Origin of the sequence: Propionicimonas paludicola (genome assembly GCF_002563675.1) — a bacterium.
GTDB lineage: Bacteria > Actinomycetota > Actinomycetes > Propionibacteriales > Propionibacteriaceae > Propionicimonas > Propionicimonas paludicola.
This window is the reverse complement of the sequence record NZ_PDJC01000001.1, coordinates 1086210-1143880: the sequence shown is the minus strand read 5'-3', so window position 1 is coordinate 1143880 and position 57671 is coordinate 1086210. Positions and strand designations below refer to the sequence as shown.

The 57671-nt window shown below is 66.2% G+C and carries 47 protein-coding genes, 1 tRNA gene and 6 rRNA genes (1 of these 54 only partly in view); 10 read left to right on the top strand and 44 right to left on the bottom strand.

Going from position 1 to position 57671, the window contains the following annotated elements:
* The 14 genes from ATK74_RS05235 to ATK74_RS05175 form a co-directional block, all read right to left on the bottom strand.
* On the bottom strand, positions 1-686 hold the 5' portion of the coding sequence (locus tag ATK74_RS05235; RefSeq protein ID WP_169923741.1) for an FKBP-type peptidyl-prolyl cis-trans isomerase. The gene continues 328 nt to the left of window position 1, outside the view; only the first 686 of its 1014 coding nucleotides appear in the window; its start codon is at positions 684-686; its stop codon lies beyond the left edge, outside the window.
* A 52-nt stretch (positions 687-738) separates the two neighbouring features.
* Complete coding sequence (locus ATK74_RS05230; protein WP_098460047.1) at positions 739-1470, bottom strand: pseudouridine synthase; 732 nt, start codon at positions 1468-1470, stop codon at positions 739-741.
* Positions 1463-2053, bottom strand: a complete 591-nt coding sequence (scpB, locus tag ATK74_RS05225) for an SMC-Scp complex subunit ScpB (protein ID WP_098460046.1) — start codon at positions 2051-2053, stop codon at positions 1463-1465. Before scpB ends, ATK74_RS05230 begins: the two co-directional genes overlap by 8 nt.
* Positions 2050-2907 (bottom strand): segregation and condensation protein A, encoded by an 858-nt coding sequence (locus ATK74_RS05220; RefSeq protein WP_098460045.1) that lies wholly within the window; start codon positions 2905-2907, stop codon positions 2050-2052. Before ATK74_RS05220 ends, scpB begins: the two co-directional genes overlap by 4 nt.
* Entirely contained in the window at positions 2904-3227 is a 324-nt protein-coding gene (locus ATK74_RS05215) for a hypothetical protein (RefSeq protein ID WP_098460044.1), read from the bottom strand. Before ATK74_RS05215 ends, ATK74_RS05220 begins: the two co-directional genes overlap by 4 nt.
* Positions 3212-4054 (bottom strand): ParA family protein, encoded by an 843-nt coding sequence (locus ATK74_RS05210; RefSeq protein WP_098462027.1) that lies wholly within the window; start codon positions 4052-4054, stop codon positions 3212-3214. The genes ATK74_RS05215 and ATK74_RS05210 overlap by 16 nt, the downstream gene beginning before the upstream one ends.
* A gap of 123 nt (positions 4055-4177) precedes the next feature.
* The gene (xerD, locus tag ATK74_RS05205; protein ID WP_098460043.1) at positions 4178-5113 is read right to left on the bottom strand and encodes a site-specific tyrosine recombinase XerD; all 936 of its coding nucleotides are present in this window, start codon (positions 5111-5113) and stop codon (positions 4178-4180) included.
* Positions 5097-5789: an NUDIX domain-containing protein gene (locus ATK74_RS05200; RefSeq protein ID WP_098462026.1), complete on the bottom strand. Its 693-nt coding sequence runs from the start codon at positions 5787-5789 to the stop codon at positions 5097-5099. Before ATK74_RS05200 ends, xerD begins: the two co-directional genes overlap by 17 nt.
* Before the next feature lie 5 nt (positions 5790-5794).
* Positions 5795-7471 carry a CTP synthase gene (locus ATK74_RS05195; RefSeq protein ID WP_098460042.1) on the bottom strand — a complete coding sequence of 559 codons (1677 nt, stop codon included), beginning with the start codon at positions 7469-7471 and terminating at the stop codon, positions 5795-5797.
* Positions 7472-7538: 67 nt separating this feature from the next.
* Positions 7539-9215, bottom strand: a complete 1677-nt coding sequence (gene recN / locus ATK74_RS05190; RefSeq protein ID WP_098460041.1) for a DNA repair protein RecN — start codon at positions 9213-9215, stop codon at positions 7539-7541.
* Positions 9205-10128 carry an NAD kinase gene (locus tag ATK74_RS05185; RefSeq protein WP_098460040.1) on the bottom strand — a complete coding sequence of 308 codons (924 nt, stop codon included), beginning with the start codon at positions 10126-10128 and terminating at the stop codon, positions 9205-9207. Before ATK74_RS05185 ends, recN begins: the two co-directional genes overlap by 11 nt.
* Before the next feature lie 34 nt (positions 10129-10162).
* Positions 10163-10888 carry a TlyA family RNA methyltransferase gene (locus ATK74_RS05180; protein ID WP_098460039.1) on the bottom strand — a complete coding sequence of 242 codons (726 nt, stop codon included), beginning with the start codon at positions 10886-10888 and terminating at the stop codon, positions 10163-10165.
* A complete protein-coding gene (locus tag ATK74_RS15310) occupies positions 10888-11043 on the bottom strand; it encodes a hypothetical protein (RefSeq protein WP_169923740.1) in 156 nt (51 codons plus the stop codon). The genes ATK74_RS05180 and ATK74_RS15310 overlap by 1 nt, the downstream gene beginning before the upstream one ends.
* A 10-nt stretch (positions 11044-11053) precedes the next feature.
* Positions 11054-11560 (bottom strand): TetR family transcriptional regulator, encoded by a 507-nt coding sequence (locus ATK74_RS05175; protein ID WP_098460038.1) that lies wholly within the window; start codon positions 11558-11560, stop codon positions 11054-11056.
* 66 nt (positions 11561-11626) lie between these two features.
* Here ATK74_RS05175 and ATK74_RS05170 point away from each other — a divergent pair, with 66 nt between their 5' ends.
* From ATK74_RS05170 to ATK74_RS05160, 3 genes are read left to right on the top strand one after another with little or no spacing between them, the layout of a single operon-like run.
* Positions 11627-12247: a biotin transporter BioY gene (locus tag ATK74_RS05170; RefSeq protein WP_098460037.1), complete on the top strand. Its 621-nt coding sequence runs from the start codon at positions 11627-11629 to the stop codon at positions 12245-12247.
* Positions 12248-12943 (top strand): energy-coupling factor ABC transporter ATP-binding protein, encoded by a 696-nt coding sequence (locus tag ATK74_RS05165; protein WP_098460036.1) that lies wholly within the window; start codon positions 12248-12250, stop codon positions 12941-12943.
* Positions 12940-13545: an energy-coupling factor transporter transmembrane component T family protein gene (locus ATK74_RS05160; RefSeq protein ID WP_098460035.1), complete on the top strand. Its 606-nt coding sequence runs from the start codon at positions 12940-12942 to the stop codon at positions 13543-13545. The genes ATK74_RS05165 and ATK74_RS05160 overlap by 4 nt, the downstream gene beginning before the upstream one ends.
* A gap of 9 nt (positions 13546-13554) precedes the next feature.
* Here the strand turns inward: ATK74_RS05160 and ATK74_RS05155 are convergent, their stop codons facing one another.
* The 10 genes from ATK74_RS05155 to ATK74_RS05110 all read right to left on the bottom strand — a co-directional run bounded on the left by ATK74_RS05155 (position 13555) and on the right by ATK74_RS05110 (position 32096).
* On the bottom strand, positions 13555-14547 hold the full coding sequence (locus ATK74_RS05155; RefSeq protein ID WP_211283289.1) for an HAD-IIA family hydrolase: 993 nt from the start codon (positions 14545-14547) through the stop codon (positions 13555-13557).
* Positions 14547-15470, bottom strand: coding sequence for a tetratricopeptide repeat protein (locus tag ATK74_RS05150; protein ID WP_169923739.1), 924 nt, complete (start codon positions 15468-15470; stop codon positions 14547-14549). Before ATK74_RS05150 ends, ATK74_RS05155 begins: the two co-directional genes overlap by 1 nt.
* Before the next feature lie 1161 nt (positions 15471-16631).
* Positions 16632-16748 (bottom strand): 5S ribosomal RNA (rrf, locus tag ATK74_RS05145).
* An 87-nt stretch (positions 16749-16835) separates the two neighbouring features.
* Positions 16836-19946: ribosomal RNA gene (locus ATK74_RS05140) — 23S ribosomal RNA — on the bottom strand.
* A 328-nt stretch (positions 19947-20274) separates the two neighbouring features.
* Positions 20275-21791 (bottom strand): 16S ribosomal RNA (locus tag ATK74_RS05135).
* Positions 21792-23671: 1880 nt separating this feature from the next.
* Positions 23672-23788, bottom strand: a 5S ribosomal RNA gene (rrf, locus tag ATK74_RS05130).
* Between the two features lie 87 nt (positions 23789-23875).
* A 23S ribosomal RNA gene (locus ATK74_RS05125) occupies positions 23876-26986 on the bottom strand.
* Positions 26987-27314: 328 nt separating this feature from the next.
* Positions 27315-28831 (bottom strand): 16S ribosomal RNA (locus tag ATK74_RS05120).
* The 16S, 23S and 5S rRNA genes sit together here, the layout of an rRNA operon.
* 523 nt (positions 28832-29354) lie before the next feature.
* Positions 29355-30620, bottom strand: coding sequence for a tyrosine--tRNA ligase (gene tyrS / locus ATK74_RS05115; protein ID WP_098460032.1), 1266 nt, complete (start codon positions 30618-30620; stop codon positions 29355-29357).
* Positions 30621-30650: 30 nt separating this feature from the next.
* Positions 30651-32096, bottom strand: coding sequence for an alpha/beta fold hydrolase (locus ATK74_RS05110; protein WP_143483570.1), 1446 nt, complete (start codon positions 32094-32096; stop codon positions 30651-30653).
* Positions 32097-32261: 165 nt separating this feature from the next.
* Here ATK74_RS05110 and ATK74_RS05105 point away from each other — a divergent pair, with 165 nt between their 5' ends.
* Both ATK74_RS05105 and ATK74_RS05100 read left to right on the top strand, forming a co-directional pair.
* Entirely contained in the window at positions 32262-33416 is a 1155-nt protein-coding gene (locus ATK74_RS05105) for a sensor histidine kinase (RefSeq protein ID WP_098460030.1), read from the top strand.
* A 5-nt stretch (positions 33417-33421) separates the two neighbouring features.
* The gene (locus ATK74_RS05100) at positions 33422-34078 is read left to right on the top strand and encodes a response regulator (RefSeq protein ID WP_425440094.1); all 657 of its coding nucleotides are present in this window, start codon (positions 33422-33424) and stop codon (positions 34076-34078) included.
* On the opposite strand, the gene argH is transcribed toward ATK74_RS05100, so the two are convergent.
* The 16 genes from argH to mshC all read right to left on the bottom strand — a co-directional run bounded on the left by argH (position 34075) and on the right by mshC (position 50667).
* The gene (gene argH, locus ATK74_RS05095; RefSeq protein ID WP_211283288.1) at positions 34075-35487 is read right to left on the bottom strand and encodes an argininosuccinate lyase; all 1413 of its coding nucleotides are present in this window, start codon (positions 35485-35487) and stop codon (positions 34075-34077) included. The genes ATK74_RS05100 and argH overlap by 4 nt on opposite strands.
* 4 nt (positions 35488-35491) lie before the next feature.
* Entirely contained in the window at positions 35492-35983 is a 492-nt protein-coding gene (locus tag ATK74_RS05090; RefSeq protein ID WP_098460027.1) for an arginine repressor, read from the bottom strand.
* Positions 35980-37182 (bottom strand): acetylornithine transaminase, encoded by a 1203-nt coding sequence (locus ATK74_RS05085; protein WP_342745422.1) that lies wholly within the window; start codon positions 37180-37182, stop codon positions 35980-35982. The genes ATK74_RS05090 and ATK74_RS05085 overlap by 4 nt, the downstream gene beginning before the upstream one ends.
* A complete protein-coding gene (argB, locus tag ATK74_RS05080) occupies positions 37179-38060 on the bottom strand; it encodes an acetylglutamate kinase (RefSeq protein ID WP_098460025.1) in 882 nt (293 codons plus the stop codon). The genes ATK74_RS05085 and argB overlap by 4 nt, the downstream gene beginning before the upstream one ends.
* Positions 38057-39211: a bifunctional glutamate N-acetyltransferase/amino-acid acetyltransferase ArgJ gene (gene argJ / locus ATK74_RS05075; protein WP_098460024.1), complete on the bottom strand. Its 1155-nt coding sequence runs from the start codon at positions 39209-39211 to the stop codon at positions 38057-38059. The genes argB and argJ overlap by 4 nt, the downstream gene beginning before the upstream one ends.
* A complete protein-coding gene (argC, locus tag ATK74_RS05070) occupies positions 39208-40239 on the bottom strand; it encodes an N-acetyl-gamma-glutamyl-phosphate reductase (RefSeq protein ID WP_098460023.1) in 1032 nt (343 codons plus the stop codon). The genes argJ and argC overlap by 4 nt, the downstream gene beginning before the upstream one ends.
* Positions 40240-40287: 48 nt before the next feature.
* On the bottom strand, positions 40288-41067 hold the full coding sequence (locus ATK74_RS05065; RefSeq protein ID WP_098460022.1) for an HAD-IIA family hydrolase: 780 nt from the start codon (positions 41065-41067) through the stop codon (positions 40288-40290).
* 1044 nt (positions 41068-42111) lie between these two features.
* Positions 42112-44628, bottom strand: a complete 2517-nt coding sequence (gene pheT, locus ATK74_RS05060) for a phenylalanine--tRNA ligase subunit beta (RefSeq protein WP_098460021.1) — start codon at positions 44626-44628, stop codon at positions 42112-42114.
* The gene (pheS, locus tag ATK74_RS05055; RefSeq protein WP_098460020.1) at positions 44625-45719 is read right to left on the bottom strand and encodes a phenylalanine--tRNA ligase subunit alpha; all 1095 of its coding nucleotides are present in this window, start codon (positions 45717-45719) and stop codon (positions 44625-44627) included. Before pheS ends, pheT begins: the two co-directional genes overlap by 4 nt.
* Positions 45720-45733: 14 nt before the next feature.
* Positions 45734-46597 carry a TrmH family RNA methyltransferase gene (locus ATK74_RS05050; protein WP_098460019.1) on the bottom strand — a complete coding sequence of 288 codons (864 nt, stop codon included), beginning with the start codon at positions 46595-46597 and terminating at the stop codon, positions 45734-45736.
* An 82-nt stretch (positions 46598-46679) separates the two neighbouring features.
* Complete coding sequence (rplT, locus tag ATK74_RS05045) at positions 46680-47048, bottom strand: 50S ribosomal protein L20 (protein ID WP_098460018.1); 369 nt, start codon at positions 47046-47048, stop codon at positions 46680-46682.
* Between the two features lie 31 nt (positions 47049-47079).
* Complete coding sequence (gene rpmI / locus ATK74_RS05040) at positions 47080-47286, bottom strand: 50S ribosomal protein L35 (RefSeq protein ID WP_098460017.1); 207 nt, start codon at positions 47284-47286, stop codon at positions 47080-47082.
* Between the two features lie 25 nt (positions 47287-47311).
* The gene (gene infC, locus ATK74_RS05035) at positions 47312-47956 is read right to left on the bottom strand and encodes a translation initiation factor IF-3 (RefSeq protein WP_245840705.1); all 645 of its coding nucleotides are present in this window, start codon (positions 47954-47956) and stop codon (positions 47312-47314) included.
* Positions 47957-48237: 281 nt separating this feature from the next.
* A complete protein-coding gene (gene hisG, locus ATK74_RS05030; protein ID WP_098462022.1) occupies positions 48238-49092 on the bottom strand; it encodes an ATP phosphoribosyltransferase in 855 nt (284 codons plus the stop codon).
* 11 nt (positions 49093-49103) lie between these two features.
* The gene (locus ATK74_RS05025) at positions 49104-49370 is read right to left on the bottom strand and encodes a phosphoribosyl-ATP diphosphatase (RefSeq protein ID WP_098460016.1); all 267 of its coding nucleotides are present in this window, start codon (positions 49368-49370) and stop codon (positions 49104-49106) included.
* Between the two features lie 10 nt (positions 49371-49380).
* Positions 49381-50667 (bottom strand): cysteine--1-D-myo-inosityl 2-amino-2-deoxy-alpha-D-glucopyranoside ligase, encoded by a 1287-nt coding sequence (mshC, locus tag ATK74_RS05020; RefSeq protein ID WP_098460015.1) that lies wholly within the window; start codon positions 50665-50667, stop codon positions 49381-49383.
* Between the two features lie 74 nt (positions 50668-50741).
* Between mshC and ATK74_RS05015 the strand changes: the two genes are divergently transcribed.
* The 3 genes from ATK74_RS05015 to ATK74_RS05005 are packed head-to-tail and all read left to right on the top strand — an operon-like array spanning position 50742 to position 53158.
* Complete coding sequence (locus ATK74_RS05015) at positions 50742-51584, top strand: undecaprenyl-diphosphate phosphatase (RefSeq protein ID WP_098462019.1); 843 nt, start codon at positions 50742-50744, stop codon at positions 51582-51584.
* Positions 51581-52570, top strand: a complete 990-nt coding sequence (locus tag ATK74_RS05010; RefSeq protein ID WP_098460014.1) for an aldo/keto reductase — start codon at positions 51581-51583, stop codon at positions 52568-52570. The genes ATK74_RS05015 and ATK74_RS05010 overlap by 4 nt, the downstream gene beginning before the upstream one ends.
* 15 nt (positions 52571-52585) lie before the next feature.
* Positions 52586-53158, top strand: coding sequence for a YdeI/OmpD-associated family protein (locus ATK74_RS05005; protein ID WP_098460013.1), 573 nt, complete (start codon positions 52586-52588; stop codon positions 53156-53158).
* A gap of 1 nt (position 53159) precedes the next feature.
* On the opposite strand, the gene ATK74_RS05000 is transcribed toward ATK74_RS05005, so the two are convergent.
* Positions 53160-54473 (bottom strand): M20/M25/M40 family metallo-hydrolase, encoded by a 1314-nt coding sequence (locus ATK74_RS05000; protein WP_098460012.1) that lies wholly within the window; start codon positions 54471-54473, stop codon positions 53160-53162.
* A 108-nt stretch (positions 54474-54581) separates the two neighbouring features.
* On the opposite strand from ATK74_RS05000, the gene ATK74_RS04995 reads away from it, so the two are divergent.
* Positions 54582-54667, top strand: a tRNA-Leu gene (locus ATK74_RS04995).
* Positions 54668-54805: 138 nt separating this feature from the next.
* On the opposite strand, the gene ATK74_RS04990 is transcribed toward ATK74_RS04995, so the two are convergent.
* Both ATK74_RS04990 and ATK74_RS04985 read right to left on the bottom strand, forming a co-directional pair.
* On the bottom strand, positions 54806-55264 hold the full coding sequence (locus ATK74_RS04990; protein ID WP_098460011.1) for a HEPN domain-containing protein: 459 nt from the start codon (positions 55262-55264) through the stop codon (positions 54806-54808).
* Positions 55242-55853, bottom strand: a complete 612-nt coding sequence (locus ATK74_RS04985) for an ArsR family transcriptional regulator (protein WP_098460010.1) — start codon at positions 55851-55853, stop codon at positions 55242-55244. Before ATK74_RS04985 ends, ATK74_RS04990 begins: the two co-directional genes overlap by 23 nt.
* Positions 55854-56202: 349 nt before the next feature.
* Here ATK74_RS04985 and ATK74_RS04980 point away from each other — a divergent pair, with 349 nt between their 5' ends.
* Positions 56203-56430 (top strand): hypothetical protein, encoded by a 228-nt coding sequence (locus ATK74_RS04980; protein ID WP_143483569.1) that lies wholly within the window; start codon positions 56203-56205, stop codon positions 56428-56430.
* A gap of 349 nt (positions 56431-56779) precedes the next feature.
* On the opposite strand, the gene ATK74_RS04975 is transcribed toward ATK74_RS04980, so the two are convergent.
* Positions 56780-57403 (bottom strand): hypothetical protein, encoded by a 624-nt coding sequence (locus ATK74_RS04975; protein WP_143483568.1) that lies wholly within the window; start codon positions 57401-57403, stop codon positions 56780-56782.
* Positions 57404-57671 lie beyond the last annotated feature (268 nt).

Sequence of the window (57671 nt, the reverse complement as noted above, 5' to 3'; positions counted from 1 at the left end):
GACGGGGCCGCACCGCTGGGAATGGTCACCACCGGCTTGTCGGCGGCGCCACCAGTGACGCTCGGCGCGCCGGACGGAGCCGGAACCACCTTGCCACTGGGCTGGTTCACCGACACCGAGATGACGTCGACCACGAAGATCAGCGTGTCACCGACCGCGATTCCCGCGTCCGCCCGACCGCCGGTGGCGTCATAGCCGTCCTTGCCCGGCATGGCGATCAACACCCGGCTGCCTTCGCGCTGATCAGTCAGACCGAGCTTGAAGCCGGCGATCACCTGATCCAGCGGGAAGGTGATGGGCGACTTGCGGCTGTAGGACTCGTCGAACAGCTTGCCGGTGCGTCCGTCCACGCCGTAGTAGTGCACGGTGACGAAGCCGTTGGCCGACGCCTTCAGTCCGGTGCCGGCCTTGAGCACCTCGACCCGGGTCTTGTCGATGGCGAACGGAGCCTTGAAGTCGACCTTGGGCTGGCTCAGCGGTGCGCCGGTCACCTTGATGGCCTTCAGCGAATCCGACACCGGAACCGTCGGGGTTGGAGTGGCCGATGCGGTCGGGGTTGCCGAAGTACTGGCCGACGGGGTCGTCGACGGCGTTGCCGGGACCGGGGTCGGAGTGGACGCGGGGCCTCCGCAGGCCGTCAAGCTCAACACGGCGACGGCGGCGGGGATCAAATGGCGAAGCTGCACCCGTTGAGGATACCCAACCAAGCTGGGTGCTCCTGCCATTCGAACACCGCTGCTACAGGCCCACCAGGTCCAGCAGAGCGCCCAGTTCGTCTCTGGTCAGCTCACGCACCTGACCTGAACGCAACTCCCCTAGCCGGACCGGCCCGATCGCCACTCGGGAGAGCTGGCGAACCGGGTGTCCGACCGCGTCGAACATCCGGCGGACGATCCGGTTGCGCCCCGAGTGGAGTTCGACCTTGACCAGGCTGCGATCCTCGGCGCGCTGGACGAGCTGAGCCCGGTCGGCCTGGATCGGACCGTCGTCCAGGACGATCCCCTTCTGCAGGCGCTTCAGAGTGGCCGGAGTGATCAGGCCGGCCACCTCGGCCAGATAGGTCTTGGGCACTTCATAGGACGGATGGGTCATCCGCTGGGCGAAGTCACCGTCATTGGTCAGCAGCAGCAGTCCCTCGGTCTCTGCGTCCAGCCGTCCGACGTGGAAAAGCCGGATGCCGTCGGGGACGAACTCGGTCAGCGTGCGGCGTCCGTGCGGATCCTCCATGGCCGACAGCACGCCGCGCGGCTTGTTCAGCACCAGATAGTGGGCTTCCCGCTGCGGCGGCACTCGTACCCCGTCCACCCGAATCACGTCGGTGGTCGGGTCGACCCGGCGGCCCTGCTCGGCCACCACTTCGCCATTCACCTCGACCCGGCCCCGGAAGATCAAGTCCTCTGCGGCCCGCCGGGAGGCGACTCCCGCCTGCGACAAGACCTTCTGCAGCCGGATACCTTCGGTTTCACTCATCGGATCCCCCTTCGGATTCCACCGGCGCGGACGCGGCCAGCTCGCTCAACTCGGCCTCCAGGCTGCTCGCATCGGGAAGATGCGGGGCCAGCGGAGGCAACTGGGACAGCTCGGTCAGGCCGATCCGTTCCAGGAAGTAACTCGTGGTGCCGAACAGCCGCGCTCCGGTTTCGGGGTCGCGCCCGGCCTCCTCGATCAGGTCGCGGGTGGTCAGGGTACGCAGCACCCCGTCCACGTTTACTCCGCGGATGGCCGAGATCCGTCCCCGTGAGATCGGCTGCAGGTAGGCCACCACGGCCAGGGTCTCCAGGGCGGCCTGGCTCAGCGTGCCACGCTGACCCTCGAGCAGCCAGCGGCCGATCAGCTCGGCATGCTCGGGACGGGTGTAGTAGCGCCAGCCACGTCCGACCTGACGAAGCTCGAAGCCGCGTCCGGTGCTGTCGTAGAAGGCGGCCAGCTCGGCCAAGCACTCCTCGACCTCGTCCACCGGCACTTGCAGCGCCTCGGCCAACTCCAGGGCCGGCATCGGCTCGGTGGCCAGCAGCAGCAGGGCCTCCACGGCCGCCGACATGCCTGCGGTCATTGGTCGTCCTCCTTGTCAGCCGGGGTTTCCGGCGAAGTCTCTGCGTCGAACTCGGCGCCGAGGTTCTCGGCGGCCACCTCGTTGCCCAGCCAGCGGATGGTGAGCTCACCCAGCGGGGTGAGCTGCTCGAAGCTGATCGCGCGCTCCCGGAACAGCTCCAGCAGGGCCAGGAATCGGGCCACCACCACCAGCCGGTCGTCGGCATCGGCGGTCAGGTCGCGGAAGGTGAGCCGGGTCCGGCTGCGCAGCCGATCCACGATCAGGCTGGCCTGCTCGCGCACGCTGACCAGCGGCTGATGTAGGTGCGACAGCGACACCTGGACCGGCTCGACCGGGGTCATGGCCCGTCCGGCGTAGACAGCGATCAGGTCGATGAAGCCGTCCAACTCCACCTCGGGGAGCAGACTGGCGAACTGTTCCTCCAGGCCACCGGGACGCGGCAGCCGCCGGGCCTGGTCGGCCAGGGTTTGGGACAGCCAGCCCGCCACCATCTTGAACGCCCGGTACTGCAGCAGCCGGGCGAACAGCAGGTCCCGGGCCTCGAGGATGGCCAAGTCTTCCGGATCGTCGATCTCACCCGAGGGCAGCAGCCGGGCCGCTTTCAGGTCGAGCAGAGTGGCTGCCACCACGATGAACGAACTGGACTGATCCAGATCCCAGGCACTCGGTCCGCTGATCGCCTGGGCAGCCTTGATGTGCGCGATGAACTCGTCGGTGACCTTCGACAGTGCCACCTCGGTGACGTCCAGCTTGTGCTTGGCGATCAGCTGCAGCAGCAGGTCGAAGGGGCCGGAGAAGTTGGTCAGGGTGAGGGTGAACTCGCTGCGCTGCTCGGCAGCGGCCAGTTCGGTCACGACTCGCCGAGTCCGCGGACCAGGTCCGAGTCGCCGCCGTGTTCGAGCAAGTCGGCCACCGCCAGGCTGATCGCCGTCCGGACGATCCGTCCTCGGTCGACGGCCAGGCCGTGCTCGGCCCGCAGCGCCAGCCGCGCCTGCTCCAGAGCCAGCAACTCCTGGCTGCTCACGTACACGGTGATCTTCTCCTCGTGCCGCACTCGCCCCGAGCCGCGTCCGCCGGGCTCGCCGGCCGGGGCGCTGGGGACCGCCGCCGGCGGCTGGGCCGTCGTCGGGCGGAACAGCTCGCTGGCGCCGGGAAGCTCTACACGCCTGGGCACTTGGCCAAGACCTCTCGTGCCAGCATTCGGTAGGCGTCCGCGCCGTGCGAGTTGGACGCATAGGTGGTGATCGGCTCACCGGCCACCGTGGTCTCCGGGAACTTGATGGTCCGCCGGATCACCGAATGGAAGACCTGGTCACCGAAGGCGGACACCACCCGCTCCAGCACCTCGCGGCTGTGCAGGGTGCGGGCGTCGTACATGGTGCCGAGAATGCCGAGCACTTCGAGTTCGGGGTTGAGCCGGTCCTGGACCTTGGCGATGGTGTCGGTGAGCAGGGCGATCCCGCGCAGCGCGAAGAACTCCAGCTCCAGCGGCATGATCACCTTGTCGGCTGCGGTCAGGGCGTTCACGGTGAGCAGGCCCAGCGACGGTGCGCAGTCGATCAGGATCAGGTCGTACTCGTGGCGGATCTTGGCCAGCACCCGACGCAGGGTCTGCTCTCGGGCCACCTCGGAGACCAGCTGCACCTCGGCCGCCGACAGGTCGATGTTCGAGGGCAGCATGTCCAGCCCGTCCACCACGGTGTGGAAGATCACGTCCTCGACCTTGGTGTTCCGGTTGAGCAGCAGATCGTAGATGCTGGTCTCCAGCGTGTGCGGGTTGACCCCCAGGCCCACCGACAGCGAGCCCTGCGGGTCGAAGTCGACCAGCAACACCTTGCGTCCGGTCTCGGCCAGCGCAGCACCCAGGTTGATGGTGGTGGTGGTCTTGCCGACCCCACCCTTCTGGTTGCACATCGCGATGATCAGCCCCCGCTTGGGCTGGTCCGGGTCCGGAACCGACGGCTCGGGAAGGTCGGGCACGATCCGCCCGGTGGGACCCATTTCGCCAGCGGTCAGGTCCTCGGCTACTTCATGGGCGGGGTTCGGCTTCGCTTTGCTCACCGGGTCAGCCTAAGCCCAATTGTCGACATCGGCTTGCATCCGCGCTGGTCGGCCGACCCTCGCTCAGCGGGCCCGCGGATGCGAGGTCAGGAACACCTCGCGCAGATGCTCGGCGGTGACCAGGGTGTAGATCTGGGTGGTGGTCACCGAGGCGTGGCCGAGCAGCTCCTGGACCACCCGGACGTCCGCGCCGCCGTCGAGCAGGTGGGTGGCGAACGAGTGCCGCAGTGTATGCGGGGAGACTTCGACGTCGAGGTGGGCGGCAACGGCGGTCTTCTGCAGGATCTGCCAGGCGCTCTGTCGGCTCAGCCGCTGTCCCTTGGCGTTCAGCAGCAGCGCCGGGCTGGGCCGAGTGGACGCTTGCGCGAGCTGCGGACGTCCGCGCACCAGCCAGGCTTCCACCGCGGCGCGCGCGTAGCTGCCGACCGGCACGATCCGCTCCTTGCGGCCCTTCCCGAACAGCCGCAGCCCGGCGTCCGGCTCGGCCAGCACCGACGTCAGCTCGTCCACATCCAGCGCGATCACTTCAGAGATCCGGGCGCCGGTTCCGTAGAGCAACTCCAGCAAGGCGGCATCGCGCAGGCCGGTGGCCGTGTTCGGATCCGGGGTGTCCAGCAGGGCCTGGACCTGATCGACCGACAGCGCCTTCGGTAGCCGACGGACGGCCTTGGGCGGGTGCACACCGGCTGCCGGATCGGCCACGGTGAGACCGTCACGCACGGCGAACGCGTGCAGCGACCGGACCGCGGCCAACGCCCGGCTGGCGCTGGCCACCGACAGGGCCGCGGAGGTCTCCTTCGCGGTCTGGAGCTCGGCGACGAAGGCGGCAACGTCGGCCTCGGTCACCGACTCCGGATCGGTGATCCCGCGGCCGGTCAGGAAGCCGGCATAGCGGCGCAGGTCCCGGCCGTAGCCGGCCTGGGTGTGCGGGGACGCCCCCCGCTCCACGGCGAGATGGTCGAGGTAGCTGCGGATCAGCCGCTCAACCGGCGTGGCCACGAACCGCTGCCAACATCGAGTTCTGTTCGGACCACACCGCGCGGGCAGGCCACGGCGCACCAGCCGGACGGAGCTCGTCCAGCCGTCCGCTCAGCCGAGCCGTCTCCAGGGCCAGGATGCCGGAGACCAGGGTCGGGTTCTGCACCCGTCCGGCCAGGACGGCCTCCACCAGATCGGCGCGCGCCACCCAGGCCAGTTCCATCTCGGCTTCCTCCGCTTCGGCCACGAAGCCCTCCGGTGCAGCCACGTCGCTCAGCCCGCGGGCCAGGAAGATCCGAAGCGACTCCTGAGTTCCGCCGGGACTGGTGAACAGGTCGACCAGCACCCGCCAGTCCGTGGCGGCCAGCCCGGCCTCCTCGGCCAGCTCACGCTGGGCGGCCACCAGGAAGTCCTCCGACGCCTTGTCGAGCAACCCGGCCGGCGGCTCGATCAGGGACATGGCAACTGGATGCCGGTACTGACGAACCACCGCCACCCGATCGTCGTCGTCGAGAGCGATGATTCCGACCGCGCCGGGATGCAGGGTGTACTGCCGCCGCATGGACTCCCCGTCCGGGGTGGTCACCTGATCGGTCACAAAAGCCGCCACGGCCCCCTGCGCCATTATCTGGTGAGATGTCACCGGCCACAGCTCCGCGCGGTCCTGTACCTGGTCCGCGCGCAGCTGGCGAGCCATCGGCATCACTCCTGCGGCAGCCTGGAGGCGAGCTTCGCCTTCAATGCGGCCTCAATCAACCCGGCGAACAGCGGATGCGGCTGGGTGGGCCGGGACTTCAGCTCGGGGTGCGCCTGGGTGCCCACGTAGTAGGGATGCAGGCCGCGATCGAGCTCGACGAACTCGACCAGGTTCCCGTCCGGGCTCACCCCGGAGATCTTTAGGCCGTGCGCCTCCAGCTGATCGCGGTAGGCGTTGTTGACCTCATAGCGATGACGATGCCGTTCGCTCACCTTGGTGGTGCCGTAAGCCTCGGCGACCAGCGAGCCGGGAACCAGCTCGGCCGGGTAGGCGCCCAGCCGCATGGTGGCGCCCATGTCGCCCTGGCCGGAGACGATGGCCACCTGCTCGGCCATGGTGGCGATCACCGGAGCCTGGGTGTCCGGCTCGAACTCGGTGGACGCCGCATCGGCCAGCCCCATCAGGTTGCGGGCAGCCTCGATCACCATGCACTGCAGGCCGAGGCACAGCCCCAGCGCGGGCAGCTGGTTCTCTCGGGCGTGCCGCAGCGCGCCCAACTTGCCCTCGACGCCGCGGATGCCGAAGCCACCGGGGACGCAGATGCCGTCCACCCCGGCCAGTGCCGCGGCCGCCCCGGCCGGCGTCTCACAGGTGTCTGAGGCGATCCAGCGCAGGTTCACCTTCGCCCAGTTCGCGAACCCGCCGGCACGCAGCGCCTCGGAGACCGAAAGATAGGCGTCGGGCAGGTCGATGTACTTGCCGACCAGGCCGATGGTGAGCTCTTCCTTGGGTGCGTGCACCCGCTCCAGCAGGTCGTCCCACTTCTCCCAGCTGACGTCGCGGAACGAGACGCCCAGCCGGCGCACCACATACGCGTCCAGGCCCTCGGCGTGAATCACCTTGGGGATGTCGTAGATGCTCGGCGCGTCCGGGCAGGAGATCACCGCATCCTCGTCCACGTCACACATCAGCGCGATCTTGCGCTTCACACCGGCCGGGACGTCCATGCTGGCCCGGCAGACGATCGCGTCGGGCTGGATGCCGACCTGGCGCAGCGCGGCCACCGAGTGCTGAGTCGGCTTGGTCTTCAGCTCGCCGCTGGGGCCGATGTAGGGCACCAAGGAGACGTGCAGGAAGAACACGTGCTCGCGACCCACCTCGCGACGCACCTGACGGGCCGCCTCCAGGAAGGGCAGCGACTCGATGTCGCCCACGGTGCCGCCGATCTCGTGGATCACCACGTCCACCCCGGGGGTGGCCATGGCCAGCATCTCGTCCTTGATGGCGTTGGTGATGTGCGGGATCACCTGGACGGTGTCGCCGAGGAAATCACCGCGGCGCTCCTTGGCGATCACCGAGGAGTAGATCTTTCCGGTAGTGACATTGGCTTCGGCGCTCAAGTTGACGTTGAGGAAGCGCTCGTAATGGCCGATGTCGAGGTCGGTCTCGGCGCCGTCCTCGGTCACGAAAACCTCTCCATGCTGGAAAGGGTTCATCGTGCCGGGATCGACATTGAGGTAGGGGTCCAGCTTCTGCATGGTGACCCTCATGCCACGGGCCACCAACAGGCTGCCCAGGCTGGAGGCGGTCAGCCCCTTGCCGAGAGAGGAGACGACTCCTCCAGTGACGAATACGTGCTTGGTCTGAGTCGTGTTTCCCACGGGACTCCAGCCTATCTTCATCAAAGGCCTCGGCCACAAGCCGACGCTCCGCGGACGCGGGGTCGAAACCTGCGTAGGTGTGCGGGGTTCAGCGCGCAGCCGATGCCAGCAACTCCCGCGCGTGCGCCAGGGACGACTCGCTGGACGCCAGGCCGCCCATCATCCGGGCCAGCACCTCGACCCGATCGTTCTCCTCGACCAGCCGGACGCCACTGGTGGTCACCGTGCCGTCGTCAGCCTTGACCACCACGAAGTGCCGATCGGCAAACGCGGCCACCTGGGCCAGATGGGTGACCACGATCACCTGGCACCGCTCGGCCAGCCGAGCCAGCCGTCGGCCGATCTCCAGGGCCACGGCGCCGCCGACCCCGGCGTCCACCTCGTCGAAGACGAAGGTCGCCGAGCTCGACTCGGTGGCCAGCACCACTTCCAGGGCCAGTCGCACCCGGCTGAGCTCACCGCCGGAAGCCACCTTGCCCAGCGGAGCCGGCGCGCTGCCCGGGTTGGCCGCGAACAGCAGGCTGACTTGGTCGGCCCCATGTGGCCCCAGTTCGACCGGCTCGATCCGGAACTCCAGCCGCGACTTCGGCATGGCCAATGACTTCAGTTCTCCGGCGACCAGCCCGGCCAGCTGCTGGGCGGCAGCCCGGCGCAACGCGCTGAGCTCAGCCGCCGCGGCATGCAGCCGGACGTCCAGGTCGGCGATGGTGGCGCGCAGCTCCTCGATCCGGGCATCGCCGGCGTCCAGCGCCAGCACCCGCTGCGCGGCCTGGGCCGACCAGGCCAGCACCTCATCGATATCGGTGCCGTACTTGCGGGTCAGTCCGGCGAGTTCGGCACGACGGCCGGCGATCCACTCCAGCCGCAGCGGGTCGGCGTCCAGCCCGGCGGCGTAGGAGGACAGCCGGGACGCGGCGTCGGCCAGCCCGGCGGCGGTCTCGGCCAACTGAGCCGCGATAGGCTCCAAGGCCGGATCCGCGGCAAGCACTCCCGACAAGGCCTTTCGGGCGGCTCCGACCAGGCCGATCGCCTCCGCCTGGTCGCCGTAGTCGTCCTCTTCGCCGGCCAGCGCCACCAGCGCGGTGTGTGCGGCGAGTCGCAGATCGTCGACCGCCTGCAGGCGCTGCGCCTCGACGGCCAGTTCGCGGTCCTCGCCGGGCTGCGGGTTGGCCCGTTCGATCTCGGTCAGGCCGAACTGCAGCAGATCCAGTTCACGGGCTCGCTCCTGCGAACGAGTGACCAGCTCGGCCAGCTCGTCCGCCGCGGCCTTCCGACTGGCGTAGTCGCGCTGGTAGCCGGCCAGGATCTCGGCCAGCTGCGGCCCGGCAAAGCGATCCAGCACCTCGAGTTGCCGCTCGGGGGTACCCAGCCGCAGTTGCTCGGACTGGCCGTGAATGGTGATCCACTCCCCGACCAGGTCGGCGCCGATCGACAGCGGCACCTGGACCCCGCCGATCGCCATCCGGGAGCGACTGGCCGCCAACTGCCGACTGAGCAGCACCTCGCCGTCCTCGACCGCGGCACCCAGCTCGTCGAGTCGCTCGGCCTCGTCCCCCAGCTCCCACTGGCCCTCCACCAGCGCCCGGGAGGCCCCGGCGCGGATCAGCCGCGGGTCGGCCTTGGCGCCGGCCAGCAGGGCCAGGCCGGTGACGATCATGGTCTTGCCGGCACCGGTCTCACCGGTGACGGCCGTGAAGCCGGGGCTGGGTTCGATGGTGGCCTCGCCGATCACCCCGAGATCGGCGATCCGTAGTTCAGTGAGCATCCCGCCTGGCCCGATCAGCCGCGGCTCGCCAGCCGTCCACGGGAAGGTCGAACTTGCGCACCAGCCGGTCAACGAAGGGTTGCTCGGACGTCCGCGCCAGCAAGAGCCGGTGCGCCCCAAGCCGAGCCTCAACCTCCATGCCCGGTCCGATGTCGAAGGTCCGGCGACCGTCGCACCAGACCACTCCGCCCGGACTGCCACCAGGGAGCACCTCGATGGCCACCACGCTGTGGTCGCTGAGCACCAGCGGACGAGCGAACAGCGCATGCGCGCTCAGCGGCACCAGCAGCAGCGCCGACAGATCCGGCCAGATCACCGGGCCGTGTGCGGAGAAGGCGTACGCCGTCGACCCGGTGGGGGTCGAGACCAGCACTCCATCGGTGGCCCAGCGGGACAGCGCCCGATCGTCCACCCGGACCAAGACCTCGAGCATCCGCTCGCGGGCGAGCTTCTCGATCGAGACCTCGTTGATGGCGAACGAACTCCACAGCACTTCCCCACCGGGATGATCCCGGACCACGGTGTCGATAGTGATCCGCTGCTCGACCTGATAGCCGCGATCGGCCACCGTGCCGATCAGGGTGGGCACCTGCGAGGACTCCAGCTCGGCCAGGAAGCCGATGTGACCCAGGTTCACTCCGAGCACCGGGACCTGGCGCGGCACCGCCCACTCGGCGGCGCGCAGGATGTTCCCGTCCCCGCCGAAGACCACCATCAGCTCGGGATCGGAGTGCTCCAACACGATCAGGTCGGCCTGCGGTGCCACGGCGGCCAACCGGGCCGCATCGTCGGACGAGGCCGCGCAGGTGATTCCGCGTGCATTGCAGCCGAGGACGAACTCGGTTGCGGCCTGAAGCGCCTCCGGCCGAAACGGATGGATGGTGACGGCGACTCGCCGTCGTTGCGGGCTCACATGCAAACCCTAGCCGGGACGGCCCACATCCGGCTCACCGGGTGTGGACGAGGTCGATGAAGAACTCCACATTTCCCGACTCCCCGGGCAGCACGCTCTCGGCCTGCCAGCGGGTGGTCCAGCCGAGCTCGGCAGCCGCCTCAATCACCGAGGTCAGCGCAGTGTGGCGCAGCTTCAGGTTGCGGACCACCCCGCGATCGTCCAGGCCGGCCCGGCCCACCTCGAACTGCGGCTTGACCAGCAGCAGCGCATGACCGTCCGGGTCGAGGACGGCCAGCAACTGGTTCAGGATCAGTCGCAGCGAGATGAACGAGACGTCGGCCACCACCAGACCGACCGGCTGATCGTCCAGGTCGGTGAGGCTGAGATCGCGCAGGTTCAGTCGTTCCCGGACGACCACTCTGGGGTCGTCGCGCAGCGCGTCCACGAGTTGCCCGTGCCCGACATCGACGGCGTAGACCCGTTCGGCGCCGGCCTCCAGGACCACCTGAGTGAACCCACCGGTGGAGGCGCCGGCATCGAGGACCCGCGCCGGAACTCTCACCCCGGAGCCATCCAGGGCACCGAGCAGCTTCTGTGCGGCCCGGGACACCCAATGCCGATCTCCGGCCACGCTGAACCGGGCCTGCTGGGTGACCATCGTGGCGGCCTTGGTAATCACCTGGCCGTCCACCTGGACCCGGCCGGCCTTGATCGCGTCCTGCGCTTGCGCGCGGGAGCCGAACCAGCCGGCCTCGACCAGGGCTCGATCCAGCCGCACTACGACCGGGACTCGTTCAGCGCGCGCTGCAAGGCGTCCAACAGCTTCGCGTACTGCTCGGGATGCTCAGTCACCGGCCGGCTCAGGTCGAGCCCGGCCAGGGCCTCGTCCAGCTGCGGGTGGCCGGTGCTCGGCGGGACATCGGTGGGTTCCACGGCGACCATCCTAGGCGTCCACCGCGGCCGGGAGGGCGGTCAGGATGATGGCGAGTCCACGATCGAAGGAGGCGTCCAGGTCGGGGTCGGCTTCGATCACGCCCAGGCTGCTGGCCTGCCGGTGCAGCTGGGTGGCCTCGGTGTGGCCCATCACGTACAGCAAGAGGGTGCGTGCCACGTCCGGCGTGGTCACGGCGGCCAGCCGCGCTTCGAGTTCGGAGACGCCCATCCGGAAGGCGGAAGCGGTGGCGACCACCTCGGCACCGTCGCGCACCGCCAGCATGGCCGCGCGAAGCCGATGGCAGGACGCCACCACATCGGCGTCCACCTCCACCTGGCCGACGATCCGGGCGGCCATGAAGCCCAGCAGCTCCTGCTTGGAGGCCACGTGGTGATACAGCGCACTGGGCTGGACGTCGAGCTCGCCGGCCAGTCGACGCATCGAGAAGAACTCCAGGCCCCACGAATCCAGCAGCTTCAGCGCTGCGTTGACCACATCTTCACGGCTGTTTCCCACAGGCCGATCCTATGGGATAACCTGAACGCCGTTCACCTGAACACCATTCACTTCGAGGGACGCACCGTGACTGACCAAGCCAACACCGAGGCCACCACCGCCGTAGCCGCCGCCGAACCGCGGGCCAAGGCCCTCTCGGCCACCGACCTGGCGCTGATCGCAGCCTTCGCCGCGCTGATCGCCGCCCTTGCCTACATCGGGGCGATCCCGGTGGCCGGTGCCGGAGTGCCGATCACCCTGCAGACGCTCGGTGTGGCCTTGGCCGGGGCCGTCCTCGGCCCGCTGCGCGGCAGTCTCTCGGTGCTGCTCTACCTGGCGTTGGGCGCCATCGGGCTGCCGGTGTTCGCCGAGCACTCCGCTGGGCTCGGCGTGTTCACCAGCGTGAGTTTCGGCTACCTGATCTCGTTCCCGATCGCCGCCGCGCTGATCGGCTACCTGGTGAAGTACGTGGTCGGGGCCAAGCGCAGCAGTGCCCTGTGGGTCTTCTTGGCCATCGCGGCCGGGAGCATCCTGGTGATCCACCCGCTCGGTGTCGCTGGCATGAAGCTGCACCAGGACGTCAGCTGGGCGACCGCGTTCTCCTGGGATCTGCCGTTCTGGCTCGGCGACTTGGTGAAGACCACGATCGCCGCCATCGTCGCGGCCGAGGTGCACCGCGCCTTCCCGGCGCTGCTCAAGCGGCGCTGAATGTCGCGGATCGAGCTGGTCGGCGCCGGAGTCGAGGTCGAGGACGGACCGGTCATCCTGCAGCCGACCACGCTGACGCTGATCGAGCAGCGGATCGGCATCATCGGTGGCAACGGATCGGGCAAATCGACCCTGGTGCGCCTGCTGAACAACCTGATCAGCCCGACCACCGGCCGAGTGCTTGTGGACGGCATCGACGCGGCCGCCGATCCGGCCGCGGTCCGTCGTCTGGTCGGCTTCTGCTTCACTGATCCGGCCGCTCAGCTGGTGATGCCGACCTGCGTCGAGGACGTCGAGCTGTCCCTCCGGCGCAGCCATCGCGACCCCGCGCAGCGCCGCCAGGTGGCCCTCAACATCCTGGCCGAGTACGGCCTGGCCGGTCGCGAGCACACCAGCGTCCATGCGCTGTCCGGCGGCCAGCGGCAGCTGCTGGCATTGGCCGGCGTGCTCGCCGTGCAGCCTCGGGTGCTGGTGGCCGATGAGCCGACCACCTTGCTGGATCTGGCCAACACCCAGCGGGTCGCCGAGCGGCTGTTCGGCCTGGACCAACAACTGGTGTTGGTCAGCCACAACCTGGAACTGATCGAGCGTTGCGACCGAGTCCTGGTCGTCGACGCCGCCCAGGTGGTCTTCGACGGCGAACCGGTCTCGGCGATCAGTCACTACCGCGAACTGGCCACGGCGGCCACCCGATGAGGACGACTGCCCTGCTCGGGATCTACCGGCCCGGCAACAGCTGGCTGCATCGGCTGCCGGTGGGGCCGAAGCTGGCCGGCCTGGCCGCGCTCAGCATCGCCATCGTGGCCGTCCGCGGTGCGCTGTCGGCAGTGGTCTTCGCCGTGATCGTCGCTGCCCTGGTCGGCTGGGCCCGGCTGGGCTGGCTCACTCTGTGGCGGCAGACCCGTCCGGTCCTGCTGATCGCCCTGGTCGTGGGCGCCTTTCAGTGGTGGCTGTCCGGCCCGGATCGCGCCGTCGAGTCACTGATCGACTTGGTGTCGCTCACCTTGGCGGCACTGGTGGTCACCGCGACCACGCAGGTCAACGACATGCTGGACGCGATCGTGCGCTGGTCGGGACCGCTGCCCTGGGTCGACTCCGAGCGGGTCGGACTGCTGCTCGCCCTGGCGATTCGGGCCGTCCCGGCCAGCATCGAGCTGGCTCGCGAGACTCAGGATGCCGCCGCAGCGCGCGGCCTCGGCAACAACCCGCGGGCGCTGATCTCACCGTTCGTGATCCGGGTGGTCGCCCGCGCGCAACTCACCGGGGACGCGCTGGCCGCCCGAGGCATCGGGGACTGAACCGGTTGGTCAGTTGACCAGGGTCAGTGACTCCAGGGTCTCCCGATAGTCCAGCTCCGGACGGCTCCACACCAAGTGAGCCACCGCCCAGACGGCGTCCAGTTGCTCGTCCTCGGTGACCGGTACTCCCCCGGCCAGCACCGTGCGTCCCGACTCGACTCGGACCGTCTGGTCACGACAGGTGACCTGATCGGGAGTGAGGTTCAGTGGACGCGGCTCGTCGAGCAGTGCAGCAACACCGGCCCCGATATGGGTCGGACGCAGTTCAGGCTCGGCCTGGACCAGGTCGAACTTGCCGTGGGCACCGGTGAACACCAGCAGCGAGTCGATGCCGGCTCCGTTGGCGCCACTGACGTCGGTATCCAGCCGATCCCCCACGAAGATCGGACGACTGGCCGCCGAGCGCCGGATCGCCTCGCGGAGCATCGGACGATGCGGCTTGCCGAAGATTGTCGGCTCGCCGCCGACCACCAGGCGAATCACGCTGATGGCGCCACCGACTCCCGGCACCAGGCCACGCTCTGTCGGCCGGGAGGCATCGTCATTGGTCGCGTACCACTTCGCCCCGCCTTGGATGGCCAGCGACACCTCGTCCAGCATCCGCCAGTCCAGCTTGGGGTGATAGCCCTGAATCACCGCCACCGGATCATCGGCGGCGGCATAGACCACCTCGAACCCGGCGCGCTCGAGCAGGCCGGCCAGGTTCGGGCTACCCGCACAGAGCACCTTGGCCCCGGGCGGCAACTCCTCGACCAGAGCGGCCGCGGCCACCTGGGCGCTGGTCAGCACATTGTGCTCGTCGGCGGAGTAACCCAGCGAGCGCAACTGATCGATCACCACCCGGGCCTCGCGCGCGGCGTTGTTGGTCACATACAGAACCCGCACCTGCTCACGGTCCAGTTCCTGGAGCGCCGCGACTGCCCCCGGGACCGCCATGGGTCCCAGGTACAGCACGCCGTCCAAGTCGAACAGGGCCGCGTCATAGCCGTCGATCAGCCGCATCAGGGACGGTCGGCTTCCGGCTCGGGCTCCCCCTCGTCCTCAGCCTCGTCCGCATCGGACGCATCGGACGTGTCGAGATCGACCTCGGCCGGGTCGTCCTCCTCGTCGGAGAGCTCTTCGTCCTGCGCCGCAGGCACGTCGAGGTCGTCCTCGGCCGGGTCGTCGTGCTCGTCCGCAGCCTCCTCGTCCTCTTCCAGCTCATCCTCGAGCAGCTCGTCCTCGTCGAACTCGATGACGATGCCGCGCAGGCTAGCCAACCGGTCCGCCGCGTCAGTGCTCTCATCGGGATCCAGACGGGCGGCCGCAGCGAACCAACGCTCGGCCTGCTCCACCGCACCGGTCCGCTCCAGCAGGTCCGCGTAGGCGTAACGCAGCCGAGCCCGACCCACCTTGGTGCCACGTGCGCCGAGATCCTCGATCTCGGTCTGCAGCAGGCGCAGTGCCTCGGGAACCTGGCCGGAGTCGGTGCGCAACCCCGCCTCGACCAGCCGCAGCTCTACCCGGATATCGGCTTCCGGGGAAGCCGCCAGTCCTTCGCGGACCAGCTTCAGAGCAGCCTGCGGACGCCGCAGCGCCCGCTCACAGTCGGCCATTGCGGCGAGGTAGGCATCCGAGCCGGTCATCCGGCGAACTGCGCGGAACTCCGACAAAGCCAGTGCGAACTCACCGGCCGCATAGGCAGCCTCACCGACGGCCTCGCGGACGATCGGCAGCCGCCCGGCGCGGCGCTTGGCCGCCTGGGCATGCTCCAGAGCCAACGCCGGATCGGCGTCGATGCTGCGACCAGCCATCAGCAAATGCGCTCCGGCCTGCTCGGCCAGCTCTGAGGACAGCCCGCGCAGCTCCGCACGCACGCCGCGGGGCAACTCACGGGAGTCGAAATCCTTGGGGAGCGGCGGCTCCTGCACGCGCTCCTTGCTCACCAGATAGGGGCGCTCACTGGAGCGACGGTCGCTCCCCGAGTCCCGAGAGTCGTAGCTGCGGCCACCGGAGTTGCCGCGATCCGGACGGCCGCCACCGGCGTAGCCCTCACGGTTCTGTGGACGCGAGCCGCCACCGGCCGGTCCGCGACCGCGGCCGGCTGGGGCCGATCCACCGGTGGGACGACCACCGGAGCTGCGACGAGGACGCTCGTCATCACGGTTCCAGGACGTGGCCGGACGTCGGTCGGACGTGCGGGGTCCATCGGTGCGTCCGTAGCCTCCGCGGTTCTCACTCGAGCCACCGGAGGTGCGACGAGGACGCTCGTCGTCACGGTTCCAGGACGTGGCCGGACGTCGGTCGGACGTGCGGGGTCCATCGGTGCGTCCGTAGCCTCCGCGGTTCTCACCCGAGCCGCCGGAGGTGCGACGGGGACGCTCACCGTCGGACTGCCACGGTGCGGGGCGACCGTTGCCGGAGCCGGCAGGACGGCGCCGATCGGACTCGCCGGATCCTCCGCGCGGGCCACGATCGGGTCCATTGCCACCACCACGGCGTGCGCCGTCGTCGCCGTCGCGGCGTGGGCGTCGATCATCATTGGACTCCCACGGACGGGAGTTGGAATCTGTACGTGGACGACGCGTACCGGTACCGGCAGCCGAGCTGCGCGGCCGATCGCTGCTGCGCTCCCAGGGCTTGCTGTCACCGGCGCCGCGACCCGAAGGCGCACCACCGGAGCGGGCTGGACGTGCAGAATCGCCGTCGCGCCACGGGCGTCGCTCAGACTGACCACGGGACGCGCCGGAACCAGAGTCCGACCAGGTGGAACGGCTGCTGCCACCGGAAGGACGACCACCCGAGCCACTGGGGCGCGAGCTACCACCCGTGCTGCGGGGAGCCCCGCTCGAGGCAGGACGATCCGACCACGAGCCGCCACTGCCCCGGCCCGCATCACTGCGGCCGGCGCTCCAGCGACCCTTGGCTCCGCCTTGGTCACGGCCGCCGCCAGAGCGTCCGGCCCCAGCCGATCCGCCGCGACGTCCGGTGGAGTCCGAACGATCCTTGTTCACCATGTCATCCTGCCCTTGTTCATCTTCTGTCTGCAAAATACCGTAAAACCACAACACCCCCGCGAAACCGAAGCTTCGCGGGGGTGTTTGTATGTCCGGCGACGTCCTACTCTCCCACAGGTTCCCACCTGCAGTACCATCGGCGCTGAGAGGCTTAGCTTCCGGGTTCGGAATGGAGCCGGGCGTTTCCCTCTCGCCATGATCACCGAAACTCTATGGAGTTGTGGCAGGCCTCACCTTTCGGGAGGCCCCGACCGTTACTCGGGAACCGCACAGTGGACGCGTAACATCTTTGTAGGTAACAAGCCCTCGGCCTATTAGTATCGGTCAGCTCCATGCATTGCTGCACTTCCACATCCGACCTATCAACCCGGTGGTCTTCCGGGGGCCTTACCAGATTAACTCTGTGGGAATCCTCATCTTGAGACGTGCTTCCCGCTTAGATGCTTTCAGCGGTTATCACTTCCAAACGTAGCCAACCAGCCGTGCCCTTGGCAGAACAACTGGCACACCAGAGGTTTGTCCGTCCCGGTCCTCTCGTACTAAGGACAGCCTCTCTCAAGATTCCTACGCGCGCAGCGGATAGGGACCGAACTGTCTCACGACGTTCTAAACCCAGCTCGCGTGCCGCTTTAATGGGCGAACAGCCCAACCCTTGGGACCGACTCCAGCCCCAGGATGCGACGAGCCGACATCGAGGTGCCAAACCATGCCGTCGCTATGGACGCTCGGGCAAGATCAGCCTGTTATCCCCGGGGTACCTTTTATCCGTTGAGTGACGGCGCTTCCACATGCCACCGTCAGATCACTAGTCCCGACTTTCGTCCCTGCTTGAGGTGTCCCTCTCACAGTCAAGCTCCCTTGTGCACTTACACTCAACACCTGATTGCCAACCAGGCTGAGGGAACCTTTGGGCGCCTCCGTTACTCTTTGGGAGGCGACCGCCCCAGTCAAACTACCCATCAGGCACTGTCCCTGATCCAGATAATGGACCTAGGTTAGATATCCAGAACAGCCAGAGTGGTATTTCAACGTTGACTCCACAAGAACTGGCGTCCCTGCTTCAAAGTCTCCCACCTATCCTACACAAGCTGTACCGAACACCAATACCAAACTATAGTAAAGGTCCCGGGGTCTTTCCGTCCTGCTGCGCGTAACGAGCATCTTTACTCGTAATGCAATTTCGCCGAGTTCGTGGTGGAGACAGCGCCCAAATCGTTACTCCATTCGTGCAGGTCGGAACTTACCCGACAAGGAATTTCGCTACCTTAGGATGGTTATAGTTACCACCGCCGTTTACTGGGGCTTAAGTTCGGTGCTTCGCTTGCGCTGACACTTCCCCTTAACCTTCCAGCACCGGGCAGGAGTCAGTCCGTATACATCGTCTTTCAACTTGGCACGGACCTGTGTTTTTAGTAAACAGTCGCTTGGGCCTGGTCTCTGCGACCGTCAGTGCGTCCAGCTGCAAGAGCCTTAACACATCAGGTCCCCCTTATCCCGAAGTTACGGGGGTATTTTGCCGAGTTCCTTCACCACGATTCTCTCGATCGCCTTGGTATTCTCTACCTATCCACCTGTGTCGGTTTAGGGTACGGGCGGCTAACAACTCGCTCACGAAGATTTTCTAGGCAGCATAGGATCACCCACTTCAGCAGTCGAAGAACGACTACCTCGCCGTCATGTCTCAGGCTTAATGAGGTGCGGATTTGCCTACACCTCGCCCTACGCACTTAGCCCGGGACAACCATCGCCCGGGTTGGGCTACCTTCCTGCGTCCCTCCGCAGCTTACCTAATACAAGCTTGGGTCACAGACTTAGTTGACCTCGGACCGAAGTCCTCCGACAACCTCGCGTGTTTAGCATTGCTCGCCTCGGCAGGGTCGTTGTTTCGCCGGTACGGGAATATCAACCCGTTGTCCATCGACTACGCCTGTCGGCCTCGCCTTAGGTCCCGACTTACCCAGGGCAGATTAGCTTGACCCTGGAACCCTTGGATATTCGGCGGACGGGTTTCTCGCCCGTCATTCGCTACTCATGCCTGCATTCTCACTCGTGTGCTCTCCACGGCTGGGTCACCCCGCCGCTTCACCGCGCACACGACGCTCCCCTACCCATCCGCGCGCCTGGACCACGAGGGCCTGGCTATTACGCGAATGCCACAGCTTCGGCGGATTGCTTGAGCCCCGCTACATTGTCGGCGCAAAATCACTTGACCAGTGAGCTATTACGCACTCTTTCAAGGGTGGCTGCTTCCAAGCCAACCTCCTGGTTGTCTATGCAACTTCACATCCTTTTCCACTTAGCAATCTCTTAGGGGCCTTAGCTGATGATCTGGGCTGTTTCCCTCTCGACTATGAAGCTTATCCCCCACAGTCTCACTGCCGCGCTCTCACTTACCGGCATTCGGAGTTTGGCTGATTTCGGTAAGCTTGTGGGCCCCCTAGACCATCCAGTGCTCTACCTCCGGTAAGAAACACGCGACGCTGCACCTATATGCATTTCGGGGAGAACCAGCTATCACGTAGTTTGATTGGCCTTTCACCCCTATCCACAGCTCATCCCCTCGGTTTTCAACCCAAGTGGGTTCGGGCCTCCACGACGTCTTACCGTCGCTTCACCCTGGCCATGGATAGATCACTACGCTTCGGGTCTAGAGCACGCGACTAAATCGCCCTATTCGGACTTGCTTTCGCTACGGCTTCCCCACACGGGTTAACCTCGCCACGTACCACTAACTCGCAGGCTCATTCTTCAAAAGGCACGCCGTCACCCTTGCAGGCTCCGACGGATTGTAGGCAATCGGTTTCAGGTACTATTTCACTCCCCTCCCGGGGTACTTTTCACCTTTCCCTCACGGTACTTGTCCGCTATCGGTCATCAAGGAGTATTTAGGCTTAACGGGTGGTCCCGCCAGATTCATGCGGAATTTCAGGGGTTCCGCATTACTTGGGGTGACACTCGGGAGAGATCAACTTACGTCTACAGGGGTATTACCTTCTGTGCCGGAACTTCCCAGTTCCTTCGACTTCATTGATCTTTTTTGACTCCCTGACCGGTTAACAGCCCGGTCTGAATGGCCCCACAACACCCAGCATGCAACGCCTGTTAGCTATCACACATGCGAGGTTTGGCCTCTTCCGCGTTCGCTCGCCACTACTTACGGAATCACGGTTGTTTTCTTTTCCTGTGGGTACTGAGATGTTTCACTTCCCCACGTTCCCTCCAACTACCCTATGTGTTCAGGTAGAGGTCGCCGGACATTACTCCGGTTTCTTTCGAGGTTTCCCTATTCGGAGATCCCCGGATCGAAGCTCGTTTACCAGCTCCCCGGGGCTTATCGCAGGTTACAACGTCCTTCATCGGCTCTTGATGCCTAGGCATCCACCGATTGCCCTTAGTAGCTTGTTATTTCACTACAAAGATGCTCGCGTCCACTGTGCAGTTCTCAAGAAACGGGCGGGCCCAGGTACGCCGTGCCGTGAGGCTCGTCATAGCTGGTCCGCGTTGAAGGCTTGTTGCTAGGCAACCGACCCTTCAGGGCCCAACAGCGTGCTTTGGGTTCGTTCAACGGCATCCGAGGTTCCACTCCGCCGGCGAACCGACGACCGTACTGACGAATGGGTGTACACGAACTTAATGGTCAATGTTCCACTGAGGTGCTTGCCCCCGCCACCGACGTATGCGATGGAACGGAAGGCGCTGGACAGGTTGATTACGCCTGCCAATAGCTCCTTAGAAAGGAGGTGATCCAGCCGCACCTTCCGGTACGGCTACCTTGTTACGACTTAGTCCTAATTACCGGTCCCACCTTCGACGGCTCCCTCCACAAGGGTTAGGCCACCGGCTTCGGGTGTTACCGACTTTCATGACTTGACGGGCGGTGTGTACAAGGCCCGGGAACGTATTCACCGCAGCGTTGCTGATCTGCGATTACTAGCGACTCCGACTTCATGGGGTCGAGTTGCAGACCCCAATCCGAACTGAGACTGGCTTTATGGGATTCGCTCCACCTTGCGGTATTGCAGCCCTTTGTACCAGCCATTGTAGCATGCGTGAAGCCCTGGACATAAGGGGCATGATGACTTGACGTCATCCCCACCTTCCTCCGAGTTGACCCCGGCAGTCTTCTATGAGTTCCCGGCCGAACCGCTGGCAACATAGAACGAGGGTTGCGCTCGTTGCGGGACTTAACCCAACATCTCACGACACGAGCTGACGACAGCCATGCACCACCTGTATACCGACCTTGCGGGGCACCTGTCTCCAGATGTTTCCGGTATATGTCAAACCCAGGTAAGGTTCTTCGCGTTGCATCGAATTAATCCGCATGCTCCGCCGCTTGTGCGGGCCCCCGTCAATTCCTTTGAGTTTTAGCCTTGCGGCCGTACTCCCCAGGCGGGGCACTTAATGCGTTAGCTTCGGCACGGAATCCGTGGAATGGATCCCACACCTAGTGCCCACCGTTTACGGCGTGGACTACCAGGGTATCTAAGCCTGTTTGCTCCCCACGCTTTCGCTTCTCAGCGTCAGGAAATGTCCAGAGAACCGCCTTCGCCACTGGTGTTCCTCCTGATATCTGCGCATTCCACCGCTCCACCAGGAATTCCGTTCTCCCCTACATCCCTCAAGTCCGCCCGTATCGAAAGCAGGCTCAGGGTTAAGCCCTGAGTTTTCACTTCCGACGCAACGAACCGCCTACAAGCTCTTTACGCCCAATAATTCCGGACAACGCTCGCACCCTACGTATCACCGCGGCTGCTGGCACGTAGTTAGCCGGTGCTTCTTCTGCAGGTACCGTCAGAAACCCTTCGTCCCTGCTGAAAGCGGTTTACAACCCGAAGGCCGTCATCCCGCACGCGGCGTTGCTGCATCAGGCTTTCGCCCATTGTGCAATATTCCCCACTGCTGCCTCCCGTAGGAGTCTGGGCCGTATCTCAGTCCCAGTGTGGCCGGTCGCCCTCTCAGGCCGGCTACCCGTCGTCGCCTTGGTGAGCCGTCACCTCACCAACAAGCTGATAGGCCGCGAGCCCATCCTTGACCGTCGGAGCTTTCCACCCCAGCAGATGCCCGCCGGGGTCGTATCCGGTATTAGCAGCTGTTTCCAACTGTTATCCCAGAGTCAAGGGTAGGTTGCTCACGTGTTACTCACCCGTTCGCCACTGATCCAGGAGCAAGCTCCCTTCACCGTTCGACTTGCATGTGTTAAGCACGCCGCCAGCGTTCGTCCTGAGCCAGGATCAAACTCTCCGTTGAAAACTTTCGGTGAGGGCTTTAAGGCCCAATAACCGTCAACTTCAGTTCGATTCTGACGCAGACCAATACTGGTCTGTATCAATAATCAAAGGAATCCGTCCGAGACACATCAGCTTTCGCATCACTGCCCCGGTCGGGGTTTTGTTCGCACTCCGAAGAGTGCATTATTGTGCATTGACTTTTAAAGCACGCTGTTGAGTTCTCAAGTTTCGGGTGCGCTCCTCGCTTCGGCTCTCACCGTCGCTCGGGGCAACTCGACTTACTTTACTAGGCCCTTAACCGCTTGTCAAACCGGCATCCAGACCCTCCTGCCCACTCGGCCCCAACACCTCGGGCCTGTTGCTTGCGGCAGGACGACGTACTTTACCCAACTTGCTCCGAGGATGCGAATCGGCCGCTTACGGACCGCGGCCCGGACATCCTTTGTGCGTCGCCACCAGCCCGATCCGCCTCGCCGATCGCGTGGTCGGGACGCCTGGCGCGGGAGGGTCGTCCTCTCGGAAGGGAGCCGACCCAGGCCTGCCGCTCGCGAGCCGGAACTGTGGCCCCTGCGTCCGTACATGGTCTTCCGTGGTGAGCTCGTCGCGGGGAGTGGACGATAGTCGCAGGCCAGGCCAGCGGCGGCCCGCCGTGATCTCCAGCGACCATCGCAACGGCGCGCTGTTCGGCGAGGTCAGCAGGACGTTGAACAACTCGACGGGGCTGCGGCGCCTAGGGCTGTGCAGGGTCTTCGGTTGAGCTCGAGCTCGATACGTCCGAGGGCTGTGCAGGGTCTTCGGTTGACCTCGAGCTCGATACGGCCGAGGCCGGCAGAGGCGTGCAAAAACAAGATCGGTCTACTTCCGGAGGCTCTGGCGCAGCAATCCGTTTGTGTTCTCCCTGGTGCCGCGTCGCCCAGGGCCGGCGGTGCCGCCGAAGTCCCCATGGATGCCCGGGCACGGCCGCTTCCACGAACCAGCAGGCCGTATGGGTGTCGTGGGGGGTCCTGGCTGGACTGTGACGCAGACTCACTGGCGCCTCGCCCGATCCGCGGGCAGCTCGGTGCGAGGCTGTCGCTCGACCAGCGAGCCAATCCGCAGCGGTGGCTGAGTCCAGCCTCCCGGTGGCCACATGTCCTTGCGGCCGCGGGTCTTCGAAGGCTGCGTCATGGACGCCGGCCTTGGTGTGGACGCGCCGTCGACCGGACATGAGTCCGAGCCGCTGCCCGACTCGAGGCGGCGTCGCCGCGAGCCTGGCCATCACGGTCAGACCGTTACCGCCGGCTCGCATTGTGAGTGATCCGCACCTGCTCCGCTTCATCCACGTGCCGCCGCGAGATCGGTCGAACGGTGAAGGGCTCCACGGCCGGCACGCCCGCAGCGAGCGGACTCCCTGCGCCGCTGACGAGCCAGCACATATGGCCGTCGGCGAGACGGAGTCGGAGAAGCACAAGTGGACAACGAAGATCTTCAAATACAGGATCACATCGAATCGAGCGGCGTCGCCACTCGGCGCTACGAGCCCGGGTCTCGACCTCGTCGCCACAAGGCCCCCTCGCTCATCTCGAGAGCAACCACCGTGCCCAAGGATGCGGAAGGGGCACGGGTGCGTCCAGCCCAGCCGAGTCGTGTCCGTCCAGGCCAGCGCCGAGGCGGCGGCCCGAAGCGGTCTGCACAGGCCGGGCCCACGGGGGTTCGACATCAGAGGCTGAACAGGCCCGCACACTCACCCGCGCCTGCTGAGCAACGCGAGCGCCGTCGATCCCACAGCCGAGTACGGCCCAGGTATGTGAAACCCGGTTCGCCATCCCCCAGGACCGGCGACAGTTCATCTTCTGTCTGCAAAATACCGTAAAACCACAACACCCCCGCGAAACCGAAGCTTCGCGGGGGTGTTTGTATGTCCGGCGACGTCCTACTCTCCCACAGGTTCCCACCTGCAGTACCATCGGCGCTGAGAGGCTTAGCTTCCGGGTTCGGAATGGAGCCGGGCGTTTCCCTCTCGCCATGATCACCGAAACTCTATGGAGTTGTGGCAGGCCTCACCTTTCGGGAGGCCCCGACCGTTACTCGGGAACCGCACAGTGGACGCGTAACATCTTTGTAGGTAACAAGCCCTCGGCCTATTAGTATCGGTCAGCTCCATGCATTGCTGCACTTCCACATCCGACCTATCAACCCGGTGGTCTTCCGGGGGCCTTACCAGATTAACTCTGTGGGAATCCTCATCTTGAGACGTGCTTCCCGCTTAGATGCTTTCAGCGGTTATCACTTCCAAACGTAGCCAACCAGCCGTGCCCTTGGCAGAACAACTGGCACACCAGAGGTTTGTCCGTCCCGGTCCTCTCGTACTAAGGACAGCCTCTCTCAAGATTCCTACGCGCGCAGCGGATAGGGACCGAACTGTCTCACGACGTTCTAAACCCAGCTCGCGTGCCGCTTTAATGGGCGAACAGCCCAACCCTTGGGACCGACTCCAGCCCCAGGATGCGACGAGCCGACATCGAGGTGCCAAACCATGCCGTCGCTATGGACGCTCGGGCAAGATCAGCCTGTTATCCCCGGGGTACCTTTTATCCGTTGAGTGACGGCGCTTCCACATGCCACCGTCAGATCACTAGTCCCGACTTTCGTCCCTGCTTGAGGTGTCCCTCTCACAGTCAAGCTCCCTTGTGCACTTACACTCAACACCTGATTGCCAACCAGGCTGAGGGAACCTTTGGGCGCCTCCGTTACTCTTTGGGAGGCGACCGCCCCAGTCAAACTACCCATCAGGCACTGTCCCTGATCCAGATAATGGACCTAGGTTAGATATCCAGAACAGCCAGAGTGGTATTTCAACGTTGACTCCACAAGAACTGGCGTCCCTGCTTCAAAGTCTCCCACCTATCCTACACAAGCTGTACCGAACACCAATACCAAACTATAGTAAAGGTCCCGGGGTCTTTCCGTCCTGCTGCGCGTAACGAGCATCTTTACTCGTAATGCAATTTCGCCGAGTTCGTGGTGGAGACAGCGCCCAAATCGTTACTCCATTCGTGCAGGTCGGAACTTACCCGACAAGGAATTTCGCTACCTTAGGATGGTTATAGTTACCACCGCCGTTTACTGGGGCTTAAGTTCGGTGCTTCGCTTGCGCTGACACTTCCCCTTAACCTTCCAGCACCGGGCAGGAGTCAGTCCGTATACATCGTCTTTCAACTTGGCACGGACCTGTGTTTTTAGTAAACAGTCGCTTGGGCCTGGTCTCTGCGACCGTCAGTGCGTCCAGCTGCAAGAGCCTTAACACATCAGGTCCCCCTTATCCCGAAGTTACGGGGGTATTTTGCCGAGTTCCTTCACCACGATTCTCTCGATCGCCTTGGTATTCTCTACCTATCCACCTGTGTCGGTTTAGGGTACGGGCGGCTAACAACTCGCTCACGAAGATTTTCTAGGCAGCATAGGATCACCCACTTCAGCAGTCGAAGAACGACTACCTCGCCGTCATGTCTCAGGCTTAATGAGGTGCGGATTTGCCTACACCTCGCCCTACGCACTTAGCCCGGGACAACCATCGCCCGGGTTGGGCTACCTTCCTGCGTCCCTCCGCAGCTTACCTAATACAAGCTTGGGTCACAGACTTAGTTGACCTCGGACCGAAGTCCTCCGACAACCTCGCGTGTTTAGCATTGCTCGCCTCGGCAGGGTCGTTGTTTCGCCGGTACGGGAATATCAACCCGTTGTCCATCGACTACGCCTGTCGGCCTCGCCTTAGGTCCCGACTTACCCAGGGCAGATTAGCTTGACCCTGGAACCCTTGGATATTCGGCGGACGGGTTTCTCACCCGTCATTCGCTACTCATGCCTGCATTCTCACTCGTGTGCTCTCCACGGCTGGGTCACCCCGCCGCTTCACCGCGCACACGACGCTCCCCTACCCATCCGCGCGCCTGGACCACGAGGGCCTGGCTATTACGCGAATGCCACAGCTTCGGCGGATTGCTTGAGCCCCGCTACATTGTCGGCGCAAAATCACTTGACCAGTGAGCTATTACGCACTCTTTCAAGGGTGGCTGCTTCCAAGCCAACCTCCTGGTTGTCTATGCAACTTCACATCCTTTTCCACTTAGCAATCTCTTAGGGGCCTTAGCTGATGATCTGGGCTGTTTCCCTCTCGACTATGAAGCTTATCCCCCACAGTCTCACTGCCGCGCTCTCACTTACCGGCATTCGGAGTTTGGCTGATTTCGGTAAGCTTGTGGGCCCCCTAGACCATCCAGTGCTCTACCTCCGGTAAGAAACACGCGACGCTGCACCTATATGCATTTCGGGGAGAACCAGCTATCACGTAGTTTGATTGGCCTTTCACCCCTATCCACAGCTCATCCCCTCGGTTTTCAACCCAAGTGGGTTCGGGCCTCCACGACGTCTTACCGTCGCTTCACCCTGGCCATGGATAGATCACTACGCTTCGGGTCTAGAGCACGCGACTAAATCGCCCTATTCGGACTTGCTTTCGCTACGGCTTCCCCACACGGGTTAACCTCGCCACGTACCACTAACTCGCAGGCTCATTCTTCAAAAGGCACGCCGTCACCCTTGCAGGCTCCGACGGATTGTAGGCAATCGGTTTCAGGTACTATTTCACTCCCCTCCCGGGGTACTTTTCACCTTTCCCTCACGGTACTTGTCCGCTATCGGTCATCAAGGAGTATTTAGGCTTAACGGGTGGTCCCGCCAGATTCATGCGGAATTTCAGGGGTTCCGCATTACTTGGGGTGACACTCGGGAGAGATCAACTTACGTCTACAGGGGTATTACCTTCTGTGCCGGAACTTCCCAGTTCCTTCGACTTCATTGATCTTTTTTGACTCCCTGACCGGTTAACAGCCCGGTCTGAATGGCCCCACAACACCCAGCATGCAACGCCTGTTAGCTATCACACATGCGAGGTTTGGCCTCTTCCGCGTTCGCTCGCCACTACTTACGGAATCACGGTTGTTTTCTTTTCCTGTGGGTACTGAGATGTTTCACTTCCCCACGTTCCCTCCAACTACCCTATGTGTTCAGGTAGAGGTCGCCGGACATTACTCCGGTTTCTTTCGAGGTTTCCCTATTCGGAGATCCCCGGATCGAAGCTCGTTTACCAGCTCCCCGGGGCTTATCGCAGGTTACAACGTCCTTCATCGGCTCTTGATGCCTAGGCATCCACCGATTGCCCTTAGTAGCTTGTTATTTCACTACAAAGATGCTCGCGTCCACTGTGCAGTTCTCAAGAAACGGGCGGGCCCAGGTACGCCGTGCCGTGAGGCTCGTCATAGCTGGTCCGCGTTGAAGGCTTGTTGCTAGGCAACCGACCCTTCAGGGCCCAACAGCGTGCTTTGGGTTCGTTCAACGGCATCCGAGGTTCCACTCCGCCGGCGAACCGACGACCGTACTGACGAATGGGTGTACACGAACTTAATGGTCAATGTTCCACTGAGGTGCTTGCCCCCGCCACCGACGTATGCGATGGAACGGAAGGCGCTGGACAGGTTGATTACGCCTGCCAATAGCTCCTTAGAAAGGAGGTGATCCAGCCGCACCTTCCGGTACGGCTACCTTGTTACGACTTAGTCCTAATTACCGGTCCCACCTTCGACGGCTCCCTCCACAAGGGTTAGGCCACCGGCTTCGGGTGTTACCGACTTTCATGACTTGACGGGCGGTGTGTACAAGGCCCGGGAACGTATTCACCGCAGCGTTGCTGATCTGCGATTACTAGCGACTCCGACTTCATGGGGTCGAGTTGCAGACCCCAATCCGAACTGAGACTGGCTTTATGGGATTCGCTCCACCTTGCGGTATTGCAGCCCTTTGTACCAGCCATTGTAGCATGCGTGAAGCCCTGGACATAAGGGGCATGATGACTTGACGTCATCCCCACCTTCCTCCGAGTTGACCCCGGCAGTCTTCTATGAGTTCCCGGCCGAACCGCTGGCAACATAGAACGAGGGTTGCGCTCGTTGCGGGACTTAACCCAACATCTCACGACACGAGCTGACGACAGCCATGCACCACCTGTATACCGACCTTGCGGGGCACCTGTCTCCAGATGTTTCCGGTATATGTCAAACCCAGGTAAGGTTCTTCGCGTTGCATCGAATTAATCCGCATGCTCCGCCGCTTGTGCGGGCCCCCGTCAATTCCTTTGAGTTTTAGCCTTGCGGCCGTACTCCCCAGGCGGGGCACTTAATGCGTTAGCTTCGGCACGGAATCCGTGGAATGGATCCCACACCTAGTGCCCACCGTTTACGGCGTGGACTACCAGGGTATCTAAGCCTGTTTGCTCCCCACGCTTTCGCTTCTCAGCGTCAGGAAATGTCCAGAGAACCGCCTTCGCCACTGGTGTTCCTCCTGATATCTGCGCATTCCACCGCTCCACCAGGAATTCCGTTCTCCCCTACATCCCTCAAGTCCGCCCGTATCGAAAGCAGGCTCAGGGTTAAGCCCTGAGTTTTCACTTCCGACGCAACGAACCGCCTACAAGCTCTTTACGCCCAATAATTCCGGACAACGCTCGCACCCTACGTATCACCGCGGCTGCTGGCACGTAGTTAGCCGGTGCTTCTTCTGCAGGTACCGTCAGAAACCCTTCGTCCCTGCTGAAAGCGGTTTACAACCCGAAGGCCGTCATCCCGCACGCGGCGTTGCTGCATCAGGCTTTCGCCCATTGTGCAATATTCCCCACTGCTGCCTCCCGTAGGAGTCTGGGCCGTATCTCAGTCCCAGTGTGGCCGGTCGCCCTCTCAGGCCGGCTACCCGTCGTCGCCTTGGTGAGCCGTCACCTCACCAACAAGCTGATAGGCCGCGAGCCCATCCTTGACCGTCGGAGCTTTCCACCCCAGCAGATGCCCGCCGGGGTCGTATCCGGTATTAGCAGCTGTTTCCAACTGTTATCCCAGAGTCAAGGGTAGGTTGCTCACGTGTTACTCACCCGTTCGCCACTGATCCAGGAGCAAGCTCCCTTCACCGTTCGACTTGCATGTGTTAAGCACGCCGCCAGCGTTCGTCCTGAGCCAGGATCAAACTCTCCGTTGAAAACTTTCGGTGAGGGCTTTAAGGCCCAATAACCGTCAACTTCAGTTCGATTCTGACGCAGACCAATACTGGTCTGTATCAATAATCAAAGGAATCCGTCCGAGACACATCAGCTTTCGCATCACTGCCCCGGTCGGGGTTTTGTTCGCACTCCGAAGAGTGCATTATTGTGCATTGACTTTTAAAGCACGCTGTTGAGTTCTCAAGTTTCGGGTGCGCTCCTCGCTTCGGCTCTCACCGTCGCTCGGGGCAACTCGACTTACTTTACTAGGCCCTTAACCGCTTGTCGAACCGGCATCCAGACCCCGATCCCATCCGCGACAGTTGACCGGACTTGATGACTTCTGGCATGAAGACACACCGCATCCGTTGCTGCTTGTTTGGGTTCGGCGTTCCGGTTCGTCCGGTTCAGATTTTCTCTGCCCCGTCCGTGTCACCGGCAACGCTCAATGAACATTACGCGAGGCCCGGGGGTGGGTCAAATCGGACGAAACCCCCGGGCGTGTCATGCCCCTGACTGGGCCTAACGCTTGATGACGACTGCTCCCACCGTCTTCTTGCCACGGCGGACGATCAGGTGCCCGCCGGCCAGGACGTCGGCCTCGTCGACCAACTGATCCGGATTGGTCACCTTCTGGTTGTTCAGGTAGGCCCCACCCTCGTCGATGGCCCGACGGGCCGCCGAGCGACTGGGGACCACTCCGGCAGCTACCAGGACGTCCACCACAGCCGGGAGCTCGGCGCCCGGTTCGAGCTGGATCGCCCCCAGTTCGCGCCAGACGGCCGCCAGAACGCCTTCCGGCAGGTCGTGCAGCTCTCCCCTGCCGAAGATGGCCGCAGCGGCGTCACTAGCCGCCTTGCGTTCGGCCGGTGAGTGCACCAGGTCGGTGATGTCGTCGGCCAGCGCCCGCTGGGCTGCCCTCAGGTGCGGCGCCTCCTGGCTCTGCCGGATCAGATCGTCCAGCTCTTCCCGGCTGCGCTCGGAGAAGATCCGCAGGTAACTGCCGACCATCGAGTCCTCCGCGTTCAAGAAGAACTGGTGGAAGGCGTAGGGGCTGGTCATGGCCGGATCCAGCCAGACCGTCCCGGACTCGGTCTTGCCGAACTTGGTCCCATCGGACTTGGTCAGCAGCGGAGTGGCCAGCGCGTGCGCCCGGCCGCCCACCGATCGGCGGATCAGTTCCACCCCCGCAGTCAGGTTGCCCCACTGGTCGGAGCCCCCGGTCTGCATGGTGACTCCGTGCCGCTTGTAGAGCTCCAGGAAATCCAGCGATTGCAGCAGCACGTAGGAGAACTCCGTGTAGGAGATCCCCGACTCGAGTCGGGCCTTGATCACCTCGCGGTCCAGCATCCGGTTCACGCTGAAGTGCTTGCCGATATCCCGAAGGAAGTCCAGGGTGTTCAGCTCGACCGTCCAGTCGTAGTTGTTGACCACCGTCGCCGCTGCCGGCCCGTCGAAATCGACGAACTTGCTCACTTGGGACCGGATCCGCTCCACCCACTCGTGGACCAAGTCCTTGGGGTTGAGGTTCCGCTCACTGGACTGCTTGGGATCGCCGATCAGTCCGGTCGATCCACCCACCAGCAGGAACGGACGGTGCCCGGCGGCCTGCAGGCGCCGCGACAGCATCAGCTGCACCAGGTTTCCCATGTGGATGCTCGGCGCCGTCGGATCGAAGCCCACATAGGACTTCACCTGGCCTGCGTCCAGGGTGGCCGCCAGGGCCTCCGGGTCGGTGGAGTGGGCGATGAAGCCCCGCCAGGTCAGTTCGTCGAGTAGCGCATTCACGGTCGCTAAGCGTAGTGCCCGCCGCGAGACTCACCGCCGGGGAACATCCTCGCGCAGGATGCGTCCGAGTTCCTCGGCCTGCTCGAAGGCCACCGAGTGGCCGGCGTCGGGCAGCTGGTACCAGCGCTTGGTCGGTGCGGTGAGCGTGGCGAACCACTCCCGAGCCGGACCGGTACGGGCTTCCAGCTCGTGATCGCCGCACAGGATGAACACCGGCACCTCGAGCTCGGTCGCCGACTGGCGCAGGTCGATCGACTGGAGCTGCGGGTACATCACCGAGAACATGTCCAGCAGGCCGCGGACGACGTTGAGCTTCTCGATCGGTGCGTACTCGACGCCCAGCACGCCCAGCGGACCGACGCCGCCCTGGCTGGCACGTGTCCGGTAGCCGGCCGGCGGGGTGTAGGGGCCCTCCAGGAGCGGATACCGAAGCATGATCTCGCCGTAGTCGAAGACACTGCGATAAGGCGGACGGCCGAGCCGTGCCAGTTGCGCGGCCAGTTCGGCGTCCCCGGTACGTCCGGCCAGCGCAGCGAGGTCGTCGTAGATCGCCTGATCGGTCGCCAGGACGTCGACCATCTGACCGCTGCCCAGGTAGGCCGAGAACAGCTGCGGTGCCCGCTGAACTGCCAGTACGGCGAGCAGGCTTCCCCAGGACTCCCCGAGCAGGACGATCTTGCGCTGACCGAAGCGTTCGGCCAGGAACTGGGCCAACTCGACCACATCGCCGACCGCCCGGTCGGGGGTGAGGCTGGCTTGGTCCAGCCCTGGATAGGACTTACCAGTGCCGCGCTGATCCCAGCTGACCAGGGTGATCTCGCCGAGCAGCGGTTCCAGCAGCACCCGTGAGAAGGCCTGATCGCTCTGCCCCGGGCCACCGCTGAGGTACAGCACCACCGGGTTGGTGCGGTTGGTGCCACGCACCTGGATCCACTGCCGATGGCCACCCAGCTCCACCTGGACAAGTTCGGCGAAGCCGCCCGGAGCGCCGACCTCTGCGGCCGCGGGCGGGATCAGCAGCCAACCGGCAAGGACGGCCAGTGCGGTGCTGGCGGCCAGCAGTGCCCACCGCCGCCGCAGCGCGAGCCGGCGGGCACCCCAGCCCGCACCCAGGGCCAACGGGACCACGGCCAGCAGCCAGGGAACCAGCCGACCCAGCGCGAAGGCGACCAGGCCGAAGGCTGTCCCCGACGGTGCGGCACCGGCCGTGGGCAGTGGGCAGGACGTTCGGACCAGTTCGAAGGTGACCACGTGTGCGAGCGGGACGATCAGCACGGCCAGCCGCGACTCGGCCACCCGGCCGGATAACCAGCCGGTGACCAGTGCACTAGCCATCATGGCCACGGCCTGCACTCCAGTGACCGGGCCGCGCGGCTCGATCACCGCCCACAGCGCGGCGAAGACACCGCCCACCAGCGCGGCGAGGATCAACCGGGCGATCCGCTCCGGCACGGGACGAGCAGTCTGAGGAGTCATGGCCATCAGCCTGTCGGCCGACGCCCGGGACGGCGTCCGGCCGCGGAACGGTCTTCTCCGTCCATCTAGGGGCCACACACTCGGGCGGGGTCGGTCTGGAGAATGACGACCGGATCATTCTCGGGAACGTTGGCGGCGCGCCCGCAGCCTTGCCAAGCTTGACCGGTGAGAACCTGGCGCGCCCTGCAGCGGCTGGACGAGGACCGTCCCTGGCTGCTGGACGGCATCCTGGCGCTCGGCTTGCTGCTGGCAGTCACCATTGCCATCGCGTTCTCCCTGCATCCGACCATCTCCGGGCTGCAGCTGGTGTTGCTGCTGATCGCGACCGTTCCCTTCGCGGCACGGCGGATCCTGCCGCTGACCGTGCTGCTGGTCTCCGGCTCGGCCGTCGTGGCGCTGCTCCTGCTCGGCTATGGCACTCCGGTGGTCGGCTCGGCCCTGTTCCTGGCCGCCTACTCGGTCGCGGCCCAGCGCAGTGCGCGGATCACTGCCCTGGCCGCCGTCTTCTGTGCCGCCCTGATCGGCCTGGTCGCCGCCCTCCCCGGACGGATGTCGTGGCCGGAGGCGATCACCAACATCGCGTTGTTCGTCGGCATGTTCGCCCTGGGCCGGGCCGGCCAGGCACAGCGCCGAGCCTCGGCTCTGCTGGCCGAGCGCGCCGAACTTGCCGAGCGGGCCAAGGTCGAGGCCAGCCGGAATGCGGTGAACCAGGAGCGACTGCGGATCGCCAGGGAGCTGCATGACGTGGTCGGCCACAGCCTCGGCGCCATCGCCTTGCAGGCCGGCGTCGGTGCCCGGGTCGCGATCGATGACCCCCAGGCCGCCCAGGATGCGCTGACGGCCATCGCCGAGCGCAGCCGCAGCTCGCTGCACGAGGTTCGCCAGCTGCTCGGTGCTCTGCGCAACCCCGGTGACGACAATGCCCCCAACCCGACCCTGAACGAGCTGGACCATCTGGTGGCCCAGGCCGGCGCGGCCGGCGTCGGCGTGGACGTCGTCCGGGACGGCGAACCGTGGCCGCTCAGCCCGGCCCTGGGCCTGACCTGCTACCGGGTGCTGCAGGAGTCACTGACTAACGTGATGCGGCACAGTGGCACCGACCGGGCCGAGGTTCGGGTGGGGTTCGACCCGGACCGGCTCACCCTGGTCGTCACCGACCAGGGTCAGGGCGCCCCAACTGACGCCGTCGAGGGTGGTGGCCAGGTCGGCATGAGAGAGCGGATCGCGGTCTGGGGCGGACGGCTGGAGGCGGGCAATCTGCCCGGTGGCGGCTACCGCGTGCTGGCCGAGATCCCGCGACCGGAGGAGGCCGGACAGTGATCAGAGTGGGCATTGCCGATGACGAGGCGCTGATTCGCAGCGGCCTGGCGGTTCTGCTGAGCCACGAGCCCGGCTTCGAGGTGGTCGGGGATGCCGCGGACGGACTGGCCGCGGTTCAGCTGGCTCGCCAGCAGCACCCGGACGTCCTGCTGATGGACATCCGGATGCCCGGCATCGACGGACTGGAGGCGACCCGACGGCTGGCCGCCGACCCGGACAGCGCAGACACCCGGATCCTGATCCTGACCACCTTCGACCACGATGAGAACGTCTTCGCCGCGCTACGCGCCGGAGCCAGTGGCTTCCTGCCCAAGGACACCGAGCCGCAGCGCCTGCTGGACGCCATCCGCACGGTGGCGTCCGGCGAGGCACTGCTGGCTCCGCGGGCCACCCGCCGGCTGATCGAGGAGTTCCGGCGCAGCACTGTCGCGCCGAGCGACGGTGGCGATCTGGATCAGCTGACCGAACGCGAGCTCGAGGTGCTGCGGGCGGTTGCGGCAGGGCTGAGCAATGCCGAGATCAGCGAGCGCCTGGTGATCAGCTACGCGACCACCAAGACCCACGTGAGCCGTCTGCTCTACAAGCTCGGTGCCCGGGACCGGGCCCAGCTGGTTGTGATCGCCTTCGACCACGGGATCGTCCGACCGGCCGCCGAGGCCTAGCTCAGCTCAGCCAGGACGGCTCGCAGCTCGGCCAACTGGGCCTGCACGGCCTCGACGGCGGTACCGCCGCGTCCATTGCGGGACGCCACTGAGCCGGCCGCCGTGAGCACGCTCAGCAGCCCGAGATTCAGGTCTGGCGAGATCTCGGCCAGCTGTCCCTCAGTGAGGTCGGAAAGCTCCTGATCGTGCGTCTCACAGAAGCGCACGGCCGCACCGGCGATCTCGTGTGCCCGGGCGAACGGGACGCGCTGGCGGACCAGCCAGTCGGCCACGTCGGTGGCCAGCGAGAAGCCCTTGGTGGCCTGGGCGGCCATCCGCTCGTGGTCAAAGGTCAGAGTGGCCACCATCCCGGTCACGGCCGGCAGCAGCACCCGCAGCTGATCCAGGGAGTCGAAGACCGGCTCTTTGTCCTCTTGCAGGTCACGGTTGTAGGCCAGCGGCAGGCCCTTGCAGGTGGCCAGCAGGCCGCTGAGATTGCCGATCAGGCGTCCGGCCTTGCCTCGAGCCAGTTCGGCGACATCGGGGTTCTTCTTCTGCGGCATGATGCTGGAGCCGGTCGACCAGGCGTCGGCCAGTCGGGCGAAGCCGAACTCGGCCGTGCACCACAAGATCACGTCCTCGCTCAGCCGGGACAGGTCCACCCCGATCTGGGCCAGCACATAGGCCTGCTCGGCGACCAGATCCCGTGACGCGGTGCCGTCGATGCTGTTGGCCACCGACCCGGCGAACCCCAGTTCGGCCGCCACCAGCAGCGGGTCCAGGCCCAGCGAGGTGCCGGCCAGCGCTCCCGAGCCGTAGGGGCTGATCGCCAGCCGCCGATCCAGATCGGCCAGCCGCTGCAGATCGCGGACCAGCGGCCAGGCGTGGGCCAGCAGGTGGTGGCTGAGCAAGATCGGCTGTGCCGACTGCAGGTGGGTTCGGCCCGGCATGATGGCGCCGAGGTTCGCCTCGGCCTGCGCGGCCAGCGCCCCGATCAGATCGGCCACGTCCGCGGTCAGCACCTGGTTGGCCGCTCGCAGGTAGCTGCGGATCAGGGTGGCGATCTGGTCGTTGCGGGATCGGCCGGCGCGCAGGCGTCCGCCGAGCTCGGGGCCGACCAGTTCGATCAAGGCCCGTTCCAGGGCGCCGTGGACGTCCTCGTCGGTGTCGGCCGGCTGGAGCTGACCGGAGGCCACCCGTGCGTCCAGCTCGTCCAGGCCGGCCAGCATGGCGTCCAGCTCGTCGGCGGTGAGCAGGTCGGCGGCGTGCAGCGCCTTGGCGTGGGCCTTTGAGCCGGCCAGGTCGAACCGGGCCAGCCGCCAGTCGAACTGAGTCGACTTGCTCAACGCGAACATGGCCTCAGCCGGACCGCCGGCGAACCTGCCGCCCCACAGCTGTCCGGCCGGTGTGGCTCCACTCATCTCAGGCATCTCCTCAGGGTGTGTGCAGGTTCAGCAGCGACTCGGCCATGGCCGCGCCGCCGAGCGGGTCTCGGGTGATCACCACGACGGTGTCGTCGCCGGCGATGGTGCCCAACGCACTCGTCCAGCCGACCCTATCGATGGCCGAGGCGAAGTACTGGGCGGCGCCCGGCGGGGTGTGCAGGACGCACAGGTTCGCCGAGCCTTCGGCCGACAACAGCAGCTCACCGCAGAGCCGACTCAGCCGGGCCAGCGCCCCGGGGCTGCCCGGGCCGTGCTCACCGGCCGACAGGGCGTAGGCGAAGCCGCCGACCGAGGTGCGCACCCGGACGGCACCGAGCTCGAGCAGATCCTTGCTCAGCGTGCCCTGATGGACCGCGATCCCCGACTCGGCCAGCCGAGTCGCCAGATCCGCCTGGGAGGCGATCGGCTCGCGCTCGATCAGCTCGGCGATCCGGGACTGCCGGGCCGACTTCGACAGCGGACTGCGGGCCGGCTCGCTCATGGCTGATCCAGGAAGCCGGGCAGAGCGGCCACGAAGCCGTCCAACTGATCTGCGGTGACGTTCAGCGGCGGGGCGATCCGCAACACGTTGGGACGCGGCGCGTTGATCACGAAGCCGCCATCCAGGGCGGCTGCGGCCACAGCCGGGGCCACCGGCCGAGTCAGCACCACCCCGCGCAACAGACCCCGTCCCCGGACCTGGGCGATCAGCGGATGGTTCAGGGCCGTGATGGCCGCGGCGAACCGGTCACCCACCTCGCGGACGTGGGCCAGCAGCCCGTCCCGCTCGATGATCGACAGCACGGCCAGGCCGGCTGCTGCCGCCACTGGGTTGCCTCCGAAGGTGCTGCCGTGAGCACCCGGCCCGAACAGCTCGGCGGCCGCCCCGGTGGCCACGCAGGCGCCGATCGGGAAGCCGTTGCCCAGGCCCTTGGCCAGGGTGACGATGTCCGCACAGATGCCGGACGAAGTGCTGGCCAGCCAGTCCCCGCAGCGCCCGATGCCGGTCTGGATCTCGTCCAGCCACAGCAGCGTCCCGGTGGCCGTGGTCAGCTCCCTGGCCTTGGCCAAGAAGTCCACGCCCGGATCGACCACGCCGTTCTCGCCCTGGATCGGCTCGATCACCACGGCGGCCACGGTCTCGTCCAGCTCGGCGGCAAGGGCGTCCACGTCACCGTAGGGGACGAAGGTCACTCCGCCGGGCAGCGGCTCGAACGGAGCCCGATAGGCCGGATTGGCGGTGATCGCCAAGGCCCCCATGGTCCGCCCGTGGAAGGCGCCCTCCATGGCGATGATCCGCGGACGCCCGGTCAGCCGGGCCAGCTTGAAGCCGGCCTCGTTGGCCTCGGTGCCGGAGTTACACAGGAAGACCCGGGCCGACCGCTCGGGCGCGTTGACGGTCGCCATGGCGGCCAGCCGCTCGGCCAGCCCAATCTGGGTGGGGGTGGCGAAGTAGTTGGAGACCTGGCCGAGGGTGGACAGCTGCGCCGAGATCGCGCCCAGCACCTGCGGATGGGCGTGGCCCAGGGCGTTCACGGCGATGCCGGCCAGCAGATCCAGGTAGCGGTTGCCGTCGGCATCCCACAGATAAGAGCCCTCGCCCCGGACGAAGACCCGCAGCGGAGTGCCCAGGTTCCTCATCAGGACGTGACTGTGCCGTTCGGCGAGCTCGGCCTGAGAGCCGGTCGGACTGATCGTCACAATGCATCCTCCTGATCGCGCACCATGGTGCCGATCCCCTCGTCAGTGAACATTTCCAGCAGCAGCGAGTGCGGCACTCGTCCGTCGATCACGGTGGCCTTGGGCACTCCGGCCTGGACCGCTTTCAGGCAGGCCTCCATCTTCGGGATCATCCCCGATGCCAAGGACGGCAGCAGCAGCTCGAGCTCACTGGTGCTGATCTGGCGGATCACCTCGGTCGAGTTCGGCCAGTCGGCGTAGAGCCCGGCCACGTCGGTGAGCACGACCAGCCGGTCGGCGTCCAGCGCTGCGGCCAGCGCCCCGGCCGCGGTGTCGGCGTTGACGTTGTAGACCTGGCCCTCGTCATCGGGAGCCACCGTGGCCACCACCGGAATCCGTCCGGCGTTGATCAGGTCGATCAGGGCCTCCGGACGCACCTCGGTCACCTCACCGACCAGGCCCAGGTCGATCTCCTCACCGTCCAGCTCGATCCCCTTGCGCTCCGCGGTGAGCAGGCCGGCGTCCTCGCCGCTCAGGCCCACGGCCACCGGGCCGCGGGCATTAAGCAGGCCGACCAGTTCCCGGTTCACCTGGCCCATCAGGACCATCCGGACCACGTCCATGGCTTCGGGGGTGGTGACCCGCAGGCCGCCACGGAACTCGCTGGCGATGCCCAGCCGCTTGAGCATGGACGAGATCTGCGGGCCGCCGCCGTGCACCACCACCGGCTTGACGCCGACCGTGCGCAGGAAGATCACATCCTCGGCGAACGCGGCCTTCAGCTCATCGTCGACCATGGCGTTGCCGCCGTATTTGATCACCATGGTCTTGCCCACGTAGCTGGCCAGCCACGGCAGGGCTTCGATCAGGATGGACGCCTTGGCAGCCGCATTGATCATGACGAGTACTCCGCGTTCTCTTTCACGTAGCCGTAGGTGAGGTCATTGGTCCAGATCGACGCCGAGGCCGACCCGGCATGCAGGGCGAGCTCGACCAGGACGTCGCGCCCAGTCAGGTCGACTGCCGAGCGGTCCGCGCCGAGCTGGCCATCCACGAAGACCCCGACCCCGTTGAAGGCGACGTCGACCGCAGCCGGGTCGAAGGCGGCCGCCGTGGTGCCGGCCGCGGCCAGCACCCGTCCCCAGTTCGGGTCATTGCCGAAGATGGCGCACTTGAACAGGTTGCTCCGGGCCACGGACCTGGCGATCTCCAGGGCGTCGGCCTCGCTGGCCGCCGAGGTGACTCGCACCTCGATGTCGTGGGAGGCACCCTCGGCATCGGCGAGCAGCTGGCGCGCCAGGCTGGCGCAGACCTGGGTGAGCGCCGCGGTGAACTCGGCCACATCCGGAGTGACCTGGCTGGCACCCGAGGCCAGCAGCAGCACGGTGTCGTTGGTGGACATGCAGCCGTCGGAGTCAGCCCGATCGAAGGTGAGCGCCGTGGCCGTCCGCAATGCCGTATCCAGCTGCGCGGAGTCGAGGACGGCATCGGTGGTGACCACCACCAGCATGGTGGCCAGCGCCGGAGCCAGCATGCCGGCCCCCTTGGCCATGCCACCGACCGTCCAGCCGGACGCAGAGGCGTGCGCAGCCTGCTTGGGGACGGTGTCGGTGGTCATGATGGCCGCTGCAGCGGACGGGCCGCCGTCCTCGGCCAGCGCCGCGGTAGCCAGGGTGACTCCGGTGGCCACGGCGTCCATCGGCAGCCGGACGCCGATCAGGCCGGTCGAGCAGACCGCCACCTGCGAGGCCGTGCAGCCCACGGCGTCCGCCACCAGCTCGGCGGTGCGGACGCTGTCGGCATAGCCGGCATCGCCGGTGCAGGCGTTTGCCCCACCGGAGTTGAGAACCACGGCGGCCAGCTGCCCGTCGGCGATCGCCTGCTGCGACCACTGCACCGGTGCAGCCGCGAAGCGGTTGCTGGTGAACACGCCGGCCGCGGCCTGCAGCGGGCCGAGGTTGCTGACCAGGGCCAGATCGGCCCGGCCGCTGGCCTTGATCCCGGCGATCACACCGGCGGCCCGGAAGCCCTTGGCTGCGGTCACGCTCACGGTGCCACTCCTACTGCGCTCAGGCCGAGGGTCTCGGGGAGACCCAGGGCGAGGTTCATCGACTGAATGGCGCCGCCTGCGGTGCCCTTGGTCAGGTTGTCCAGAGCACAGACCGCCACCAGGCGTCCGGCGGCCTCGTCCACGGCCACCTGGAGGTGGACGGCGTTGGAGCCGAGCACCGACTGGGTCTGCGGCCACAGACCCTGCGGCAGCAGGCTCACGAACGGCTCGCCGGCGTAGGCGTCGGCGTAGGCCTGACGCACCTCGGCCAGGCCGACACCGGCCGGGACCGGTGCCGTGACGGTGGCCAGGATCCCCCGGGCCATCGGGGCCAGCACCGGGGTGAAGGAAATCGTGGGGGTCGCGGCACCGAGCCGGGCGAAGTTCTGCAGCATCTCCGGGACGTGCCGGTGCACGCCGCCGACGCCGTAGGCGCTGGCCGAACCCATCACTTCGGCACCGATCAGGTTCACCTTGGCGGCCTTCCCTGCGCCGGAGGTGCCCGAGGCGGCCACGGCCACCACGTCGGCACCACTGACCAGTCCGGCCGTGAGCGCCGGGAGCAGCGCCAGCGTGACCGCGGTCGGATAACAGCCCGGCACCGCCACCCGCTGGGTGTGCGCGAGGACGTCCCGCTGCCCCGGCAGTTCCGGCAGGCCGTAGGGCCAGGTGCCGGCATGTTCGCTGCCGTAGAAGCGGCGCCACTGCTCAGCGTCGATCAGCCGGTGGTCGGCGCCTGCGTCGATCACCAGGACGTCCTGGCCGAGCTGGGCGGCGATCTCGGCCGACGCACCGTGCGGCAGAGCCAGGAAGACCACGTCGTGCCCGGACAGGTTCTCCGCGGTAGTCGCGACCACCTCGCGGTCGGCCAGGGTGATCAGATGCTGGTGATGGCTGAGCAGCGACGACCCGGCGCTTGCACCCGCAGTCAGCGCACCGATCTCAACCTCGGGATGGCCGGACAGCAGCCGCAGCAGCTCACCGCCGGCATAGCCGGTCGCGCCCGCGACGGCAACGGTGAATGTCATAGGCATGAATATGCCACACGCGGCATGTTTATGCCACTCGACGCGCCTCTAGAGCAGCGCGACCAGATCAGCCACCGACTCCATCACCTGAGAAGGCCGATACGGGAAGGTCTCGATCTCCTCGCGACTGGTCACTCCGGACAGCACCAACAGCGTGAACAGGCCGGCTTCCATCCCCGCCACGATGTCGGTGTCCATTCGGTCGCCGATCATCGCCGTGGTCTCCGAGTGCGCCTCGATCCGGTTCATGGCCGAGCGGAACATCATCGGGTTCGGTTTGCCGACCACGTAGGGCTGCCGGTTGGTGGCGGCCGTCACCATGGCAGCCACGGCACCGGTGGCCGGCAGCGGCCCCTCGGCGGACGGGCCTGTGGTGTCGGGGTTGGTCACGATGAAGCGAGCACCACCGTTGATCAGGCGCACCGCCTTGGTGATCGCCTCGAAGCTGTAGTTGCGGGTCTCCCCCATCACCACATAGGCCGGATCGGTCTCGGTCATCACGAAGCCCGCCTCATGCAGCGCGGTGGTCAGCCCGGCTTCACCGATCACGAAAGCGGTCTTCTCCCCGCGCTGGCCGGCTAGGAAGTCCGCCGTGGCCAATGCCGACGTCCACAGGTTCTCCTCCGGCACCACCAGCCCGGACAGCGCCAGTCGCGCCGAGAGGTCACGCGGGGTGTAGATGGAGTTGTTGGTCAGCACCAGGAATCGGCGGGAGGTGTCCACCCAGCGCTTGAGCAGCTCCGCCGCACCGGGGATCGGCTGGTTCTCGTGAACCAGGACTCCGTCCATGTCGGTCAGCCAGCACTCGATATCGCGCGCAGTTCGCATGACTCCAGTGTGGCAGCCTCACCTCACCAGCGCTCCGCGGCGCACCCACAGCTACTGCGGCAACAACCCGGGCGCCGATGGGCCGGCGGGCTGACATGGAAGAGGGAGGTAGCGCGCTCCCTGGCCGCAGCTACCTCCCTGTCCGCTTGGGCGCCCCCTTGTCAGGCACATGGCGGCGTGCCCTCGCTCAGCTCCCCCAGTGGGACGATCATAACCATCCGAAGTGGCGTCGACCATCATTAACGTCACAATTTCCGAACATTCCACAAACGGCCTAACCAGTGAGCCTCTGTGACATTTCACCCAACGTTCGGGCTTGTCATCCTGCCGATCGCGGCATCGCTAGAGGAAATTGTCACCCATTTGGGTGACCGCGTCACTCTTTCGGGTGACACCGCCCGTAAGCCGGTTTGAACTGGCATTCCCCCAACCCGAATGCGGGCATTGGGAAGCCCAGAGGAGCGGCGGGTGACTCGGGAACTCCCCCTCGGCTCCCGAGTCACTGCACGCACACCGCGACCAGCCATCCGATCGTCGGGCAGAGCGCCCGTGATCGTGATCGTCGTCACAGTTCGTCATCCAGATGTACTGCATCGAAGCTGAGCCTCGGCGGTGGTCCGGCCGGAATCCGCCCCCTCCTGCGGATTCCGGCCGAAGCACACAGCCCAGAAGCTCGGTCAGACCGGGCACCCGTTCAGCTCCGCCAGATTGATGGAGCGGCCCTGCGGCGCCAGTCATCCTCGTCTTCTACGCAATCCCCCTCATCGGACGACTGCGTAAAACATAGCGCGAAAATGCACAATTCACCACCGCTCAACCCAACCCTATTTGACGCGGGCCAGGCATTCCTTGATCGCGATCAATCCATCGTTTGCCCTTGTCACCCGAGGGAGTGTTACCCATTCGGGGGCTAGTCACCCAAATGGGTGATAGAAATGGCATCGCATTTGTCACCCATTAGAGGACCACCCGATGCCACCCATTCGGGGGCAAAAAGAACAGCGCCCGTGGACCAGTGTCCACGGGCGCTGAAAGGAGACTCGCCTAGAAGGAGCGCAGTACCGCCCCATGCCGCTGCTCAGCGCAGGCCACCGCCGCCACCCTGGCCGCAGACGTCTCGGCGTCGGTCAACGTGCGATCCGGTGCCCGGAAGCGCAAGGCGAACGCCAGCGAACGATGCCCAGCGGGGACCTGAGCTCCGGTGAAGATATCGAACAGACTGATCGACTCCAGCAGCTCCCCCGCACCGTCGACCAGAGCCGACTGGACGTCCGCCACAGCGACCTCAGTGGGGACGACGAGAGCCACGTCTTCCTTCGCGACCGGGTGCGGCGAGACCGCCACGATGTCACCGCCGCGAGGCGCCAGCTCGATCAGGGCGTCCAGATCGAACTCCACCGCCGCGGTCCGCTCGGGCAGTCCGAAGGCCTTGATCACCTCCGGATGCAGTTCGCCGGCATGACCGATGACAGAGCCGGCCACCACCAGTTCAGCGCAGCGACCCGGATGCCAGGGCCAGTACTCGGCCGACCGCCGGACCAGCTCGACGCCGACCGCGCCGGCGGCCACGTCGACCAGAGCCAGCGCCTGCTGCCACCCGGCCGGAATCGCGTCGCCCTGCCAGCCCGGACGCCGCCACTGGCCGCACAGGACCGCTCCGAGCATCCGTGGCTGCTCGGGAAGTGCGGCGGCGATCGCGGCCAGCTCAGCCTCGCTGGGACGCTGGGTCACCGACGGAATCGGCGCCGGATCCCCGGTACCGGCAAAGAAGACGCTGCCGGTCTCGAACAGGGCCAGGTCGTCGTTGCCGCGCGAGGTGTTGCGGGCCACGGCCGCGAACAAGCCGGGCAGCATGCTCGTGCGCAGATACGGCTGAGTCTCCGCCAGCGGGTTGGCCAACCGGACCAGGCTGCGACGACGGTCATCGGCCGGCACGCCCATCCGGTCCAGATCTTCGGCAGAGCCGAACGGGAAGGTGAGCACCTCGACGAAGCCGGCTGCCACCGCGGCCGCGTTCACGGCTCGCCGGGCTCGCTGCGCCCTGGTCAGCCCGCGCCCGACCGGAGCGGACGGGACCACGGCCGCGATCGTGTCGAAACCGATCTTCCGGCCGACCTCCTCGACGTAGTCATATGGGTCGCGCAGGTCGCCTCGCCAGCTGGGCGGGACGAGCCGCAGTTGGTCGCCATCCACCTCGACCTGGCAGCCGCTGGCCCGCAGAATCTCGACCACCCGGTCGGCGGGCACCTCGGTGCCCAGGATCTTCGAGGGCAGGTCGGCGGCGATCACCTGGGACGGCACGGACGGCACCGCGCCGGCCACCGTCTCCTCGGCCAGCACCTGGCCCCCGGCCAGCTGCACCAGCAGCTCAGCAGCCCGATGAGCGGCCGAATAGGCCGCCTGCGGGTCCACACCCCGGTGGAAGCGCTTGGAGGCCTCAGAAGGCAGGTTGTGGCGGCGCAGAGTCCGTGAGATCGACGCCGAGTCGAAGCTGGCCGCCTCGATCAGCACGTCGGTCGAGGTGTCGCGCATCTCGGTGGACTCGCCACCCATGACACCGGCCAAGCCGATCGGGCCGTTGTCATCGGTGATCAGCAGGTCGTCGACGTCCAGGCGCCGGGTCTGCCCGTCCAAGGTGACCAGGGTCTCCCCGGCCCGAGCCTTGCGGACCACGATGGTGCCGGCCAGCGAGCCGGCGTCGTAGGCGTGCAGCGGCTGACCGGTCTCCAGCATCACGTAGTTGGTGATGTCGACCGGCAGCGAGATCGAGCGCATCCCGGACAGCACCAGGCGCCGAGCCATCCAGCGCGGCGTCGGGGCGCTCGGATCGAAACCGGTCACCCGAACTCCGACGAACAGCGGGCAGGCCGGATCGTCGAGCCGGACCGGGTAGCCGGCCGCCGTGGCCGCTGGGGTGGCCTTGGTGACCACGTCACGGTAGCTCAGGCCCAGGTTCTGGGCGGCCTCCCGGGCCAGGCCACGAATGCTCAGGCAGTAGCCGATGTCGGGGCTCACGTCGATGTCCAGCACATCGTCACGCATCAGCAGGACGTCGGCCGGATCGTCGCCCGGCTTCAGCTGGGTGCCGTCGTCGGTGGTCGCGGGCAGGATGATGATCCCGGAGTGGTCGTTGCCGATGCCCAGCTCGTCCTCGGCGCAGATCATGCCGTCGGACAGATGCCCATAGGTCTTGCGAGCGGAGATGGCGAAACCACCGGTGAGCATGGCGCCGGGCAGCGAGACCACGACCAGGTCGCCGACGGCGAAGTTGTGGGCGCCACAGACCACGCTGCGGCAGCCGTCCGGGTAGTCCGGGTGCGGCTGGTTGTGGGCGGGGCCGACGTCGACCTGCACCCAGCGGATGGTCTTGCCGTTGGACTGCGGCTCGTCCACGAAGGCCAGAATCCGGCCCACCACGATCGGTCCGCTGAGCTCCGACCCGGCCTGGTCGACGTTCTCGACCTCGAGTCCGGCTCGGATCAGCACCTCGGAGAGCTCGCGCCCGGTCATCTCCTGCGGCAGGTCGACGTAGTCGCGCAGCCAGCCAAGTGGGGCCCTCATCGTGCCATTCCCTTCAGTGAGCGGCTGAACCGGACGTCACCCTCGACCATGTCCCGCATGTCGGCGGCGTTGTTGCGGAACATCAAGGTGCGCTCGATGCCCATCCCAAAAGCGAAGCCGGAGTACACCTCAGTGTCGATCCCGCAGGCGGCCAGCACCCGCGGGTTCACCACGCCGCAGCCGCCCCACTCGATCCAGCCCTGCGACTTGCAGGTGCGGCAGGGGGCGTCCGGGTTGCCCACCGAGGCGCCTCGGCAGACGAAGCACTTCAGGTCGACCTCGGCCGACGGCTCGGTGAACGGGAAGTAGTGCGGACGCATCCGAGTCTCGATGCCGTCACCGAACATGCTCTTGGCCAGGTGATCCAGGGTGCCCTTCAGGTGGGCCAAGGAAATGCCCTTGTCAACGCAGAGTCCCTCGATCTGGTGGAAGACCGGGACGTGGGTGGCGTCGAACTCGTCGGCCCGGTAGACCTTGCCCGGGCAGACCACGTACATCGGCAGCTCGCGGTCCAGCATCGAACGGGCCTGTACCGGAGAGGTGTGGGTGCGCAGCACGATGTGCTGCTCCAGCGGCGAGACGAACAAGGTGTCGCTGGTGCCCCGGGCCGGATGGTCGGGGCCGATGTTGAGCGCGTCGAAGTTCAGCCACTCGCCCTCAGCCTCGGGACCTTCGGCGATCTCCCAGCCCATGGCCACGAAGACATCGCCCATCAGATCGATCAGCGCGGTGATCGGGTGCGCGGCACCCTGCGGACCGAACTCGACCGGCAGGCTGACGTCCACCCGTTCGGCCACCAGGCGTCCGGCCAGTTCGGCGGCACCCAGTTCCTCTTCACGGGCGGCCAGCGCCGCGTTCACCTGGGCACGAGCCGCACCCAGCCGCTGACCGGCCTCCTTGCGCTCAGGCCCGGGAAGGGTGCCGATCGCGCGGTTGGCCAGGGCCAGCGGGGAACGATCCGAGCTGTGCGCCAGCCGCGCCTCCTTCAGTTCGGCGCTGGTCTGGGCCGCGGCAAAGGCAGCCAGGGCTTGCCCCACCATTGCCTGGATCGATTCCGGACTCAGATCAGCCTGCGGTGCACCGCCGGGCATGGTCAGCTCTCCCCTCAGTTGGATGCGCGCTGCGCGCTCGCACTTGCATACAGGCATACCGCCGCAGCGGTAGCCAGGTTAAGGCTCTCGGCCTGGCCATAGATGGGCACGGCCACGGTTTGGTCGGCCAGCGCCAGGTGCTCCACCGGCAGGCCCCAGGACTCGTTGCCCATCACCCACGCGGTCGGCGCGGCCAGCGCCTCGTCCAGATCGGTCAGGTCGGTGCCGGCGGCGCCATCGGTGGCGAAGATCTGCATCCCCGCGGCTCGACAGGCCGCGATCGCCTCGGGCAGGTCGGCGCCGACGACCACCGGCAGGTGGAAGATGCTGCCCACGCTGGCCCGGACGGTCTTGGGGTTGTACAGGTCGACCGAGTCGGAGCTGAGGATCACCGCGTCCGCACCGAACGCGTCCGCACAGCGGATCACCGTCCCGGCGTTGCCCGGGTCGCGGACCTGGGCGCAGATCACCACCAGCGAGACGTCCTTGCGGCGATGCTTCTTCTTGGGCTTGTCAGCCTTCTTCTTGCGCTTACGCAGGACCTGCTTCAGCGGGACGTCGATCGCCTTGGCGACTGCGACCACGCCTTGCGGGGTCACCGTGTCGGTGATCGTGGCCAGGTTCTGCTCGCTGAGGCCGTAGCAGATCACGCCGGCCTCGGTGGCGGCGTCGATCAGGTCGATGTTGCCGTGCGCGGCGTCCCAGCGCAGGAACAGCGACTCGACGACACCGTCCAGTCGCAGGGCTTCTCGGACGGCTTGGCGCCCCTCAACGAGGAACTTGCCGGCTTCGGCCCGTTCGGAGCGACGTTGCAGGGCCCGAGCCGCTCGCAGGACAGCTTGCGAAGGTTCGGGCAGTTCTAGTGGAGCGACGGTCATCGTCGCCTCCTTCCACCCACCTCGGTTTTGTAGTGCAGAAGGCCGGGCCCGCCTCGCGGACCCGGCCTGCAGACCTCTTCGGTCAGGCGGCCTGGGCCGGCTGGTTGTCCTTGGCGATAGCCACCAGCGCCGCAAAAGCCACCGAATCGCTCACCGCGAGCTCGGCCATGATCTTGCGGTCCACCTCAACGCCGGCAATCTTGAGGCCGTTGATGAAGCGGTTGTAGGTCATCCCCTCGGCGCGGCAAGCCGCGTTGATCCGCTGGATCCAGAGCGACCGGAAGTCACCCTTGCGAGCGCGGCGGTCACGGTAGGCGTAGGTGGCCGAGTGGAGCATCTGCTCCTTGGCCTTGCGGTACAGCCGGGACCGCTGGCCCCGGTAGCCGGACGCTGCGTCCAGGACCTCACGACGCTTCTTCTGCGCATTCACTGCGCGCTTCACGCGTGCCATGTCGATTTACTCCTTGTCGATCAGTTGGACGTCACTTGGCGCGGTAGCCGCCGAGCAGCTTCAGAGCCTTCTTCGCATCACCCTTGGCGACCACCTGGTCACCATCGAGCCGGCGAGTCTGGCTGGTCGGCTTGTGCTCATTCAGGTGCATCTTGCCTGCCTGACGGTGCATGACCTTGCCCGAGCCGGTGACCCGGAAGCGCTTCTTGGCACCCGAGTGGGTCTTCATCTTCGGCATTGCTGAGTCCTTACTCTTCTTCTCTTTACAGGTCGATGTCGGGGTCCATGTTGTCGGCGGGACCCCGCTTCTTCTTCGGTTGAGCAGCAGCTGCCGCCGCTGCCCGAAGCTCTGCTTCTTGCTGACGCTCGGCCTCAAGGCTGGCCTCCCGCTGTGCCGCCCGAGCCGCCTTGGCGGCCTCGACCTCAACCTTGGCCTCGGTCTTCTTGCGGGTCGGCGAGAGCACCATGAGCATGTTGCGACCGTCCTGCTTGGGTGCGGACTCGATGAAGCCATCCTCGGCCACATCGTCGGCCAGCTTCTTCAGCAAGTTGAAGCCCAGCTCGGGACGGCTCTGCTCACGGCCACGGAACATGATGGTGATCTTCACCTTGTCCCCGGCCTTCAGGAAGCGGACGACGTGACCCTTCTTGGTCTCGTAGTCGTGGCTGTCGATCTTGGGTCGCAGCTTCATTTCCTTGATGATCGTGTTCGTCTGGTTGCGACGGGACTCACGAGCCTTCTGCGCAGCCTCGTACTTGAACTTGCCGTAGTCCATCAACTTCGCGACCGGCGGCCGCGCCATCGGCGCAACCTCCACCAGGTCCAGGTCGGCCTCACGGGCCAGCCTCAAGGCGTCGTCGATCCGGACGATGCCGACCTGCTCTCCGGCCGGGCCGACCAGGCGCACCTCGGGAACCTTGATGCGCTCATTGATCCGCGGTTCAGTGCTGATGTGTCCTCCAAGACTCGTGTGCTGTTGGGCGTTCGACCGGCAATGAAAAAGGGCTCCCGCGTAGCGGGAACCCCAAACAGCGGCCGAAGACGAGTCTTCGGCGCAGTACCGACCCGTCACCTCTGGGGTGATCAGGTGGGAGCTCGGGTCTCCACTTTCGCGGACTGCCTACTTCACGGCGCAGTCGATCGGATCGATTCTAGCCGACACAGCGCTCCGCGCCCAATCGGGGACGCTCAGATCCGGCAGGCGTGGATCTTGGTGACCAGGATGGCGTCCGCGCCGGTGGCCCACAGGTCGTCCATCACCTGCTGTGCCTGCTTGGCCGGGATCATGGCCCGGACGGCAACCCAACCCTCGCGGGCCAGCGGAGACACCGTCGGCGAGTCCAGCCCGGGAGTGATGGCGGTGGCCGCTTCCAGCTTCTCGCGGGGGACGTTGTAGTCGACCATCAGGTAGTCACGAGCGGTGATGACGCCACTGAGCCGCCGGATCAGCAGATCCAGGCCGTCCGGCGCGGCCACACCGGCACGCTGGATCAAGATCGCCTCGGAGACCAGGATCGGATCACCGAACAGCTCCAAGCCGGCCCGCTTCAAGGTGGTGCCGGTCTCAACGACGTCGGCCACCACATCGGCCACGCCGAGTCGTACCGAGCTCTCGACCGCGCCATCGAGATGAATCAGCCGCGCCGACACGCCCCGACCGGCCAGGTAGGTGGACACCAAGCCCGAGTAGGAGGTGGCGATCCGCTTGCCGTTCAGATCAGCGACGGTCATCGAGGCGCCACCGGGAGCAGCGAACCGGAACCGGGTGCCACCGAAGCCGAGCGCCTTGACCTCCTCGGCCTGAGCGCCGGAGTCGAGCAGCATGTCGCGTCCGGTGATTCCCAGATCGAGGGTTCCCTCGCCCACGTACACGGCGATGTCCTTGGGGCGCAGGTAGTAGAACTCGACGCCGTTGGTCTCATCAACCAGCACCAAATCCTTGAGGTCGTTGCGCTGCCGGTAGCCGGCCTCACGCAGCATCGAGGCGGCCGCCTCGGCCAGCGAGCCCTTGTTGGGAACCGCAACCTTCAGCAAGGAGTTCATCTGGCCCGCCATCACAGGTACTCGTAGACGTCTTCGAGGTCCAAGTCGAGGGCCAGCATCATCACCTGGAGGTGGTAGAGCAGCTGGCTGATCTCCTCGGCGGCCTCCGCCTTGGACTGGAACTCGGCGGCCATCCAGACTTCGGCGGCCTCTTCGACGACCTTCTTCCCGATCGAATGGACGCCGGCCTGCAGAGCGCGCACAGTGCCCGAACTCTCCTGGCCGGTGGCCGCACGATCGCGCAGCTCGGCGAACAACTCGTCGAAGGTTTTACTCACGCCGGGCAGCCTACCGGGGCGCGCCGCCCGGCTGCACCGGCGCCAGGGTGCGAGCGGACTCGAGCTCGACCCCCAGCAGGGCGTCGGCCAGCTCCGCGATCAGGGCCGGCGCGGTCTGGTCCGAACCCTGTCCGGCCAGGGCTTCTTCGGCCCAGCGATCGATCACGGCCAGCGCGGACGGGGCGTCCAGGTCGTCGCGCAGGTGCCCCCGGACCTCCTCCAGCACCGGCAATGCGGACGGGCCGGACGGGCGCGCCACCGCGCTACGCCACCGGTCCAGCCGCTGCGCGGCCTCTGCCAGCAGGTGCGAGTTGTACTCCCAGTCGCGGCGATAGTGCTGGGCCAGCAGGACCAGCCGGATGGCCATCGGGTCCGCGCCGTCGGCCAGCAGCCGGCTGACGAAGACCAGGTTCCCCAGCGACTTGCTCATCTTGGTGCCGTCCAGACCGACCATCCCGGTGTGCAGGAAGGCGGTAGCGAACGGCTCCCCGGTGAGCGCGGTGGCCTCGGCCGCGCACATCGGATGATGCGGAAAGGCCAGGTCGGAGCCGCCGGCCTGGACGTCGAAGGCGGTGCCCAGTCGGTGCAGGGCGATCGCCGTGCACTCGACATGCCAACCCGGACGTCCACGACCCAGCGCGGAGTCCCAGGCCGGCTCGCCAGGACGCTCGGCGCGCCAGACCAGGCAGTCGAACGGGCCACGCTTGCCGGCACGATCCGGATCGCCGCCGCGCTCGGCGAAGATCTCCCGCGCCTGCGGCTCATCGATGCCCAGCCCCCGCAGCAGCGGGATCGGGTCCGGGTTGGCGAAGTACCAGTCCGGGTGGTCCTGGCCGCTGAGCTGATAGACCGCTCCCCGATCGCGCAGCCGCTCGATCAGCTGAACGACCAGCTCGATGCTGTCCACCACCCCGGTCAGCTCGGCCGGCGGGAGCACCCGAAGCGCACTGAGATCGCTGCGGTACAGCTCGACCTGCTCGGTGGCCAGCCGCTGCCAGTCGTCGCCGGTGGCCTCGGCCCGCTCCAGCAGCGGATCGTCCACGTCGGTCACGTTCTGGGCGTAGCGGACGCGCAGGCCGGCATCCAGCCAGGACCTCACCAGCAGATCGACACCGACATAGGTGAAGGCATGACCCAGGTGGGTGGCGTCGTAGGGGGTGATCCCACAGGCGTAGAGCCGGGCCTCGCCGTGCTCGGGGCCGACCGGCATCAGAGTCTGGGTGACGGTGTCGTGCACCTGCACACGTCCGCCTCGACCAGGCAGTTCCGGCACCGAGACACCCGCCCAAGAACGCATGTCCGGCAGCCTAGTGCCATCGGGATCGGGCACTAAGCTGGCCGCGACCTGCACTCCCTGGAAGGGCAAGAATGATCGACTGGTGGCAAGCAATTCTGTTCGGAATCGTGGAAGGAGTGACCGAGTTCCTGCCGATTTCGAGCACCGGCCACCTGACGATCATGGAGGGCCTGCTCGGCTACAACGTGGCCGACCCGAGCGTGACCGCGTTCACCGCGATCATCCAGGTTGGGGCCATGATCGCCTCGATCATCTACTTCTGGTCCGACATCGTCCGGTTCGCCACCGGCTGGTTCCGCGGTCTGACCAAGGCCGAGCATCGCGATGACCCCGACTACAAGATGGGCTGGGCCATCATCATCGGCTTCCTGGTCACCGGCCTGGTCGCATTCGCGCTGAAGGACCTTGTCGAAGGCCCGCTGCGCAACCTGTGGGCAGTCGTGATCGGCCTGATCGGCTGGAGCTTGGTGATGTTCGCCGCCGACCGGATCGCCAAGGCCGTCCGCACGGAAGACACTGTGACCTGGAAGGACGGTGCCCTGATCGGCCTGGTCCAGGTGATCTCACTGGTGCCCGGCGTCTCCCGCTCCGGCGCCACCATCTCCACCGGCATGTTCCGCGGCCTGGATCGGGTCGCCGCCACCCGGATGAGCTTCTTCATCGGCATTCCCACCCTGGTCGTCTCCGGCGGTTTCCAGGCGATCAGTGCGGCGGACGCCATCGGCACCGCCGGCGGCGTGGGCTGGCTGGCCACCGGAATCGGCACCGTGGTGTCCGGCATCGTGGCCTACTTCTCGATCGCCTGGCTGCTCAAGTTCGTCTCCCGCAATGACTTCACCGGCTTCATCATCTACCGGGTGCTGCTCGGTCTGGTGCTGGCCGGTCTGCTGATCAGCGGGGTGATCCCGGCGGTATGAGGAAGCGGTCGGTCGGGGTCTCCGGGCTGCAGGTATCGCAGCTCGGCCTCGGCACGCTTACCTGGGGGCGGGAGACCCGGCTGGAGGACGCCCGTCCACTGCTGGCCGGCTTCGTGGACGCCGGCGGCAACCTGATCGACACTGCTGCGGCCTACGCCGAAGGCGACGCCGAGCGGATCATCGGACGGCTGATCCGGGCCGGCGAGGTCGCTCGCGACCAGCTGGTGATCGCCACCAAGGCCGGCTTCGGAGTGCGGGACGGCCAGCGCGTGGTGGACACCTCCCGGACCGCTCTGCTGGAGGACCTGCGCGCCTCGCTGCGCCGGCTGGGCACCGACTACCTGGATCTGTGGCAGCTGCACGCCTGGGGTCAGGCGCCGCTGGAGGAGTCGCTGGCCGCCATCGACACCGCTGTGGCTGCTGGCGACGTCCGCTACGCCGGGGTGTGCAACTTCGTGGGCTGGCAGACCGCCCAGGCCGCGACCTGGCAGGCCGCCTTCCCGGGTCGGACGCCCCTGTCCAGCGCCCAGGTGGAGTACTCACTGCTGGCCCGCCGCGCCGAGGTCGAAGTGATCCCAGCCATCCGGGCATTCGGGATGGGGCTGCTGCCCTGGTCCCCGATCGGCCGCGGCGTGCTCACCGGCAAGTACCGCAACTCCCGGCCCAAGGGTTCCCGCGGAGCCAGCGAACACTTCGCCTGGTTCGTCGAGCCCTACTTGGAGGCCCGATCCCGCGCTGTCGTGGACGCCGTGTCGACCGCGGCCGACGGGCTGGGGCTCAGTGCGGCCCAGGTGGCATTGCTGTGGGTGCGGGACGCTCCCGGGGTGACCGCTCCCCTGCTGGGCGCTCGCACGGTCGCCCAACTCCAGCCCTACCTCGACTGTGATCAGATTGAACTTCCCGACGAGATCGTGTCCGCCCTGGACGACGTGTCCGGCGGCCCGAACACCATGCGTGAAGGGTACGAACCGACGCTGACCCCCTAGCCGAGGAGCCGTGTGATGGCTGCTGCCGATGCCGAGTTGTTCCATCCGTCCGACCTGGCCGAGCTGCGCACATGGCTGGCCGAGAACCACGGCCGCGGCACTGGAGTCTGGCTGGTCCGCTGGCGCTCGGTGACCGGTCGCCCGACGGTGAGCTACGAGGACGTGGTCTGCGAGGCGCTGTGCTGGGGCTGGATCGACGGGCAGGCCAAGCTGATCGACGACGAGCGGACCGCCCAGTGGGTGGCACCGCGCAAGCCCGGCAGCGGCTGGGCAGCCACGAACAAGGCCCGGATCCTCGAGTTGGAGCGGCAGGGACGGATCCAGCCGGCCGGGCGCGCGGTGATCGACCAGGCCAAGGCCGACGGCTCCTGGACGCTGCTGGATTCGGCCGAGGCCCTGCAGGAGCCCGACGAACTGACCGCCGCCCTGAACGCCAACCCGGCGGCCCGGGCTGCCTGGGACAGGTTCCCGCCGAGCGTGCGCAAGTTCGGGCTCACCTCGATCGCCATGGCCAAGCGTCCCGAAACCAAGGCGGCTCGGATCGCCACCATCGTGGCCAAAGCGGCCTGCGGCGAGCGTCCGGCCTAGCTCAGGCGCGGTCCAGGAAGTCGTCCAGGACCTGGCAGCCGAACTCCAAGGACTCCACCGGCACCCGCTCGTCCACGCCGTGGAACAGCGAGATGAAGTCGAGTTCGGGCGGCAGCCGCAGCGGCGCGAAGCCGAAGCAGCGGACGCCGAGCTTGGACCAGGCTTTGGCGTCGGTGCCGGCGCTCATCATGAAGGGCACCGCCAGCGAGCCAGGGTCAGCCGTCTGCAGGCTGGCCTGCATGGCTGCAACCAGTGCCCCGTCGAAGCTGGTCTCGACGGCGACATCACCGGTGATCACCTCGTAGCGCACCTTGTCGCCGAGCAGTTCGGCGATGGTCTCGTAGAACTCCTGCTCGTAGCCGGGGATGAATCGTCCGTCGATGCCGGCGCTGGCCTGGCCGGGGATCACGTTGACCTTGTAGCCGCCGGACAACATGGTCGGGTTGGCGGTGTTGGCCATGGTTGCTCCGACCATCCGGGCGATCGAACCGAGCCGGGCCAAGGTGGTCTCGGCGTCATCGGTGCTCACCTCGACGCCCAGGACGTCCTCGACGGCATCCAGGAACTGCTGCTGGGCCGGACGGATCCGCGCCGGCCACTGGTAGGAGCCGATCCGGGAGACCGCGGCTGCCAGTTCGGTGATGGCGTTGTCGTCATTGCGCATCGAGCCGTGCCCAGCGCTGCCCTGAGCGATCAGGTTCAGCCAGGCCAGCCCCTTCTCGGCGGTTTGGATCAGATAGAGCCGCTGGTCGTTCACGGTCAGCGAGAAGCCACCCACCTCACCGATGGCCTCGGTGCAGTCGCCGATCAGCTCCGGGTGATGCTCGGCCAGCCAACCCGAGCCCAGCGGGCCGCCGGCCTCCTCGTCCGCGGTGAACACCAGCCGAATCGGACGCCGCGGTGCCCGACCCTCCCGCTGGCGCTGCCGGATGACCGACAAGATGATGGCGTCGAAGTCCTTCATGTCGACCGCGCCGCGGCCCCAGACATAGCCGTCAACGATCTCGCCGGCGAACGGATCGACCTGCCAGTCGGCGGCCATGGCCGGGACCACGTCGGTGTGCCCGTGGATCAGCAGCGGCGGCAGGCTGCGGTCGCAGCCATCGGGGGCCCACTCGGCCACCAGCGACGTGCGCCGAGGCTCGGACTCGAACAGTTGGCTGGTGATCCCGACCTCGTCGAGCTTGGCGGCGACGTACTCGGTGGCCTCCCGCTCACCGGCGGCACCATCGGGTCCGAAGTTGGAGGTGTCGAAGCGGATCAGCTCGCTGCATAGCGTGGCGACTTCGGCTGCGGCACTGGTGGTGGACTCCATGCGTCCATCCTGCCAGGCGCGACTGGTCATCCCCGGCTGCCAAATCGCATTGCGAGCGCCGCGTTGCTATAGTGCTCTGGCTGTCCGGGGCAACCCGGCAGACCACCTGTCCGGGTGGCGGAATAGGTAGACGCGCTAGCTTGAGGTGCTAGTGCCCTTTATCGGGCGTGGAGGTTCAAGTCCTCTCTCGGACACTCAGTGATTGTGGCTCTGACTAGGCAAGATAGTCAGAGCCACTGTCGTACCTGGAGCCTTGCACAACATATGCACAACATCGCCGGGGGGCAGATTGGTCCCTGGTGGGCAGGTGTGGGCAGGAGTGTGCAGAGGGATCAGCCGAAGAAGCTGAGGTTGGGCAGGAGCTGGCCTGCCGCTTCGATGATGCTGCGGGACTGGGCCACTGCCTCGTTCGCCTCCTCGAGGTCGGAGGTCGTGGAACCGGCGCTCGGGTACTCGAGTTCGTTGCGTCGTCGACGCATGAACCCGAAGCTGCGGAAGCCGTCGCCGAACTGCGCGCGGATGGCCGATTCCACCGCGACGTGGCCGCCGGCCGTGGTGGGCCGCAGCCCCTGATGCGCGAGAAGTGCCGTCGCGGCATACCGGGCGGCGTCGTAGGCGAGGACGAAGGCGCTGTCCGGGTCGCTCGGCGCGACCGACTCCGCCGTTGCCAGAGTGCGCCGCGCCTTGGCGAGCAGTGGCGTGCCGTCCGCCGCGGCGCCGGCGACGTGCTGGAGGTGACCCAGGCCCAAGAGACGTTCGACGTCGGCTTCACCGCGCGGCCAGCGTGCCATCGACATCCTCCTCTCCGAGCACGGTCAGCCTAGGCGAGGACCGGATCTGGGCACTGAGGGGATCGTCGGGGTCCGTCCATTGCGCCGGTGTCCGGATGGTCGGGTTCACGGGGAGGCCGAGCCTGCCCTGCGCGCGGTCCGCGGCCTCGTACACGTCCGCCCGGGCGACCCCCTTCCCCACCACCAGGACATCGACGTCATGCGGCACGGCGCCCGCCTGGCCGGCGTGGCGCGCAGCCCAGCTTCCGAAGATCACCACCTGGGTTGCCCCGTGTATGTCCGCGAACTCCTCCGCGACGACGTGCTGCGGGCCGAAGCTGAGTTCCAGCAGCCTCGTAAGCGGCTCCCGTGCCGGATGGGCAGGATTCGCACGCACCATGCGGTTACGTCCCACCTGGCGCTCGGCAACCAGTGTCGCTTCGGCGAGTCGCTCCACCTCCCGATGGATCGAGGTGAGCGGAGCGTTGACCCGGCGCGAGAGGTCAGTGAGGCTGAACTCCTGATCCGGATGGAGCAACAGCAGCGCCAGGATCTCGCCCTGCGCCTGGCTCCGAAAGATCGGGAGTAACGCCGGCGCCTCACTTCTCATAGATGGAATATATCTTCCATCCAACGGAATATCAAGGCTTCGCAATGCAGCCGACAGTCTGCGCACCGACGACCCAGCGATCTCCACCGATGTGCCACACACCCGGTGCACTCCGGGCGCGCTAAAGTCGTTGGCACGAAAGAAGGGCGACCTCATGGCGGAGACCCACAAGAACGCGGACGCTCCTACGGTTCAGGGACGACGACGTCCCGGACAGACCGTCGAGTGCGGCTGGTGCGGTCAGCCGATCCTGGTGCCGGCGCGTGGCCGCATTCCGTCATGGTGTTCGTCCAGCTGCCGACACCGCGCCTGGGAGACACGCCGTGCGGAGCGGGAGAACCTTCCCGAGGTGCGCGTCGTGACCCGGCTGGTCGAGGTCGAGAAGCCGGTCAGGCAGACCCTCGAGGTGCCGGTGCCCACGGAACCGCAGACCGCGGAGGAATGGGCCGCCCTCTTGGAGACCTTCGCAACGCGCCTGGCCCAGGGTCGGATCTATCGACGCGACCTGGCGAGCGTCGAGCCGGCCGTCCGCCGCGTCGTCGAGGTCTGGAACCGCACCCTGGGCCAGCCGCGCTGAGTGTCGTTCTTTGCCGACGGACCCTCGTTCACCCAACGGCAGGCCTTCTCCAATCGAGTTGCGACACTCGGCGTCCTCGCCGAGCGACCCGGAGGACCTCCCCCCGCTCACTCGACCTGTCGAGCGAGCACCGAATCGAAGTGGCACACACCTTCGGCATTGTGCGTGCCCGGCTTTATCGTTGGCACAAAGATCGCGCCCCGGGCGAGACTGCTCGAGTGGCGCCCGGCGGCGACCTTAGTGGAGACCATGACACGCAAATGGACGCCCGAGCCCGGCCCCACGGGCGGATCAGGACCGCACTGCTGGGCACTCGCCCCCGATGCCGCTGGCGCTCCAGCCGAGACCGCTACTCGCCGTCGCAGCCAATCGGACCGGGCTTGTGTGTGAGTGCTGGGTCGCTGGCGGCGGTATTCGAGAGTTGCTCGTTTACCCAGTTTGAGGTTCTCCCGGCCATTGCTGCTCGGAAGCTGCCGGCGGGATCATCTTGTCCAGCGTTGGCTGTCCAGCGCCCCTCGAACTCGCCAGCGCCCAGCGTGCCGTCAAACGGCACGATTGCCCCAGACCCCAACGGTGCGAAGTGGGCCGGGGTGATCTCGTCCTCGGGATCGATCCTTCCCGGGCATCCCCATTCGAACCAGCGCAGCGCCATCAAATAGGTATGGCCAGGCAACAGGTACGGCCGTCCTCGGACACCGATCCGGTACTTGGACTCGAATGCTCCGTTGAAGGCCCAGCCGAAATCCTGGAACGTGATGGCCGGAGGCAGTTCTCGAGTCACGTCGGGATGTGTCCAGACCCCACTCTCAATGTGGATCGACAGCATTCGACCGACAAGGCCCTCGCGGCGCTCGACTTCGGACTTCGTCGGCGGGATCGGCTCCTCGCCAACAACCGTAACCAGGGCCACATGATCGGCCTGCCGCACCCAGTTCTCGACAGTGGAGCTCGAAAACGCTTCTTCAGCGGTCAACGTGCCAAGTTGGATCTCGGCGAACTGGCCAACCGGCGTGGACGACGACCCAGCGCCCGGCAACGCCTCGGCCGAAGACGATCGAGTTGACCCCGCCGGCTCAACGCGGGGCGTAGTCGTGCACCCCGACACCACAGACGCTGACACCAGTACGAGACAGGCGAGGGCGTGGACCAAGCCGCCGCCATCTCTCATGACCACTCGGTCCCCCTCCTTCTCTTGCCATACACGCGGGCGACTCCGGTTCCGTTGCGGCAGCCGGCTCATC

Coding starts and splice junctions, on each gene's coding strand:
- ATK74_RS05230 (WP_098460047.1), bottom strand. CDS start 1,470: ATGAGTGAAACCGAAGGTATCCGGCTGCAGAAGGTCTTGTCGCAGGCG.
- scpB (WP_098460046.1), bottom strand. CDS start 2,053: ATGACCGCAGGCATGTCGGCGGCCGTGGAGGCCCTGCTGCTGCTGGCC.
- ATK74_RS05210 (WP_098462027.1), bottom strand. CDS start 4,054: ATGGGTCCCACCGGGCGGATCGTGCCCGACCTTCCCGAGCCGTCGGTT.
- ATK74_RS05200 (WP_098462026.1), bottom strand. CDS start 5,789: ATGGCTCGCCAGCTGCGCGCGGACCAGGTACAGGACCGCGCGGAGCTG.
- ATK74_RS05195 (WP_098460042.1), bottom strand. CDS start 7,471: ATGAAGATAGGCTGGAGTCCCGTGGGAAACACGACTCAGACCAAGCAC.
- recN (WP_098460041.1), bottom strand. CDS start 9,215: ATGCTCACTGAACTACGGATCGCCGATCTCGGGGTGATCGGCGAGGCC.
- ATK74_RS05165 (WP_098460036.1), top strand. CDS start 12,248: ATGTCGCGGATCGAGCTGGTCGGCGCCGGAGTCGAGGTCGAGGACGGA.
- ATK74_RS05160 (WP_098460035.1), top strand. CDS start 12,940: ATGAGGACGACTGCCCTGCTCGGGATCTACCGGCCCGGCAACAGCTGG.
- ATK74_RS05155 (WP_211283289.1), bottom strand. CDS start 14,547: ATGCGGCTGATCGACGGCTATGACGCGGCCCTGTTCGACTTGGACGGC.
- ATK74_RS05110 (WP_143483570.1), bottom strand. CDS start 32,096: ATGACTCCTCAGACTGCTCGTCCCGTGCCGGAGCGGATCGCCCGGTTG.
- argH (WP_211283288.1), bottom strand. CDS start 35,487: ATGCCTGAGATGAGTGGAGCCACACCGGCCGGACAGCTGTGGGGCGGC.
- ATK74_RS05090 (WP_098460027.1), bottom strand. CDS start 35,983: ATGAGCGAGCCGGCCCGCAGTCCGCTGTCGAAGTCGGCCCGGCAGTCC.
- argB (WP_098460025.1), bottom strand. CDS start 38,060: ATGATCAATGCGGCTGCCAAGGCGTCCATCCTGATCGAAGCCCTGCCG.
- argC (WP_098460023.1), bottom strand. CDS start 40,239: ATGACATTCACCGTTGCCGTCGCGGGCGCGACCGGCTATGCCGGCGGT.
- ATK74_RS05065 (WP_098460022.1), bottom strand. CDS start 41,067: ATGCGAACTGCGCGCGATATCGAGTGCTGGCTGACCGACATGGACGGA.
- pheT (WP_098460021.1), bottom strand. CDS start 44,628: ATGAGGGCCCCACTTGGCTGGCTGCGCGACTACGTCGACCTGCCGCAG.
- pheS (WP_098460020.1), bottom strand. CDS start 45,719: ATGCCCGGCGGTGCACCGCAGGCTGATCTGAGTCCGGAATCGATCCAG.
- ATK74_RS05050 (WP_098460019.1), bottom strand. CDS start 46,597: ATGACCGTCGCTCCACTAGAACTGCCCGAACCTTCGCAAGCTGTCCTG.
- rplT (WP_098460018.1), bottom strand. CDS start 47,048: ATGGCACGCGTGAAGCGCGCAGTGAATGCGCAGAAGAAGCGTCGTGAG.
- rpmI (WP_098460017.1), bottom strand. CDS start 47,286: ATGCCGAAGATGAAGACCCACTCGGGTGCCAAGAAGCGCTTCCGGGTC.
- hisG (WP_098462022.1), bottom strand. CDS start 49,092: ATGAACTCCTTGCTGAAGGTTGCGGTTCCCAACAAGGGCTCGCTGGCC.
- mshC (WP_098460015.1), bottom strand. CDS start 50,667: ATGCGTTCTTGGGCGGGTGTCTCGGTGCCGGAACTGCCTGGTCGAGGC.
- ATK74_RS05010 (WP_098460014.1), top strand. CDS start 51,581: ATGAGGAAGCGGTCGGTCGGGGTCTCCGGGCTGCAGGTATCGCAGCTC.
- ATK74_RS05005 (WP_098460013.1), top strand. CDS start 52,586: ATGGCTGCTGCCGATGCCGAGTTGTTCCATCCGTCCGACCTGGCCGAG.
- ATK74_RS05000 (WP_098460012.1), bottom strand. CDS start 54,473: ATGGAGTCCACCACCAGTGCCGCAGCCGAAGTCGCCACGCTATGCAGC.
- ATK74_RS04990 (WP_098460011.1), bottom strand. CDS start 55,264: ATGGCACGCTGGCCGCGCGGTGAAGCCGACGTCGAACGTCTCTTGGGC.
- ATK74_RS04985 (WP_098460010.1), bottom strand. CDS start 55,853: ATGAGAAGTGAGGCGCCGGCGTTACTCCCGATCTTTCGGAGCCAGGCG.